The following is a 55,955-nucleotide window of genomic DNA, read 5'->3' as shown; positions in this document are numbered from 1 at the left end:
GGCACCAGCGCGTTCACCTTGCCGTCGCGCACGATGACCTGCCGGTCGGCGTACGCGGCGACGCGGGCCTCGTGGGTGACGAGCACGACGGTCGTGCCCTGCTCCCGGGCGGAGGCGACCAGGAGGTTCATGACCTGCTCGCCGGTCAGCGAGTCGAGCGCCCCGGTCGGCTCGTCGGCGAACAGCGCCCCGGGCCGGGCGACCAGGCCGCGGGCCAGCGCGACCCGCTGCGCCTGACCGCCGGAGAGTTCACCGGAGCGGCGCCGCTCCAGCCCGGCCAGGCCGAGCCGCTCGAACCAGGGCCGCGCCTCGGTGAGCGCCGCGGCCCGCTTGACGCCGCTCAGCAGCAGCGGCAGCGCGACGTTCTCCTCCGCGGTCAGCTCCGGCACGAGCTGTCCGAACTGGAACACGAACCCGAACTGGTCCCGGCGCAGGATGCTGCGCTCCTGCTCGCCCAGGGTGTCGATCCGGCGGCCGTCGAAGTGGATCTCGCCGGCGTCCGGCACGAGGATCCCGGCCAGGCAGTGCAGCAGGGTGGACTTGCCGGAGCCGCTCGGACCCATGATGGCGACGATCTCGCCCGGGGCCACCGAGACGCTGGCGCCGCGCAGCGCCGGCGTCTCGCCGAAGGACAGGTGGACGTCTCGCGCCTCGATAGCCTTCATCCGCGTACCACCGTCCGGAGGGCGTCCAGCCGGGCGACCGTGGTGTCGATCCAGTGCAGGTCGGCTTCCAGGTGGAACAGGCCGTGGTCGGCCAGCATGGTGTCGACCAGGTTGCCGTTGCGCTTGATCTCGGTGAGTTCCGTCATCCGCCGCAGGTGTGTGGCGCGTTGCGTGTCGAGGTATTCCTCGGCGGGGCGGTCGAGCATGAGCGCCAGCACGACCTTGGTGAACAGCACGGTCTGCAGGTTGGGCTCGGCCTCGACCGGCTCGGTCAGCCACGACTCGAACTCGGTCGCGCCCCGGTCGGTGATGACGTAGCGCTTGCGTTCGGGGCCGACGCCCGGCTCGACCTCGCCGACCACGATCTTGCCGTCGCGGACGAGCCGGCCGAGGGTCGCGTAGACCTGGCCGAACGGCAGCGGCTTGCCGCGGTTGAAGAAGGAGTCGTAGTCGCGTTTCAGGTCGTAGCCGTGGCTGGGCTCGCGTTCGAGCAGGCCGAGCAGGGTCATGGGAACGCTCATGGCGGCCACCATACCCCGAGCGTATACCTCGCGTATATACCTCGCGCGTATATCAGCGTTCGTCGACTGCGGGCGTGGGCGGCCGATCTGTCACGGCGGTGGCGCTGACGTGCCCGGCCGACGCCACCGGGGTCAGTGCGAAGTGGACCGTACGCCCGGTCTTCGCCCGCCCGAGCAAGTGCGTCAACGGCACCACCACGCCTTGCAGCAGCGGTTGCTTGCGTACCAGCGCCCGGCTGGCCGCCCGGTACTCGGCCCCGGTCAACCGCCGCGCCTCGGCCTCGACCGCCGCACCGGTCGGCTTTCCCAGCGCGGTCGACGGGGCCACGGCCACCCGCGGGTTGTTGCGGATCCGCCTGGTCTTCCACGCCTTCTCGAAACTGCGCACGTACGCCCGTTCCCCCGCCACCGCGATGCTCACCGCCGCGGCCACGGCCGTGCCGTCGCGCTTGTACGTCGTCAGTACCACCGTCTTCTGGCGGACCAGCGGTGCCCAGACGGCGGACGGGGCGGGATCGACGTACCCCACCACCCAGCCCAGCTGCCGCAGCCGGGCCACCAACGCGACCAGGGCGAGTACGGCGGACAGGCCGACCAGCCAGGTCTGCGCGGCGCTGCCGCCGGCGTCCGCGTCGACCAGGTGCGAGACCGTGTGCGCCGCCCCGCCGACCAGGAACCCAGCGAGGGCGACGGCCAGGGCGTCGGCCCAGATCAGCGCCAGCAGCAGGGTCATCCCGATGCCGAGCTGGAACGCCCCCACGTCGTGCACGAAGTGCTCGTGCGGTGGGAAGTTCACCGCCGAACTGAAGGAGAAGGGCCGCAGCAGGGCCCACAGCCCGATGATCACCGACGCCGCGCCGAGCAGCGCGGCCACCCCACGTCCAAGGCTTCTCATGCCCCTGAGACGCGCCGGCCGCCCGAGGTGTGACTGTGGCCGGCGCACCGCCGCCGCCTGACGCGGCGAATCAGGAAGATGTGCCCCGCCCCGTCGGAGTCAGGGACGGCGGGGCTCGGTGGGCGGTAGGGCAGCAGCAGCGGTGCGATCGCGGCCCACGAATCGTCCGAGGCGATCCACCGCGGCTGCTCACCCTTCCCGCATCCGGCGGGACAGTCCGCAGGTCCGCCGGATGTCACCCGCCACCCGATGTCAGGAGTTCTCCCCAGCGCTGCGGTAGCGCTCGACCTCCGACCACACGGCGGACATCCCGGCGAGACAGCGGTCGAACGCCTGGGCGTGTTCCCGGTAGGCGGCGCGGTCCGGCCCCGGGTGCACGCAAAGGTCGTCCTCGTCGTTGACGGTCCACGGCGGCACGTCGTGGCCGAGGGCGCCGGGCAGCAGGGAGGCGACGCCCCGGGCACCGAGTTCGCTGGTGAGCTGCCGCCGGACCGGGCGGCCGAGCACGTCGGCGAAGATCTGCGCCCACACCGTCGACCGCGCGCCGCCACCGGCCAGCCGCCAGGGCCGGTCACCGACGTCCGCGCCGCTGGCCAGCACCCGGTCGAGCTGCACCCGGTGGTACTGCGCGACGCCTTCGATGACCGCCCGGGTGAGGTGGCCCCGGCGGTGGTTGCTGGAGATGCCGAGGAAGGTGCCGGACGCCGACGGATGCTCGGGCGAGCCGTTGACGAAGGGCAGGAACAGCAGGCCGTCGGCGCCGGGCGGCACCGCGGCGGCCTCCTGCAGCAGTTCCGCCGCGGCGACGCCGCCGGTCTGCTGGTGGGGCACCCCGGCGCAGGCGAGCCAGTCGAGGTTGGCGGCTGACGTGGGGGCCACCTCCATGGCCAGCATCGTGGCCGGATCGGGCATGAAGGCGCTGAGCGTGACCTCCGGGGCGGGGGTGCGGGCGGGTACCACCACGCCGTTGATCGCCCAGGTGCCGACGATGATCGTCCCGTCCCCGAGGTCCCGACCTCCGGCGCCGAGTGTGGCGGCCACGCAGTCCATGCACCCGGCGATGACCGGCAGGCCCTCGGGCAGCCCCGTGCGGGCCGCCGTCGCCGCGCTCAGACCGGCGACCACCTCGTCGGACCTGCGCAGCGGTGGGAACCGGTCCAGGTCGGCGGCGGGCAGGCCCACCAGTTCGAGCGCCGTGGGCGTGTAGGCGCGGGTGTCGAGCCCGACCATGCCGAACGCGCTGGCGTCGCTGTAGTCCGCGCTCGCCACGCCGGTGAGCTGCGCGGTGACCCAGTCTTTGCAGGACAGCACCCACCGGGTGGCGGCGTAGGTCGCCGGTTCGGCGTCCCGCAGCCAGCGCAGCAGGACGGCGGGCTGGGCGGCCCACGGGATCGAGCCGGTCTCCCGGGCCAGCCGGCGGGCCCCCTCCGGCGGGATCGCCTGGACGATGTGCTGCGCCCGGCTGTCCGACGAGGCGATGGCCGGCCCGATCGGGCGCAGGGATGCGTCGACCGGGTAGATGCCGTTGCCGTGTGCGGCCACGCCGATGCCCGCCGGGGCGTACCCCTCGGCGGCCAGCGTGCCGGCGACGTCCGCCAGCAGCGACAGCACCGTGTCGGCGAGGGCGGTCATGTCGACGTGGTGGCGGTGGGCGGTGACGCTGGTGCGCGGAGTGCGGGCGTGCACGACGGCCAGCTCGTTGCCGACGACGTCGAAGGCGGCCACCTTGGTGGCGGTGAGGCCGACGTCGACCCCGAGGTAGCAGGTGTGCGGGGTCGTCACGACGTCCTCCTGTCGCTCGTTCCGGTCGCCGGGGCGAGGCTCAGCCCGCGCGGGCGGAAGCGCCGCAGCTCCGCCCGGTAGGCGGCCACCTCGGCGTCGGCCCGTCCGGTGTCCCAGCCGAGATGCCGTACGGCGACGTCCGCGCAGGTCACGGCCGTCGACACCGCCATGTCCGGGCCGAGGCCGATCAGCGTACGGCGCAGCAGCACGTCCGCCAAGGTCACGGCCCGTTCCTCGCGGAAGGCCATGACAATCTCGGCGGCGACCGCCCCGGTCCGCTCGTCGACGACTTCGGCCAGTGTCGGGTCGGCTACGGCGAGTTCGAGTACGTGGCGGGCCCGGACGCCGTAGATGTCCAGCAGCCGGGCGGACTGCGCCGGAGTGAACGGGGTGGCCGAACGCGCGAAGTCCGCGCGGAAGGCGTACCAGTCCGGCGTGTCGGCGCCGGGCAGCGGCCGGGTACGGGTGGTGCACCGTTGCGCCGGCCGGCCGAGCACCTTCAGCGCCTCGTCGGTGGCGTCCTCGGCGAGGGCCCGGTGGGTGGTCAGCTTGCCGCCGATGATCGTGAGCAGCCCCTCGTACGCGGGCGCGTGGTTGAGCACCGTGTGCCCACGACTGATCTTGGCGTTGTCCGACACGCCGGCCGTGTAGGGCAGCGGACGGATTCCGGCGATGCTGTAGAGCACGTCGTCCGGGGTGAGGCCGGCCTGGGGGAACAACCGGTTCGCCTCGGTGAGCAGGTAGTCGATCTCGGCGTCGCTGGCGACGACCTCGTCCAGGTCACCCTCGTACGTGAGGTCGGTGCTGCCGAGGACGTAGCGGCCCTCCCAGGGGAAGATGAAGATCGGTCGCCGGTCGGCGGCGGCCTCGAAGAAGATGCAGGTGTCCGGGGCGCCCGGGAACGGGTCGATGATGATGTGGCTGCCCTTGGTGCCGCCGTTGAGACGCCCGCTCGCCACCTGGCCGTCGAGGATCCGGTCGATCCACGGCCCGGCCGCGTTGATCGTGAGCCGTCCCCGGATCTCCCCCTCGCGCCCCGACTGGTTGTCCCGGGTCCGGACCCCGTCCACCCGCCGGTCCGTCACGAGCAGACCGGTCACCGTCGTGTAGGTCAGCACCCGCGCGCCCAGCCGCTCGGCGTCGACCAGCAGTTCGACGCAGAGCCGCTCGGCCCACGGCACCTGGGCGTCGTTGAAGAGCACCCCGCCGCGCAGCCCCTTGCGCGAGAGGTGGGGCCAGCGCCGGCCGATCGCCCGGGGGGACATGCCCCGGCTGCGTCCGCGCCCACGGCCCGCGGCCAGGACGTCGAACGCGGCCAGGCCGAGGCGGATCAGGGGTCCCGGCCGGCTGTCACCGGCGTAGAACGGGATCAGCATGGGATAGTCGTGGACCAGGTGCGGCGCGGTGCGGAACAGCAGGTGCCGTTCCCGGATCGACTCGTGCACCAGGGCGAAGTCGTAGCGCTCGAGGTACTTCAGGCCGCCGTGGATGAGCCGGCTGGAAGTGGCGGTGGTGCCGGCGCCGACGTCACCGCGGTCGACCACGACGACGCTGAGGCCCCGGCTGGCGGCGTCTCGGGCGATGGCGAGGCCGTTGATACCGGCGCCGATGATCACGAGGTCGACGATGTCATCGGCGCCGGTCTGTGGGTGTGGCATGAGGAGCTCCCGGAGATGAGGGGTGCGGGCCGGGTGGGAGACCCGCACCCCTGGCGATGATCAGGACGCGGAAGAGGCCGACCGCTCCCGGAACAGCTCGTAGGCGTCCTCGGGCTTGGTGTCGTCGTGCACCACGGCGCGGACCGCGGCCAGCATCGCGGCCGGGTACTCGCTCTGGAAGATGTTGCGGCCCATGTCGACGCCCGCCGCGCCCTCCTGCATCGCCCGGTACGCCATGGTCAGCGCGTCGAGCTCGGGCAGCTTCTTGCCGCCGGCGACGATGATCGGCACCGGGCAGGCCGCGGTCACGGTCTCGAAGCCCTCGTTGACGTAGTACGTCTTGACGATGTGGGCGCCCATCTCCGCGCTGATTCGGGTGGCGAGCCGGAAGTAGCGCGCGTCGCGGACCATGTCCTTGCCCACGGCGGTCACGCCGAGCACGGCGATGCCGTGCCGCTGCCCGGCGTCCACCAGGGCCGCCAGGTTCGCCACCGACCGGGACTCGTGCTCGCCGCCGATGAACACCTGGATCGCCAGCGCCGCGGCGTTGAGCCGGACCGCGTCCTCGATGTCCAGGGCGATGTGCTCGTCCGAGAGGTCCCGCAGCACGCTGGGCCCGCCGCTGGCCCGCAGCACGATACCGGCGTTGCTGTGCGACGGGATGCTGGTGCGCAGGGCGCCGCGGGTCATCATGATCGCGTCGGCGTCCGGCACGAGCGGGGCGATGTTGGTGTCCAGCCGCTCCAGGCCGGCCATCGGCCCGAGGAAGTAGCCGTGGTCGAAGGCCAGCATCACCGTACGGCCGTTGTCGGGTCGGAAGATCCGGGACAGCCGGTTCTGCAGGCCCCAGTCCTGGGCGTGGGCTCCCTTGACGTGGAAGCCGGCGGCGGTGGTGGCGGCCCCGCCGAAGTCGCGGGCGTCGAGCAGACCGTCGGTGTCAGCCATTGCTGTTTTCTCCTGTGCTAGTTCCAGCGGTTGTCGCGGCCGCGGGTCGCAGCCGTCGACGGGTTCGGGTGGTCCCGCCGGCGTTGCGGAGCGCTCCGCCACCGGCGAGGAAGAGGACGAACAGCACCAGGCCGCCCTTGAGCAGGTTCTGTGCGGCCGTGCTCCAGCCCACGAGGTTGACGAGACCGTCGAGCAGGATGAAGAAGAGCGCGCTGCCCCAGATGCCGACCGGCACGGCCCGGCCGCCCGAGATGAGCGTGCCGCCGATGACGACGACGGCGACCGAGTCGAGCAGGTAGCGCGTGCCCAGGTCGGGCGACGGCGCGATGTAGGCGGCGAGCAGCGCGCCCGCCAGTCCGGCGAGGGCGCCACTGGCCAGGTAGGTCGTGCCGATGATCCGGGTGACGGGGATGCCGGCCCGTTCCGCGGCCGGCCGGCTCTGCCCGACCGCGAGCAGCGAGCGGCCGTACGTCGTGCGGCGGAGCAGGACGACGACCAGCGCGGTCAGCGCGGCCACCGCGACGGCGAGCACGGGTACGCCGGCCGGACGCAGGTTGAGCAGCTTGCGCAGCCCGTCGTCGGGCACCGCGGTGAAGCCGTCGGCCAGCGACAGCGTCAGCGACGAGGCGATCAGCCCGGCGGCCAGGGTGGCGATGATCGGCGGGACGGACAGCCCGAGGATCGCCACCACGCTGATCACCGCGACGGCCAGCCCGGTCCCGATGCCGGCCAGGATGCCGACCGGCACCGAACCGGTCGACGCGGTCACCTGGACCGCGACGAAGCCGGCGAGGGAGATGATCGGCGCCACCGACACGTCGATGTTGCCCGGCCCCGCGGTGATCACCAGCATCTGGCCGAGGCCGACGATGACCAGGTACGGGGCCAGGGACAGCGCGAGCGAGACGGTCTGCCCGCTGCCCTGACTGGAGATGGCGAGGATGGTGACCCAGACCAGCGTGGCGGCGACGAAGCCCCAGATCCAGGGGCGGGCGAGCGTACGGAGGGTCATCGGAGCACCTTTCCGACCACGGCGCGGCCGGCCAGCACGGCCAGCACGATCACGCCCTGTACGGCCGACTGCATGTTCGACGGCACGTCGAGCAGGCTGAGGACGACACTGACCAGGCCGAGGGTGATGCCGCCGATGGCGACGCCCCACGGCACGGCGGTGCCGCCAGCGAAGGACCCGCCGCCGAGGATCACCGCGGCGACCGTGATCAGGGTGTAGCTGGTGGCGGACGAGACGTCGCCGCCGCCGGTCTGCGACGCGAGGGCGAGCCCGGAGAGCACGCCGAGCGCCCCGGCCACGACGTACGCGATGATCCGCGCGGTCAGCGGTCGCAGGCCGGCCCGTTGCAGCGCGACCGGGTTGCTGCCCAGCGCGCGGACCCGCACCCCGACGGAGCTGCGGGCGGACAGCAGCCAGACCACCGCGGCGACGACGAGGATCGGCAGCAGCGGGGCGGGGAAGCCGCCCGGCTGCCAGGAGCCGAAGGTCGCCAACCACTCGGGGGTGCTGCCGCCGGGCGTGGGCAGGACGAACATCCCCAGTCCCAGCCAGACGAACGAGGCGCCGAGGGTGGCGATCAGTGACGGCACCCGGCGCAGGTGGATCAGCGCGCCGAGCACGGCGTAGGCCGCCACGAGGCCGAGCAGCATCAGCGCGCCGGTGCCGGGGGAGGAGACCAGCTTCGTGGCGGTGATGACGGTGACCAGGCCGACGAAGTTGCCGATGCCGAGGTCGATGTCGCCCACGGACATGAGCACCATCTGGGCCTGGGCCGCGATGACCAGGGGCACGGTGGCCGAGAGGACCAGGGTGAGACCGGGGACGGTCAGCACGTCGGACTGCAGCGACGCGCAGACCGCGATCATGGCCACCATGGCGACCGCGCTGACCATGGCGGGGCCGGTGCGGCGCAGCAGGGCCCGCGACGGCATCGCCGTCGCGACGAGATTCGTCATCGCTGTGCTCCCGTGGGCTCGGATTCGGCGAAGGAGACGGCGATGATCCGTTCCTCGGAGATTTCCGCGCCGGTCAGCTCGGCGACGACCCGGCCGGCGCGCAGCACGTAGACCCGGTCGCAGTGCGCCATCTCGGCGTTCTCGCTCGAGTACCAGACCACGCTGCGGCCGCCCGCCGCCTCCTGCCGGATGAGCGTGTAGAGGTCGGTCTTCGTGTGCACGTCGACCCCGCGGAACGGGTCGTCGAGCAGGACCAGGTCCGCCGTGGAGGCGAACGCCCGGGCCACGATGACCTTCTGCTGGTTGCCGCCGCTGAGCTCGGTCATGCCCGCGTCGGCGCCACCGCGGATGGCCAACCGGTCCACCCAGTCGCGGACCGCGGCGTCCTCCGCGCCGGTACGGCGTACGCCGTACCGGGCCAGGCCGCGCATGGCGGTGACGATGAGGTTCTCCGCCACGGACCACAGCGGCAGGATGCCGGAGCGCTGCCGGTCACCGGGCACATAGGCGCGGGTGCCCTCGACGGTGGTGTCCCGCCGGACGGGGCGCCACAGCCGTTCGAGCACCTGCTGCTGGCCCTGGCCGGCGAGGCCGGCCAGCCCGACGACCTCGCCCCGGCCGACCGTGATCGACACGTCGTGCAGGCCGTGGCCGGTGGCGCCGCGCAGTTCGCCGACGACCGGCCGGTCGCCGGCCACGCGGGCGGGGGCGGGCGCGGCGGCGGGCTCGGCAACCTCCGCACCCATCAGGGTGAGCACGTCCTGTTCGCTGAGGCCGGCCGCGGGCCGCTCCTCGACGACCGCGCCGTCGCGCATCACCGCGACCCGGTCGGCCACGGAGAGCACCTCACGGATCCGGTGCGAGATGAGCAGGACGGCCGTGCCCTGGGCGGTGAGCCGCCGGACGTACGCGTAGAGCGACCGCGCGGCGTCCGGGCCGAGCGACTCGGTCGGCTCGTCCAGGATCAGCAGGTCGAGCCGATCGACGAGGCTCGCCCGGCCGATCTCCACCATCTGCCGCTGGGCCAGCGACAGGTCCTCGACCCGGTCCCGCGGCGACACCCCGTGGCCCGGGAACATCTCGTCCAGCCGGCGGGTGACCTTGGCGCTGGCCGCCCGCCGCCAGCGCAGGCGGGGCAGGCAGTGCCGGGAGGAGACCCAGATGTTCTCCGCGACGGTGAGGTCGGGGCAGAGCGACGTTTCCTGGTAGGCCATCCGGACCGCACGGAACGGCTCGGAGCCCGGCGCGACGGCGCGCGGCGCCTCCTGCCCACCCACCGTGACCGTGCCCTCGTCGCACGCTTCCAAGCCGGCAAGGATGCGCATCAGCGTGCTCTTGCCTGCGCCGTTGTGGCCGACGAGGCCGAGCACCTCACCGGCGCGGACGTCGAGGTCCACCCCGGTGAGGGCTCGGGTGCGCCCGTACGTCCTGGTCACCCGCCGCGCGGTGACGACCGGTGGCGCCGCGGACGGCGTCCGGTCGTCCTGCGGCGGGGCCGCGTGCGACCCCACCGGCAGGTTGTCGACGTGCATGATGCGCTCCTCTGTTGCTGTTTGGTCAGCCGGCAGCCGTCGGGATCGGCGGCTGCACCGGGGCGCCGCCGCTCTTCACGGCCTCGACCTGCTTGCGGAAGAGCTCCTGGGTCCACGGCCATGCCGCGTACTCGTCGGGCTTCAGGACGCCGGCCCACGCGGCGACGTCCTTCTGCTCCACCAGCACGATCGGGAAGGTCATCTCCTTCGGGATGTCCTTGCCGTCGAGCAGGTCGATCGCCTGCCACAGGGCGGCGACCGACTGGCCCGGGTCGGACATGACCGCGACCGAGCCGTTGTCGAGCTTGCTGTCCTGCCAGTACTTCAGCGCGCGACCGTTGGTCTCGAAGGTGACCGCCGGGACGGGCTTGCCCGCGCTGGTGAACGCCTGGGCGACGCCGTAGCCGTCACCACAGCCGATGACCCCGTCGACCTGCGGCACGCTCGACAGCACACCGAGCACGGCCTTCTGCGCCTTGGCGCCGTCGCACATGCCGTTGACGGTCGCGGCGACCTTGACGTCCGGGTTCTTGGCCAGGATGTCCTGCGTGGTCTGGTACATCTCCGCCTCGGGCTGGGAGCCGACCACGCCCCGGCTGACGATCACCGTGCCCTTGCCGCCGATGCCCTTCACCAGCGGCTCGGCGGCGGCCGTCGCCCAGTCCTTGAAGCTGTTGAGCAGCACGTGGGCGCAGGGGGCGTCGATCGCCGAGTCGAAGACCACGACCTTGATGCCGGCGTCGCAGGCCTGCTGGATGACCGGCTTGAGCGCGGTCGGCGAGGCCGGGTCGATCAGCAGGGCGTCCGGCTTCTGCAGCAGCAGGCTCTTGATCTGGGCGACCTGCTCGGTGGCCGAGTTCTCGCCGGGGGCGTTGACGACCTTGAACTTGCCGATCAGCCCGTCGCTCTGCGCCTTGGTGGCGGCGGCCTCGAACTTGGCGATCATGGTCTGCCGCCAGCCGTTGCCGATGAAGCCGTTGCTCAGCGCGATGAACGGCTTGTCGCCGTCCTTGGCGTTGCCGCCGCTCGCGCCGGAGCCGCAGCCGGCCGCGGTGACCGCGACCGTCGCGACGAGCGCGGCCACGACGGCGGTGCGCCGCCGTCGGGACGAGGGATGGGTACGCATGGTGGGGGCCTCCAGAGAGAGCGAAAACCCGTCGGAGCGGGAGTGGACGTGCTCAGTCAGCCGACCGCAGCTGAGGGGCCGCGGTGAGGTCCAGTCATTACAGACCTGTAGTGACAGGTTGGCTAGAGCTAGATGACAAACGTGTTTCAAGTCACAGTGATGGTGGTTACGTTAACGTGTCAATTCGGTGATTGGGCTGGCAAACGACCCCCGCTTCCTGTCATGACAGGGCTGCGCGGTCATGGCATGCTGTATCCGGTCGATGGGGAAGGAAGTCCATGACGATGACGTACCGGCGGCTCACCCGCGATGGGAGCGAGCCGCTGTGGATGCAGCTGATGCGGGAGCTGCGCGGCCAGATCGAGGCCGGTGAGATAGCCCCGGACCAGCCGTTGCCGTCGGAGGCGGAGCTGACCGACCTCTTTGGCGTCTCCCGCACCGTCGTCCGTGAGGCGCTGCGTGAGCTCGTCCAGCAACGGATGATCTACAAGGTCAAGGGGCGGGGCGCCTTCGTCGCTCCCCGCAAGACCGAGCTGCGCTTTGTCGGCTCCGTGTCCGGCTCCGCCGACGACCTGCGGGAGTCGGGACGCCGGGTCACCACCCACACGATCAGCCAGAGCCTCAGCCCGGCGGACCAGCGCGAGGCGGACCTGTTGCAGATTCCGGTCGGCGAGCCGGTCGTGCGGATGCGCCGGCTCCGGGGTGTCGACGGCCAGCCCTGGCTGCTCGTCGACACCGCGCTGCCCGCCCGGCTGGTGCCCGGCCTGGACCGCGCCGTCCTGGAGAACCAGTCCCTCTACGACGTGCTGCGCCGCCGGTACGGGCTCGAACCTGTCGGGGCCGACCGCTGGATCGAAGCCGTCTTCCCCGAACCCGAGGACGCCGCCCTGCTCGAGGTCACCGCCTCGACGCCCCTGCTCGGCATCGAGTCCGTGGCCTGGCTGCCGGACGGCACCCGGTTCGAGGCCTACTACGCACTGCACCGCAGCGACCAGACCCGCTTCTTCGTCGGCATCCGCTGACCTCGGCAGCACCCGGGCGGCGGGTGCCCACCTTCCTGAAACCGACCGCGCGTCGGATCGTTGCTCCCAGAGGTGGCCGGTAGGCGGCAGTGCTGGCTTCGGACCACGGATCAGGCCGATGATTCTCGATCCGTCGCGTGGTCTGGTCGAGGGGCGGATCGGGGAGTGGAGGGAGCGTCAGATGGGCAAGCTCGTCGTGACGGAGTTCGTGACGCTGGACGGTGTGGCGCAGGCGCCGGGGGCGCCCGACGAGGACCGCGACGGCGGCTTCGCGCATGGCGGGTGGCAGGCGCCGCTGGTGGACCAGGAGTCCGGCAGTGCCATGTTCGAGCAGGCCGCGAGCATGGACGCGCTGCTGCTGGGCCGGAAGACGTACGAGATCTTCGCCGCCTACTGGCCGAAGGCGCCCGTGGAGATCCCCTTCACCGGCCTGCTCAACCGGGTGCCCAAGTACGTGGCGAGCCGTACGCTTGCCGAGCCGCTGGAGTGGGAGGGATCGACGCTCGTCAGCGGTGATCTCGCCGAGGGCGTTGCCGGGCTGAAGGATCGCCACGACGAGCTCCACGTCATCGGCAGCCTCGACCTGGTGCAGTCGCTGCTGCGCCTCGGCCTCGTCGACCGGCTGCACCTGTGGCTCTATCCGCTGGTGCTCGGTAGCGGCAAGCGGCTGTTCGCGGCAGGCACCGTGCCCACGGCCTTCCGGCTCTCCGAGTCGATCACCCGCGCCAACGGCGCGCTGCAACTGACCTACGAGACGGCAGGCACCCCGAGCTACGGCAACCTCGCCGTCTAACGGTGCGTCGCGCCGGACGCGGGCTCCAGCCGTTCGCGGTCCCGACTGAGCGTGAAGCGCAGCGGCCCGCCGTCACCATGAACCGGCCAGCCCGCGGCCAGCGCCGCCTGGATCAGTTCCGCGACCAACCGTGGCGTGACCGGGGCCAGGGCGAACACCTCGGCCACCCGGTCCGCAGGTGCGGTGATGATCGGTCCGAAGTTGAGCCACGGGTCGTCGAAGGCCACCTGGACCTCCAACTGGCTGCCCCTGGTTGCGATGTGCCAGACCCTGACCACGACGTGACCGGGGTCGACGTGACTGACCATCCATCGGTAGTCGAGGCCGGCGACGCGGATCCTCCGCTTGCGAATCCTGGCCACGGTGCGAGCGTAGGCGCCCGCGCCTGCACCGCGGTAGCGGAATTCGCGACAGACCGTCGGGGCCGGAGCGTACCCGGTCCCGGCCTGCTCATTTCATCTGGCCCACTTCCAGACGGCGTGGAAGCCCTCGGTCTGCCGCATCCAGAAGTAGCCGTACGCCGCGGTGCTTCCGAGGTAGGGCCCGATCTGCGCGAGCAGGGCCCTGGTGCCCTTTCGGTCATGCTCGGCCAGGTAGTTGGCCAGCGCCAGCCAGTGCCGAAGCGTGATGCCCCGACCGATCAGGCGAGGCTCGCCGGCCCCGCGCCACTTGGCGGCGCACGCGTCGATCTCCCGGATCACCTCGGGCCGGCGGAAGTAGCTCGCTTTCGCGGCCAGCGACTCCGCCCGCGTGTCGAAGCCGTATTCGCGCAGCGCGTACTCGAAGTGGGCGAGCAGCGGCAGCATCGCCACCGATGAGCCGACGGGCGCGGCGGCGGCGGGCTTGCGGGCCGCGGCGAACATCTGCTCGTGCGAGCCGTACCACTTCTCGCAGAGGAAGGTCACCGCCATGAGGTGGGCCTCGAAGTTGTACGGATCGCGCTTGACCGACTCGCCCATCGCCGCGAGGAACTCGTCGCGCTGCCGGTGGCCGTCGGCGAGCATCGAGGTCAGGCGGACCACCCATGGGTAGGGGTCGTCGGGGTTGAGCTCCACCGCGCGCTGACTGGCCCGGGCCGCGAGGGCGGAGAGTCGGTGGAACTCCTGGAACTGCTCCCGGCTGGTTTCGCGAGCAGACGCGGCACCCCGGGCTTCGCCAGCCAGGTCCATCAGGGCGTCAGCTCGCAGGATGGCGACCGTCGGGTCGTCCGGCGCAGCGGCTTCCCACGCGTCCAGCCACTGGGGGGACTGACCGGCAGCGCCACCCAGCACCGAGAGCCGGCGGCCGCGCAGCTCCCAGTCCCGGCCGGTGGCCTCGGTCAGTTTCCGGGCTGCTGCCCAGTCACCCGCGAGCGCCCGGTCACGCGCGGCGCGCAACTCCAGATCGGCCTGGCTGTAGTCGGAATCCGGGTTGGGCGGCTTGCGGAAGCGTCCGAACATCCGGCGATCATAAAGATCGACACAACTGCACGCCCGTCCGCCCTGGCCGATTGGGCCTTCGTGACCGCGTCCAGGCACCGGCATCGACGCGATCGGCGGTGTGCTCGTGTGCCGCCGACAGGGCGTTCACGTCGCACCCGGCTCGGCAGGTCGGGCAGGGAAATCGGGGAGCCCCGAAGCGTCACCGTTCACGAGGCTGGCGGGACGGCCCTATGACCTGCGGTCTCCGGCCGGGGCTTGGTGAGGAGGGTCTTGTGGTCGCTCCACAGCCACTGGAGGTACCCCTGCAGTTCGTCGAGGCTGGCGACCCACTCCGTGGTCGTGTACGTGAGTATCCGTTCTGCCTCCCCTGCGAGCAGGTCGTAGGCGGTCGCTTGCGTCTCCGGGGCGGCTGTGTCGGGAGGGACAGGTACGGGGTCCGGGATGAGCGGGATGCGGATGCCGCTGCGGCTGAGCGCTTTGAGAACCGTGAGATAGACGCGGGGCAGGTGGTAGGGGGAGACGCTGAGCGCGAGACTCGTGATGCCGAGGGCCTCGACCTGGCTGGCGATCCACGCGCCTTGTAAGCCGGTGTTGGGTGCCGGCTCGGCCTGTAGGTGGACCCCGTCGAGGCGGCGCAGGCCGAGCCTGCGTAGATAGGGGAGTGTGATCCGGTGGTATGTCTTCTCGGTCGGATTGCCATTCGCCACCAGCAGGTAGCTGATGCCTGGGTTGGCCTCCCAGCGTCGGATGGCATGGGTGGGACGCCACTCCTCGCCCTGGCCGACCGGTACGGCGACTGCGTCGATGTGGTCGGCGGCCGACTGAGGTAGGGACAGGATCGCCATGAAGGCCTTCATCACGTCCATCAGGTGCACGGTCGTGTAGCCAGCGAGGTCCGCTGCCTGCACGACCCGAGGAAGCGACCTGTTCGGATGCGTCGGACGCACCGCTCTCACCTCCTGCTGGTCCTGCATCTCCGCCCGGCGGAACAGATCCGGTCAGTATCGCCGCTCGCTGACCTGTCGGCGTCACCGGAGGGCACACCTTACTGGTCGAGGCCGGGGCGCCGCGGTCACCGGGCTTCCGACGCATCCCACGATGCGAGCAGGATTTGTTACCTACCAAACCGATGGGATAACTTCCCAACCATGATCCGTAGCAGCCACTCGCCGACCGGGAAGCGCATCGTCACTTCCCTGGTCGTGCGGCGCTACGTCGACCACCAGCGCACCTGCAGCGCACTCTGTCCGCGCTGACCGAGTAGGCGAGGGCGGCGCTTCCGCGGCGGCAACTGCTCCCGCGACGAGCGCATGCGCGCTCGTCGCGGCGCGTCCGACCGCTGTCACCTCCCCCTCTCGCCGGCCCGGCCCGGTGGCCCTGACACCCGGACGCGGGGCAGCTCCGGCACGAGCACGTCGCCCTGCGCCTGAATTACGTCACCCCCTCCATGCAAGTTCCTTGCCGGTACGAAAGGCCATCACGCATGTCACGATCCAGGTTCCGGTCCACCGCGCTGGCAGGGGTTGCCGCCCTCGCCGTGGCCGGGTTGCTCGCCTCCTGCTCGGGCGGCGGCTCGCCCGGTGCCGGGCAGGACGCCGGCGACCCTATCTACGGCGGCACGCTCGTCTACCTCGAGCACCAGCCGCCGAGCTGCCTCTACCTGCCGGCCGCGGGCTTCTACCCGAACGGCGGTGTGCTCAACCAGCTCACCGACAAACTCACCTGGCAGGACCCGAAGACACTCAAGGTCGAGCCCTGGGTCGCCAAGTCCTGGGAGGTCAACGCCGACGCGACCGAGTACACCTTCCACCTGCGCGACGGGGTGACCTTCAGCGACGGCAGCCCGCTCGACGCGGAGACCGTGGCGGCGAACTACGACGTGTACGGCCTCGGCGACAAGGACCTGAAGCTTCCGGTGGCCGAGTTCGTCAACAACTACGAACGCAGTGAGGTCGTCGACAAGGACACGGTGAAGTTCCACTTCGACAAGCCGTCGCCCGGGTTCCTGCAGGGCACGTCGGTGATCGGGGCGGGCCTCGTGTCCAAGAAGACCATCTCGCTGCCGTACGAGGAGCAGTGCCAGCTCAAGAACGTCGTCGGCTCCGGCCCGTTCACCGTCGCGAACCAGGTCATCGACAAGGAGATCGAACTGGTGGCCCGCGAGGACTACAACTGGGCCCCGCCGTCCTTCGCCCACCAGGGGCGCGCCTACCTCGACCGGATCAAGATCATCGTGACTCCGGAGGACAGCGTCCGGGTCGGCGCGTTGACCTCGGGGCAGGCGGACTACGTGCGCTACGTGCAGGCGTACGACGAGGCGACCGTGACCTCCGCCGGCCACCGCATCTACGCCGAGCCGACCCGCGGCGTCAACAACGGGCTCTACCTGCGACCGGCGAACAGCATCCTGCAGGACATCAACGTCCGTAAGGCGCTGCAGGCGGGCACCAACGCCAAGGAGGTCGTCGAAACGCTCTTCACCGGCAGCTACCCGGTGGCGACCTCGGTGCTCAGCCACCTGGCAGAGGGATACACCGACCTCTCCGCGCAACTCGCCTACGACCCCGACCGGGCCAACGCCCTGCTCGACCAGGCCGGCTGGGTACGCGGCGGCGACGGCATCCGGGAGAAGGGTGGCCGCAAGCTCGAACTGAGCGTCTTCGTCTCCGGCCCGCAGCCGCTGTCGAAGCAGACCCTCGAACTGGTCGCCCAGCAGTGGACCAGGATCGGTGTGCGGCTCGACGTCCGCCCCGCGGACTCCGGCACCCAGGCCGTGGACATCAAGAACGCCGAGCGGACCGCCATCACGCACTCGATGGTGGGACGGGCGGACCAGGACGTGATCAAGAGCCACTTCCACACCAAGAACCGGGACGTGCTGCTCTCCAACGACCCGAAGCTCGATCGCCTGCTGGAGGAGCAGTCCGCGCTCGTCGACGAGAACGCGCGCAACGCGAAGGTCGTCGAGATCCAGCGGTACGTGATCGAGCAGGGCTACGCGATCCCGCTGTTCGAGGAGCCGCAGGTGTACGGCGCCGCGCCGTACGTGCACGGCGTCGGCTTCGAGGCGGTCGCACGCCCCAGCTTCTACGACGTGTGGCTGTCCAAGAGGGACAAGTAGGGCGGGTGGGCGGCTCATGACCAGGTATCTCGCGCTCCGTGTCGGGCAGGCCGTACTCGTGCTGTGGGCCGCCTTCACCGCCGGCTTCGTGCTGCTGCAACTGCTGCCGGGCGACTCCATACTGATCAAGTTCCAGAACCCGGAGCTCGGGCTCTCGCCCGAGCAGATCGCGGAGATCCGCCAGCTGTACGGCGGCGACGAGCCGGGCATCGTCCGGTACGTCCACACGCTGCTGGGCTTCCTGCGCGGTGACTTCGGCTATTCGATCGACACCGGCACGCCGGTGATCGAGCGGCTGGCCGAGGGCCTGCCGGCGACCGCCGAGCTCGCCGGCCTCGGCTTCGGAGTCGCCGTGCTGATCGCCGTGACCATCGCCTTCGTGTCGAGCCACAGCCGGTTCGCCTGGATCCGGGGCGCGCTGCTGGCGGTGCCGTCGCTGTTCGTCTCGGTCCCCACCTTCTGGCTGGGCATCGTGCTGATCCAGGTGTTCTCGTTCCAGCTCGGACTGGTACCCGTCATCGGCGGCACCCGGTTCGAACAGCTCGTCCTGCCCGTGCTGACTCTCGCCGTACCGATCTCGGCGCCGCTGGCGCAGGTCCTGGCCCGCAGCCTCGACCGGGTTCACGCGCAGCCGTTCGTCGCGGTGGTGGCCGCCAAGGGCGCCTCGCGCCGCTGGATCCTCTGGCGGCACGTCGCCCGCAACGCGCTGCTACCCACGCTGACGATCGCCGGAGTGACCTTCGGCGAGCTCATCGCGGGATCGGTCGTGACCGAGACGGTCTTCGGCCGCAACGGCATCGGCCGGCTGACCGAACAGGCGGTCACCGCCCAGGACACCCCGGTGATGCTGGCCATCGTGGTGCTCGCCGCCGCCGTGTTCGTGCTGGTCAACCTCGTGGTCGACCTGCTCTTTCCCGTCCTCGACCCGCGACTGACGACGAAGGTCGGTGTCACCGCATGACCGCCCGATCCGGTATCGACGTTCTCCGGCCCGCGCAGCCGGCCCCGGCCCGGCTGCCGCTGCGCCGGCCACCCGTCGCGCTCGTGCTCGCCTGGCTCGCGATCGCCGTCGTCGTGCTGTGGGCGGTCGCGCCGGGCCTGTTCACCGGCCACGACCCGATCAACGGCGTACCGGCGCAGAAGCTCCAGGCACCGAGCGCCGCGCATCTCTTCGGCACGGACGCCCTGGGCCGGGACCTCCTCGCCCGCGTCGTGCACGGCTCCGCCCGCTCGCTGACCGGCGCGTTCGTCGCCGTGGCGGTCGGGCTCGTGCTGGGCACGCTGCTCGGCCTGCTCGCCGGATCGGTCGGCGGCCTGCTCGACGACCTGGTGATGCGGGTGGTCGACGTGCTGCTCGCGGTCCCGGGACTGCTGCTCGCGCTGACGGCCATCATCCTGCTCGGCCCCGGCACCGTCAACGTGGCGATCGCCGTCGGCATCGGCTCGGTGGCGGCCTTCGCCCGGCTGGCGAGATCAGAGGTGGTACGGGTCCGGCGCGCCGACTACGTGGAGGCCGCGTTCGGCAGCGGAGGCCGCTTCACCACCGTGCTCCGGCGGCACGTGCTGCCCAACTCGCTCGGCCCCGTCGTGGCGCTCGCCGCGGTGCAGTTCGGCGCCGCGATCCTGGCCATCTCCACGTTCAGCTTCCTCGGCTACGGCGCGAAGCCGCCCACCCCCGAGTGGGGGCTGCTCATCTCGGAAGGACGCAACTACCTGGCCACCTCGTGGTGGCTGACCACCCTGCCGGGCGTGGTCGTGGTCCTCGTCGTGCTCGCCGCCGGCCGGATCAGCCGCTCGATCAGCCGGGAGGACGGATGAGCCTGCTCGAGGTACGCGACCTGACCGTCTCCTACCGGACCCGCGACCACGTCCACCCCGCGGTCGGCGGCATCTCGTTCGCCGTCGACCGCGGCGAGGTCGTCGCGGTCGTCGGAGAATCCGGTTCCGGCAAGTCGACCACCGCACACGCGATCATCGGCCTGCTACCCGCGAACGGGTCCGTCGACTCCGGCCAGATCCTGCTCGACGGCACGGATGTCGCCGGCTGGTCGTCGAAACGTCTGGAGTCGGTCCGCGGCGCGCAGATCGGCCTGATCCCGCAGGACCCGACGAGTTCGCTGAACCCGGTCATGACGATCGGCGCGCAGATCGGCGAGACGCTGCGCATCCACAAGCGCGGCGACCGACGCGCCATCTCGCGCCGCGTGATCGAGCTGCTCGACCGGGTCGGCCTGTCCGACCCCGAGCTGCGCGCCCGGCAGTATCCACACGAACTCTCCGGCGGGATGCGTCAGCGCGTCCTCATCGCCAGCGCGATCGCCCTCGAACCACAGCTCGTCATCGCCGACGAGCCGACGAGCGCGCTCGACGTCACCGTGCAGCGGCGCATCCTCGACCTCATCGACGACCTCCGTACGGAGTTCGGCACCGCCGTGATCCTCGTGACCCACGACCTCGGCGTCGCCGCCGACCGGTCGAACCGGCTCGTCGTGATGCGCGACGGGCGGGTCGAGGAGCAGGGGTCGACCGCGGCGGTGCTGGCCCGACCGGAAGCCGAGTACACCCGGCGACTGCTGCGGGACGCCCCGTCGCTGGCGCCACGACAGTTCCGCGACGTCCCCCCGCCGGCGCGCGGCGGACGCTCCGCCGGCGGGCAGCCGCCCGCGATCGTCGCCCGCGACCTGGTCAAGGAGTTCCGGGTCGGGCGCAAGCCGTTCCGGGCGGTCGACGGGGTCTCGTTCGACGTACGGCGGGGGACGACCCATGCCCTCGTCGGCGAGTCGGGGTCCGGCAAGACGACGACCGCGCGGATGGTCGTCCGCTTCGCCACGCCGACCTCCGGTTCCGTGACGATCGGCGGCACCGACGTGGCGCGGCTGCGCGGCGACGAACTGCGCCAACTGCGCCGCCGGGTGCAACTGGTCTACCAGAACCCGGCCGGCTCGCTCGACCCCCGGCAGTCCGTCGGCGACATCGTGGCCGAACCGCTGCGCAACTTCCGGCTCGGTGACCGGGCCGGCCGTGGCAAGCGGGTGCGGGACCTGGTCGACCGGGTGGCCCTGCCGCGGACGGTGCTCGACCGCAAGCCGCGTGAACTCTCCGGCGGTCAACGCCAGCGCGTCGCGATCGCCCGCGCGCTGGCCGTCGACCCGGAGGTGCTCGTGCTCGACGAAGCGGTCTCCGCGCTCGACGTGACCGTGCAGGCGCAGATCCTCGACCTGTTCGACGGGCTGCAGCGCGAACTCGGGCTCACCTACCTGTTCATCTCGCACGACCTCTCGGTGGTGCGGCAGATCTCCGACACCGTGTCGGTCATGAGAAAGGGACGCATCGTGGAGACCGGAACCACGCGGCAGGTCTTCGAGACGCCGCAGCACGAGTACACCCGTGAGTTGCTCGCCGCCGTACCCGGCGCCGTCGCGGAGCTGGCGGCATGAGCCGTCCGCGACTCGGGTTCTTCACCCGGCTGCTCGACGACGGGCCGGCGGAGGCGCGCTACCGGCTGGCCGCCGAGCAGATCCGGCACGCCGAGGCGTACGGGTTCGACTCCGCCTGGGTGGCCCAGCACCACTTCCACGCAGCCGAGGGCGGGCTGCCGGCACCGCTGGTGTTCCTCGGGCACGTCGCCGCGCAGACCACTCGGATCCGCCTCGGCACCGGCATCATCACGTTGCCGCTGGAGAACCCGGTCCGCGTCGCCGAGGACGCCGCGGTGCTCGACCTGCTCAGCGGCGGCCGGCTCGAGGTCGGTGTCGGCAACGGCGGCACTCCCTCGTCGTTCAGCGCGTTCGGGCAGGACAGCGCGAACCGCTCGGCCGTCTACGCCCAGCATCTCGCGGTGCTCGTCGACGCCTGGTCGGGCCGCGCCCTCGCCGACGACGGCAACCACCTCTACCCGGCGGCACCGCGCCTGCTCGACGCCATCTGGGAGGCGACCTTCTCGGTGAGCGGGGGAGTCCGCGCCGGGAAGGCCGGCAACGGACTGATGCTCTCGCGTACCCAGCCGCGCACCGAGGACGCCCCGCACGCCACCCTGGCGGAGATCCAGCGTCCCATCGTGGACGCCTACCACGACAACCTGCCGGAGGGCGTGCCGCCGCGGATCATGGCGTCGCGTACGGCATTCGTCGCCGATGGCCGCGCCGAGGCGCTGCGCTTCGCCGAGGCGGGGCTCGGTCGCGCCGTCCGGCAGTTCAAGGAGAAGGGTCACCCCGTGCCCGACGGGGGCCTCGCCCAGCTCATCGCCGCGTTCGACGTGCACGTCGGAACCCCGGACGACGTCATCGCCAGCCTGAAGGCCGACCCGATCCTCCAGCGCTCGACCGACCTGGTCTTCCAGGTGCACTCGGTCGACCCCCCGCATCCGTTCGTCCTCCGCTCGATCGAGCTGCTCGCGACCGAGGTCGCGCCCGCGCTCGGCTGGGCGCCGCACTCCACCGCCGACCCGTCAACCGAACGGAGCAGCGCATGAGCACATCCATCGCCGACGTCATCGACCACCTGGTCGGCATCGAGCCCGCCTCCCGCCTCGACCAGATCCGCCACCGGCGACCGGAGGCCAGGAGGAACGCGCAGGCCAGCTACGAGGCGCTCTTCTCGCCGCGCCCTGCCGGGGAGGCCACCACGGCCGAGCGGCTCGCCGTCGCCGCGTTCGTGACCGCTCTGCACCGGGACGGCGCGACCGCCGACTTCTACGCCACCCGCCTGGCCGAGCACTCACCGCAGCTCGCCGCGCTGATCGCGAAGGAGGCCGAGGCCGGCAGGACCACCGGCCCCTACGGCGCCTACCCGGCACCCGGTCCGCTCGCCGCCGAGAGCGTGGCGGGGCCGGCGTACCGGACGAACGACCGCGACGAGCTGGGAGCGCGGCTCGCCGCCGCCCTGGAACACGCCCACCTCCTGGTGTTCCGTCCGCGCGAGGCGAGCCGCGAGGCGTTGCAGGCCCTCCTCGACGCCGGCTGGAGCACCACCGACGTGGTGACCCTGTCGCAGCTCGTCGCCTTCCTCAGCTTCCAGGTGCGCCTCGTCACGAGCCTCCGGCTCCTGGCCGTGCCGTCCAGAAAGGGATCCCCGTCGTGAGCGACACCGTGCTCGACCGTCCCGCCGCCGCGCGACCGCTCGCCTTCACCCAGGACCAGCTCGGCTGGGAGCCCTGGCTCGCACCGCTGAGCGAGGCGGAACTCACCGACGTCCATCGGGAGGCGCTCGTGGACAAGGCGCGCGCCAACTCCCCCTACTTCCTGCTGCTCGCCCGGGACCCGGAGATCCTGCGCGCGCGGACGAAGACCGACAAGGACATCTTCTACAACCCGGACGAGGGCCTGCCGAGGGCGGAGCGGGAACTCGCGGCGGCGGCAACCTCGCGCCGCAACGGCTGCGTCTTCTGCGCCTCCGTCCATGCCCGGTTCGCCTCACACCACTCCAAGCGCCCCGACGACGTGCAGCGGCTGCTCGACGAGGGGGTCGACGCACCCCAGGACGAGCGCTGGCGGGCCGTCGTCGACGCCGCGGTGGCCCTCACGGCCACGCCGGCCGCGCTGACCGCCGAGCACATCCACGCCCTGCGCGCGGTCGGTCTCGACGACCTGGCGATCAGCGACCTGCTGCATGCGGCCGCCTTCTTCAACTGGGCCAACCGGCTCATGCTCTCCCTCGGGGAGCCGACTCCACCACCGGCCGCGTGAGCACCGCCAGCGGCCAGTCCTCGTACGAAAGGCAGTGACGTGACCGAACCCCGACTCGACCACCTCGTCCACGCGGTGCCCGACCTCGCCGCCGGTGTCGCCGACTTCGCGGCGCGCACCGGCGTCACCCCCGTTCCCGGGGGCCGGCACCCTGGCGGCACCGCCAACTACCTCGTCGGGTTCGGCCCGACCTCTTACCTCGAAATCATCGGTCCGGATCCGGAGGCCGATCCCGCCGTCCGCCCGAGCACCTTCGGCCTGGACGCCCTGACCGAGCCTCGCCTCGCCACCTGGGCGGTGCACCCGGACGACATCGAGAAGACGGTCGGCCTCGCCCGCGAACGCGGGTACGACCCCGGCGAGATCCAGCCGTTGTCCCGCCGTCGACCCGACGGGGTGCTGCTGTCCTGGCGGCTGACCCGACGGGAGGAACGCGCGGCGGGCGGGCCGGTGCCGTTCCTCATCGACTGGGGCGGCACGGAACATCCCGCGCGCTCCGGCCTGCCGCAGGTGCGGCTCGCCTCGTTCACCGCGACGCACCCGGACCCGTCGGTGGTCCGCCGCGACCTCGCCGCGCTCGGCGTCGAACTCGACGTGACCGACGGACCGCGGGCCGCGCTGGAGGCGGTGCTCGACACGCCGCGCGGCCCGGTGACCCTGCGCTGAGCGGCCGACCGGACACCACCCAGAAGAGAGCGAATGCTGTGAGTAACCTTCGTGAATACCTGTCCCAGAAGCGGGCGGCGCTGACCGCGCGCCGTGCCGCCCCGGACCGTGGCCCCGTTCCGTTGCGCGCCCGGGTCACCGCCGAGGGACGCAGCGGCGTACGGCGCATCCGGATCCGTGACTTCCAGGTCATCAGCGACAGCGGTCCGGACTTCGCCGGCTACGATCTCGGGCCCGGCTCCCCGGAGCTGCAGGCCGGCGTGCTCGGCAGCTGCGTGACGCACATCTTCCTGATCAAGGCGGCGGAGCTGGAGATCCCGCTCGACTCCCTCGCGGTGGACGTGCAGGCCGAGTACGACCCACGTGCCCAGGAGCCCGGGAACACCGAGGCGCCTGTCCACCCGTACAACTTCCGATACGAGGTGCAGGTCGCCTCGCCCGCCCTCGACGAGGACCTGGCCCGGCTGCACGCTGAGGTGCAGCGGGTATGCCCGATCCTCAACCTGCTGCGCAGTCCACAGGAGATCAGCGGCTCGCTGGCTCGGGTGACCCCGGCCGACGGAGACGAGCAGGGCCGCGCCGCCTGACTCGGCGAACGCGGCGCGCGCCGGTGCGGTCGGTGGCAGGTGCGGGTCCGCAGAGGCGGCCTGTCGACTTCGGGGAGGGACGGGTGACCATCCCTCCCCGAAGTCGACCGGTCGGCCTCAGGACAGCAACGTGTCCAGGGCCGCCTCGATGGTCTCGGTGTCCGGCGACGCGTACGCCCTCATGGTGGTCTTGTTGTATTGCGAGAGGAAGGTCGGGCACCGGTTCGCCGGGGTGCTCAGGGTGCCGCCGTCGCCGATCTTCTCGGCGGTCTTCGCCGCGTAGAAGGTCAGCTTGTAGCGCGACGAGACGTAGTCGATGGTGAACTGCTTGAGAAGGGTGTCCTTGTACTCGCACTCGCGGGGCGTGCCCTCGCCCCCACGAACTCCAGGCAGCCGACCACCGACACCGACTCGAAGTCGGTGCTCCCGGCGTAGTACGGCTTGTTCGAGGCGATCGACGTCGACGACCAGAGCGCCGGCTGGTCGGGGGAGTTCGCGAACGTGTACGCCTTCGCGCCCGACGGTCCGTTGTAGGGCGCCGCGTTGAGGATCTGGCTGCCCTCGCAGACGTTGCCCAGGTCGCTGTCGCTGCGGGCGGTCACCGCGTTGTCGCCGGGCTCCTGCGACTCGGACCCCCCAGGGGCGGGGGTGGCGCCCGGCTCGCCGCTGGTCGCCTTCGGGGCGTGATCGTCGTCGTTGTTGACGAGGGTCAACCCGACGCCGGCGAGTACGAGCAGGGCCACCACGGCGGACAGGCCGATGACCAGAGCCCTCTTCGACCTCTGCGGCGGCAGGGCCGGGGCCTCGAACCGCGGTGCCTGCCGTGGCTGGCCGTATCCGGGGTGCCTGCCCTGCGGGGCCGGCGGCCCGCTGCGGGGGGTGACGTTCGGATCCGGCTGCCCTCCGTGCGGAGGGGGACTGTCAGTCATGTGATGCCCTTATCGCTGTCGACTCGTGCCCAGGATCATGCAACAGGGTAGTGAGCGCGCACCAAGTCTCGGCGGTTGTCAGCGACCGTTCCCCTCCGATTACGTTGACCCGAGCTCCGATTGCCGCCCGCCGCCCACTATGCGGTTCTCCCAGGCCCAGGCGGCGATCTCCACCCGGTTGCGGACGCCGAGCTTGGTCTGGATGCCGGACACGTGGCTCTTGACGGTGCTGAGGGAGATGAACAGCTGGGCGGCGATCTCCTGATTCGTACGGCCCGCGGCGATGGCCCTGACCACCTCGGTTTCCCGTTCGGACAGTGGCCGGAGCGGCTGACGTCCCGACTTCCCGGCGGGTGATGCGGTGACCGCCAGGTGGCGCAGCAGCCGCAGGGTGACCGACGGGGAGATCAGCGCGTCGCCGACGCTGGCGGCCCGAACGGCCTCGACGAGCAGCGCGGGGCCGGCGTCCTTGAGGACGAAACCGACCGCCCCGCCCCGCAGCGCACCGTAGACGTACTCGTCGAGGTCGAAGGTGGTGACCACGACCACCCGCAGCGGGTCGGCGACGCCGGGACCCGCCAGCGCCCGGGTCACCTCGATGCCGTCGAGGCGGGGCATCCGAATGTCGACGAGGCACACGTCCGGGCGGAGTCGTCGGGCCGCGGCGAGCGCCTCGACACCGTCCGCGGCCTCCGCTACCACGCTGATGTCGGGCTGGTTCTCCAGGATCAGCCGCAGGCCGCTGCGTACCATCGCCTGGTCGTCGGCGAGCAGGACGGTGATGGTCATCGCGGCTCCGAGGTGGGGACGGGCAGGGTGGCGTGTACGCACCAGCCGGAGCCCGCTCGCGGGCCGGCCCGCAGCGTGCCGCCGAGGGCTTCGACGCGTTCGCGCATTCCGACGAGGCCGTACCCGCCGAGGTGGTGGGGTCGGGGTCGGACCGGTTTGCCGTCGTCGGCGACCTCGACGGTGACGGCCGACCGATCCTGGGTGACGGTGACCATGACCGAGTGGGCGTGGGCGGCGTGGCGGGCGATGTTGGTCAGCGATTCCTGGACGATCCGGTAGACGGTGCTGGTCACCTCGGGTGGCCATTCGGGTTCGCCGTCGGGCATCCGCAGTCGCACCGTGGGTCCGTGGCCGCCGAAGCGGTTGACCAACTCGCTGAGCCGCTCGGGAACGACGGCGGCTGGCGGCGCGTCGTCGCTGTCGCGCAGCAGGGTGACGACGCGCCGCATCGCGGCCAACGCGTCGGAGCCGGCCTGCTCGATGCCGGACAGTACGCCGTCCAGCGCCTCCGGGCGCCTGCCGGCGACGAGTTGGGCGGCCTGGGCCTGGAGCACGATGCCGGTGACGTGGTGGGCGACGACGTCGTGTAGCTCCCGGGCCAGATTCATGCGCTCGTCCCGGCGCACCTGCTCGGCGACGGCCCGGCCGCGGGCGTCGAGCAACCGTAGACCCAGCCCGAGCGCGACAGCCGCGAGCCATCCGGCCGCGTTCCACGACGTCACGGCCCGGCTTCCCGGGTCGGCGGGGAAGGCGAGCCGGGTGCCGGCGACCACTGCGAGCCCGGCGGCCGCGACGGCGCCGGCCAACGGCAGGGGGAGCGCCCTGATCGCCGAGCCGACGAGCACGGACAGGACGAGAACCATGGCGGGGCTGGGCTCGGCAGGCAGGTGGGCAAGTCGGGCGACCAGGATGGCGGTCGCCGCGACGGCGAGGCCCGCAACGGCTGCCCGGGCCGGGTGACGCCGGCGGAGCAGGGCAATTCCGTACGTCACCGCGCCGGCGGCGCAGTCGAACTGCCAGTAGCCGCCACCCCAGGTCTGCGCGATCGCGACCGCCTGGAGGGCGAGTACGGCGGCGGAGAGGACGCCGAGGCCGACATCGGCCGGCCGGCTCAGCCGATCGTGAAGACCCATTCTGCTCAGACTACGAAATCTCCATCAGCACCGAACCGGTCAAAAGTACGGTCGTCGACGGTGCGGAGTGTGCTTTGGCCCGATGCCGGCGGCGGGCGGTGTCCGCAGGATGAACCCCATGCCACATCACGACTCTCGCCTGACGCTCGAAGCCGAGTGCCCACCGACGCGCCCCGAGGGCCGACAACGTATCGCCGCGCTCGACGTGATTCGCGGCTTCGCGCTGTGTGGCATCCTGCTGGCCAACGTCCAGCCGATAGCCAACGTCGGTCGGGTCGTCGTCGAGTCGAGACCGCCGGCAGGCCTGGACGACGGGCACGCGTGGATGGGCCTCCTTGTCGAGCAGCGCTTCTTTCCGATCTTCGCGTTCCTGTTCGGCATCGGGTTCTCGCTGCTGCTGGCCTCCGCCGAGGGGCGCGTCGCCCGTCCACGGCTGCTCCTGCTACGCCGGCTTCTGCTGTTGCTCGCGATCGGCGTGGCGCATCTGCTGCTGTGGCAGGGCGACATCCTGCACGCCTACGCCATCGTCGGCCTCGTGATCCTGCTCCCCTCGACCTGGCTGCCCCGGTGGACGGTGGCGATCCTCGGCACCCTCCTCATCGTCACGGCGCTGATCATCGGAGACAATCACTTCGTTCTGATCGCCGGGCTGTTTCTGGTGGGCTCAGCCCTCACCCGGTACGGCGTGATCGGCCGGATGGGGCGGTCTGCGACGGTGCCGGCCGTGCTCGGCCTGGTCTTCGCGGTAGCGGCCGCGCCGTTCCTGTGGTCGCAGGTCGAGTCGCTGAGCAGCGACCAGGACAGCGGCGCCGGCCTCTCGATGTCCCTGGGCGGGTTGTTGCTCGCCGGGGCCTACGTGTGTGCCCTGCTGGTCCTGCTCAGGACGCCGCTCCGCCCGGCCCTGCGGACCGTCTTCGCGCCGTTGGGTCGGATGGCACTGACCAACTACCTGACCGCCACGATCCTGGTGCTGGTGGCCGCGGGGCTCGTCGGCGGCCGGCCGGAGGAATGGCCCGTGACGACGGTCTTCCTGATCGCCGGCCCTGTCCTCGTCGTCCAATGGCTGTGGTCCACCCTCTGGCTGGCCCGATACCGCAGCGGCCCGCTCGAGTGGCTCTGGCGGTGGGCCACCTGGGCGCGCCGCCCGCGCCTGCGGGTCGCCGCGCCGTCGGATCGACCAGGCGTCTGACGCGCCGACGCGGGCACCGAAACCACTCCGTGATTCGTGGCGAACCTGACCAAGGGCACCGCATTCCGGGCGTATAGGGTGGACGCCGCCAGTCCCACATCGTTCACGGGCCTCACCGTCTCGATTCACGCTGGCGCGCCGGTCCGCCGGCAAATCAGGCCAGCGCTGGCCGAGTCACGAGGCAGCCTACGAACGGGAGATGTCCATGATCTTCATTACCGCCAAGTTCCGGGTACTGCCCGAACACGCCGACCGGTGGCCCGAGATCGCCGACGAGTTCACCCAGGCAACTCGCCGTGAGCCGGGATGCCTGTGGTTCGACTGGTCCCGCAGCGTCGACGACCCGACGGAGTACGTCCTGGTCGAGGCGTTCCGCGACGAGAACGCCGGCGCGGCGCACGTCCAGTCCGAGCACTTCAGGGCGGCGCAGCAGGCCCTGCCGCCACACCTCGCCGAGACGCCCCGCATCGTCAACGTGACGATCCCGCAGGACGACTGGTCCCTGCTCGGCGAGATGGCCGTTCCCGACCGCAGCTGACCGCCACTCCCGTCACGCCCCGATCGTGTCACCCGCCGCAGGCGGGGCCGGCGGCGACGCTGAGGCCGGACCCGGTACGGCCGGCATGCCGGACATCGACCCCGCCGGGTTCGCCGACGCACTTCCGGGCAGCGGGTAGGGCGCGCCCGGCACGACCCCGCCGGGGTGCCCGGGCCAGAGCGGAGCTGCTTTCGCGATCCGGTCCTGCTGGGCGGCGGAGATCCGGCGGATCAGCACGATGAAGGATGCGCCAGCGACCAAACAGGCGACCGTGGGGATCACCCGAGGGCCGAGCGCCTCCTGGTAGTAGCGGACGTACGTGGCGAACTCCGTCTCGCTGCGGGGCCACTCGGTCAGCCGGCCGTACCGCTGCTCGTCGCGGAGACCGAGGATCCGGTCCCCGACGGCGAACACCAACCAGGTCGTCCACCAGACCCCGACCAGCACCGGCGTGTTCCGCCGCCAGAGGCTGTCCCGGGCCACGTTGGCCACTACCCGGGCCGGCACGACGACGTTGGCGAACGGGACCAGCCAACCGGCGATGGCCCAGGCCGGGCTCAGCGTCGGCAGGGCTCCCGGGAATGCCTCCAGGTTCGTCCGCACCCGCCACGTCCAGATGATCACCAGCACCCCGGCGGTCAGGATCGCCAGCAGGTAGAGCAGGGTGAGTAGCCCCTCGGCGACCGCCGCGCCCAGCAGCAGGTCGCGGTCACTCCGCTCGGCGGCCGTGCGGGCGATCCGGACGCCGAGGACGGGGAACAGCCCGCTCGGCAGGTAGAGCAGGCTGGCCGCGCCGACCGCCGTCGCGGCGGCCGTGCCCAGGCCCCGGACGGGGTACGTGGGCACGCCTGGAGTGATTGCCGGCTGACCGAGCGGCGTGCTGCAGCGATGGCACTCGTTGAAAGCCGGGGACGTGGCGTCCCCACAGGTCTGGCATTGCATGGTGACCGTCCAGGAAGGCGGTGAGAGGCGACGCGCGCAGACTAGACGATCATGCGGCGGACGGTGACCCCGCGTCGCCCCGGGGACAGCCCGGGCGCGTGCCGGGACAAGGGGGCCCGCATCTCGAACTGTGCGGCGATGTCGAGCAGCAGCAACTCCGAGCCGGGCGGGCCCGACGAACTGCGCCCGACCGGCAGGCCGTCCGGGCGACCACACCGCGACGTGTTCGACGTCAGTGAATGACGACCAGGTTGGCCATGTCGACTACAGGCCGGTAGCCGAGGGCGGCGTAGATCTTGTTGGAGGTCGGGTTCGCCTGGTCGGTGAACAGGCACACCCGCGCGCCTTCGGCCTGGATCCGCCGGGAAACCTCAGCGACCGCGTTGCTGGCCCAACCGTGCCCGCGCTGGGCCGGCGGCGTGTACACCGGGCCCACGCGCGCGACCCCGAACGACGGTGGGTTGGCGCCGGTGAGGTGCACCCGCTGCCCGGTTTCGTCGACCCAGAACCAAAACTGTCCGCCTTGTAGCCGGCGCAGTATCTCCGCACGGTCGGGCACTTCGTCAGCACTGGCACCGCGCTGGCGGCCGGCCTGTTCGTCGGCGTCGCCCATGAACGCGCCAAACCACTCCGTAACCAGTTCCAGGTCGTCCTCGGTCGCCACCTGCAAGCCGCCGGGCACACGCGCCGGCCACACCAGCTCACCGAGCTCGTGCAGCCGCGTGTGCAGATTGACCTGGACTCGGCCCCCGCCGAGCCGGGCCAGCTCAGCGGCGCACAGCTCAGCGGCAGGAAGGGCACCGTTGACCGCGAGCACCTGCTCCCCGCGCTCGTGCAACGCGTGGGCCAAGGCCACGGCCGCCTCGTCAGGCATCGGCAACAGAAATGGCGGATAGGGTGCGAACGGCGCCGTCCGCATCCCGGCACCGACCACGGCGCCGGACTCGTCCCTGATCACCAGCCACCAATTGCGGTCGGGCTGCCCGATCCCGGCGGCGCGCTGCGACACCAGTCGGTGCGCAACGGTGGTCACGACCGTGCTGACTACCGGGTCGGCGGCCAGGTAGTCGCCGGCCGCGGCAAGAAACTCACCTGGATCGGTGTGGAACCGTAGGTGCGGTCCGGTGATCGGGATTGTGCTCATTTGCGTAAGCTATCCGCCGCCACGCCCCAGCGGCACCTGGATTCCGCGCCGTCGGCTGCGTCCGTAGCCCCTGGGAGATCCTGAGCCACCGGCCGCCGTACGCGGCGCGCCGTCGCTTCACGAAGGGCTTGTCCGTCCACAAAGGGATCCAGGAAGAGAGTCTCCACTCCCCGCCACTCTCAACGTATATCGCACCCGGGGGCTTGTGGCAAGACCCGGGTCGTGCCGCAGAATGGCCGGCCGAGGCCAGTACTTACGGAAATGGGAGATTCGCGGAATGCGTGTGTTGTTGTCGACGTATGGGGACGAGGACTTCGCACAGCGGTTGGCCGACTGGTGCCGGTCGGCCAGTCGGCGCCTGAGCTGACGAGCGGGAGGCCGCCGCCCGCGAGAATCACGCGGGATCGCCGAGCGGGACCCGGATTGAAAACCTGCCAACTCTGGCGACCTGGACCGACAACGGCCACGGGATCCGCGTCCGGCGGAGCGTTGCTCGTCACGGCCCCCAGGTTCGGCACGCCGCTTCAGACGCCCTGCCGCGCAATCGTTGCGAGCGGCCTCAGATCGGAGCCATGACGTGAACCCGCTGACCACCAGCGCGTTTGATCTTCCTGACAACCTCTCTGCCAAGGCCGAGCCGAAGCTGATCGCCGCCGACGAGCAGCATTTCGCGGCCATCGCGGAGAGCCTCGAGCAGTCGATTGCGGACCTGTCCGGCCGTCTTGATGCCGCGCGCAAGGCGCCCGGCGGGATGGGCCGGCGGGCGATGGACCGGGACGAGGAGATCCACCGGCTGACCGCTCGCCTACGCGCCCTGCGTCGTTTCGGTCTGGACCTGTGCCTCGGACGCATGGTCGGCGCGGACAACTCCGAGCCCGTGTACGTCGGACGATTCGGCCTCACGGACGGCGCGGGTCGCCGGCTGCTGCTCGACTGGCGTTCCCCGGCGGCGGAGCCGTTCTTCGGAGCGACCCATGCCAACCCGATGGGTCTGGCAAGCCGCCGCAGGTATCGCTGGACCCGTGGCCGGATCAGCGACTACTGGGACGAGGTCTTCACCTCGGACGGGCTGGACGGGCACGCCGCGCTGGACGACCAGTCCGCCTTCATCGCCAGCCTGGGCGGCACCCGGTCGTCCCGGATGCGCGACGTGCTCGGCACCATCCAGGCTGACCAGGACGCCATCATCCGCGCGGGGTCGAGCGGCGCGCTCGTCGTCGACGGTGGTCCGGGCACGGGGAAGACCGTCGTCGCTCTGCACCGCACCGCCTACCTCCTCTACGCCGACCCTCGCCTCGGTCACCGCCGGGGCGGCGTGCTGTTCGTCGGTCCGCACGAGCCCTACCTGGCGTACGTCGCCGACGTCCTTCCCAGCCTCGGTGAGGAGGACGTGCAGACCTGCACCCTGCGGGACCTTGTCCCCGAGGGTGCTGCGGCAACCGCCGAGACCGACCCGGATGTGGCCCGGCTGAAGTCGTCCGCGGAGCTGGTGAAGGCGATCGAGGCGGCCGTCAGGTTCTACGAGGAGCCGCCCGCCAAGGGGATGACGGTCACGACCGACGAGTGCGACATCTGGCTGAGCGCCGAAGACTGGGCCGAGGCGTTCGAGGCGCCGGGGCCCGGTACCCCGCACAACGAGGCACGTGACGAGATCTGGGCGGAGTTGCTCACCGTCCTGATGGACAGGTACGACGGCGACGAGCCGGATGACGTGGTCCGCAGGTCGCTGCTGCGGAACCGGGAGCTGCTCACGACCTTCCACCGCGCCTGGCCGCTGCTCGACCCGGCCGACCTCGTCGCGGACCTGTGGTCGGTCCCCGCCTACCTGCGCAAGTGCGCTCCCTGGCTCGGCCCTGACGACGTACGGAAGCTGCAACGCGGCGACGCGCGGGCCTGGACGGTGTCCGACCTGCCGCTCCTGGACGCGGCGCGGCAGCGGCTCGGCGACCCGGAGGCGTCCCGACGCCGGCATCGGCGCGACGCCGCCGTCGCCGTCCAGCGCGAGCACATGGCCAGGGTCGTCGACGACCTGATCGCATCCGCCGCGTACGACGACGGCGAAGGCCTGATGACGATGCTGCACCAGCAGGACCTGCGGGACGCCCTGGTCGACGAGACCGGACTGCCCGGCGCTGATCGGGACCCGCTCGCCGGCCCGTTCGCGCACATCGTCGTCGACGAGGCTCAGGAACTGACCGACGCCGAGTGGCAGATGCTGCTGCTGCGCTGCCCGTCGCGCAGCTTCACCATCGTCGGGGACCGCGCCCAGGCCCGGCACGGATTCACCGAGTCCTGGCAGGAACGGCTCCAGCGGGTCGGGCTCGACCGGATCAACGTGGCCTCCCTGACCATCAACTACCGCACCCCGGAAGAGGTCATGGCGGAAGCCGAGCCGGTCATCCGGGCCGCGCTCCCGGACGCCAACGTGCCGACCTCCGTCCGCAGCGGCGGCGTCCCCGTCGTACACGGATCCGCTGCGGATCTGGACTCGGTCCTCGCCACCTGGCTCGCCGCGCACGCCGAGGGGATCGCCTGCGTCATCGGCGATCCCACGTTCCGGGCGACGTCCCGCGTCCGGTCGCTGACCCCGGAGCTGTCGAAGGGGCTCGAGTTCGACCTGGTGGTCCTCGTCGACCCGGAGGCGTTCGGCGAGGGCATCGAAGGAGCGGTCGACCGCTATGTCGCGATGACCCGAGCCACCCAGCAGCTCGTCATCCTCACGAGCACCTGATCTTTTCACCGCATGCTGCCGGGCGAGCGCGGACTGTGCGGATTCTTACCCGAGACGAGTACGTTGTCGGTCGCCCCGATCGCGTAGGACGCCCGAAACTCGTGCCCGTCGCCACCCGCCGGCCGGCTACCATCCCCGGCAATGGCGGAATTCGTGCACATCACCGTGAGGCGGTCGGCTCGACGCATCGAGCGCTCGGGAATCGCCGCACGCAGCCACGGGCGGGCCGGCGGACGGGGTGTGTACTGCATGCCGGTGCTGCCGTCGTACACGCTCACCTACCAGTGGGTTCGTGAGCTGCGGCGGTGGCATTCGGGGGTGCTGGTAGGGGTGTATCTGCGGCTGCCCGACGACGAGCCGGTGACCGTCGGGCACTACGGCGCCCCACCGCGCGAGGCTACCGCCGCCCAGGCGGTCGCGGCGCTGCGCGAACTCGACGATCCGCGCGGCTACGAGGTGTTCGTGCCTCGCGCGATCACGAGCGCCGAGATACGACGGATCCGTGACGTCCCGCAAGGAGTCGGTTGGCGGTACTTGCCGGCAGCTCACGGTCGGCGCCCCTGCCCGTGTCCATCCTGCCTGCCGCGCGGAGGGTACAAGGTGGACAAGCTGCGGCGCCGGTACCCCCACGACGAGCCACCGAAGCCGAAGGCTGAGCTGATGATGCGGTTGCGGGCGGCAAGCAGCGCCGACGAGATCATCGATGTGCTCTGCGAGCTGGGCCGCGGCCGGCGCGGCGGTGCAGAGGAGTTGGCATACCTGGCCGATCATCCCGATCCGCACGTACGCGACACCCTGGAAGGCGTCCTGCGGGTGTACCGCGGCCGCGAAGCGCGGCGGCTACGCGAGCGGTTGCAGCTCAGCGATTCAACAGCGTCGGATCCGGACAACTGCTGATCGACACCGTTGATTCGGCCGGCACTGTCGAAGGGTCAGCCGTGCAGCAGCCCGTCGATCGCCTGGCGCAGGCGGGGCCATTCGTCGGGAATCGCGTACCTGGCCGCGTTGAGCAGATCGAGCGGTTCGTCCGCGTGCCGGTCCGGCAGGGCGGTTGCGGCGTAGAGCCCGTGGACGGCCGAGCGGGCCTCACCGTCGCCAGTGGCCTGCGAGCGGAACATCCGCGTACGCATCTCCGGGGCGAGTGGCACCCCTCGCTCGATCGAGCCCACCGTCGAGGCCACTGCCTCGGAGTCGCTGAAGGTGAACCGATCGGCGAGTGCTCGCGCGACCAACGTGAGGGCGGCGCGGCGCGTCGGCTCTGGCGCACTCCGCAGCCGGGCGTCCAGGTCGGGGTCCTTGTGCCCGAACCGGCCCGGCGGCCTCGGGTCCCGTGGAATGTCGCCGATCATCACGGCCTGGCCAGGCTCCTCGAAGCCGTCGACCCAGCCGACGTCGAGCCGGACGCCGGTGCGCCGCTCGACGAGCGCCATCGTCTCGGCGTTGACGTCGGCACCCGCCAGGTCGCCGGCGTCCCACCGGCGGCGGGCTTCGCGCAGTCCGTCCAGGTCGTTGTCGAGAACATCCGGCTGCTCACCGTGACGCCGACCGGGGTCGTTCTTGTCCACCCACGCCAGGACCTTGCCGTAGACGGCGTAGCTGATGCCGCCGTTGCCGTTGATCGTCCAGTCGATGTTGTGCACGCGGACGCCGTCGCTGAGCCAGCGCAGCACCTCCCGCCGGGCGCCCTCGAAGCCGTTGGGCTGGAGCATCACCACGGCCGGGCCGACCTGGGTCAGGTACGCCACCTTCGACTCGTCGGGCATCCCGGGCCGGAAGTCGTTGACGTGCGGGAAGCGGATCTCGGTCAGGTCGACTCGCCGGCCGCGCAGCCGTCGCAGGACGACGTCCTCCGTGACCGGCTCGCTCGCCGGCTGGATCACCGTCCAGCTCAACCCTTCGGCGTACCAGGAGCGCTCGTCGAGGAACTGACGGTAGTACGCGACCACCTCGTCGGACACGCCGGGCAGGCTAACGCGCGGTGGCGCCAAGGCTGACCGGTGGGCGGTCGGGTCGGGTCGGACCTGCGGTCCGCCCGATGCCGTCGTTTGCCGCGGGGCGGTTGCACGCCGGTCGTCCTGGCGGGGTGGCAGGATCTCCTCACATGGAAGGTGCTCTGCTCCGTCGAGCTGCCCAACTCCTCGGCAGCGCCCGCCGTGTCGTCGTCCTCACCGGCGCCGGCATCTCCGCCGAGAGCGGTGTGCCCACCTTTCGGGACGGCCTCACCGGCCTGTGGGCGCGCTTCGACGCTCAGCGGCTCGCTACGGCCGAGGCGTTCCACGCCGATCCGGACCTGGTCTGGGGCTGGTACGAGTGGCGGCGCGCGCGGGTGTCCCGAGCCGAGCCCAACCCCGGTCATCTGGCGATCGCCACCATCCAGACCCGGGTCCTCGGCAGCACCGTCATCACCCAGAATGTCGATGACCTGCACGAACGGGCCGGGACCCGGGCACCGATCCATCTGCACGGCAGCCTGTTCGCACCCCGCTGCGTTGCGGCGGCCGCCCACCCGGCGTCCTTCGAGGGCACATCGGACGGTGAGCCCGCGCAGCCGGACGAAGGTCGCCGGATTCCGCCGCCGCGGTGCGCGTCCTGCGCAGCGCTCGTCCGCCCGGGAGTGGTGTGGTTCGGTGAGCCACTGCCCGAGGCGGCGTTGACCGCGGCGGTCGAAGCGGCCGTTGCCTGCGACGTGCTGCTGACGGTCGGCACCTCCGGTGTCGTGCACCCGGCCGCCGAGATTCCCCGGGTCGCGGCGCGCTCAGGCGCTGCCGTGATCCAGGTCAACCCGCAGCCGACCCCACTCGACCGGGTCTGCGCCATCAACCTGCTCGGCACCGCGGCACACGTCCTCCCGGCCCTGGTCGCGGCCGCGTGGGCGGAAACCGACGAGGAATAGCGGCGGCGGGCCGGCTCACCCGCTGCGGCCACAAGCGCCGGTGTGACACCTCGCGACCGCCGTGTCTCGCACACTTCCACTGGCCGGCGGCGGTGTGCAGGTCCGGTCGCCGCAGGCCGCAACTCCTCACGTCCGCCTAGCTCACGCCCGCCGGGCTGATCGGACCGCGGTCGTCACAGTCGGAATACGCGTACGACGAGTGGGGTGTCGATCAGGGTGTGTGGCGCGATGGCGTGATAGGCCCACAGGTGCACCCAGGCGTTGCCGGTCTGCACGGTGAGGAACGCCTTGAACATCCCGGGCAGCGTGTACACGAGCAGCACCAGGCCGATCGAGGCGGCGGTGTCCTCGGCGGACCCGTAGCTGGTCCAGGCATCACCGAGGTGCAGGGCGGCGTAGGTGAGGCCGCCGAGCGCCACCGCGCCGACCCGTCCGGTGAGCCGGGCGAGTCTGGGCACGACCAGCGCCTGCACGAAGACGAGTGTCGGAAGGCCGGTGCCCAGCAGGTAGAGGACGAAGGTCAACGGCACGCCCGACGCTGCCTGTCCCGCCGTCAGCGTCAGGATGGCCGAGCTGAGGCCGAGCAGCTGGGTGACCGACTCGATTGCCAGGACGACACCGATGACGGTCAGGTCGCGGCGGCGGTTCGCGCTTCGCAGACACAGCGCGGTCGTGTCGTATCGGCGACGGAACCACAGGTACGGCAGTGCGGCGTAGACGGTGGCGTTGTACGCGGCCCAGCCGAGCACTTCGGCCGGGCCGAGATGGTCCTCGCCGCCGATGAGCGTGCCGGCGAGGTGAAAGCTGATGGGGTGCCACCCCAGCGCGTGGCCGAGTGCCGCGCCGAGCAGTTGGGCCATCAGCCCGTACGCCATCAGCCCGAGGAGCTCGCGGCGCGCGGTCGGTGTCGTGGGCGCGCGGGCGGCCACGTCGACGGCGGCACGCCGGGTGAGCAGCCAGACGATTGCCGCGAGCACCACGACCTCCACGGCCGCACTGACACCGATCTGGCCGAGCGCGTTCTGGTACGACTGTGTCATTTTGGCAAGCTAACACGACTGTGTTAAAAAGAGCCATGCCGAAGATTGTCGACGTCGAGACCCGCCGTGCCGAGCTGGCCGAGGCGGTCTGGCGGGTCGTCCGACGCGCCGGCCTGGCGCACGCATCGGTCCGCAACGTCGCGCGGGAGGCCGGTCTGTCGGCCGGATCATTGCGCCACTCGTTCCCGTCGCAGACGGCGTTGACGGTCTTCGCCATGCGGCTCGTCGCGGAACGGATCCAGGCCCGGATCGAGGCGATCGACGTGACCGGTGACCAGCTCCGGGTCGTGGAACGCTCGATCGCCGAGATGTTGCCGCTGGATGCCGACCGACTGGCCGAGTGTCAGGTGTGGCTCGCGTTCTCCGCGCAGTCGCTGGTGGATCCGGCGCTGCGGCCCCTCAGCGTCGAGATGCACCGCCTGCTCCGCCAGGCCTTTACCAATCTCGTCACACGGATCGCGGGACCGGACGTCGACCGTTCCTTGGAAGCGCGACGGCTGTACGCGCTTGTCGACGGGCTCATCCTGCACACGGTGCTGCACGGCGAAAGTCCTCGACGCGCCCGGGCGGTCGTCAAGGCGCATCTCGCCACACTCGCAGCCACGTCGACCACGCCATCGGGCGCCACCGCCTGACCGGTGAACATCCCAGGAGAGGAAGAGCCCATGACCATCGAACAGCCCGCCGATGTTGTCGAGCACCGACGTGACCCGAAACGTTCCTTGAGCATCCGCGCCACCGTGCCGGTGGCTCGGTTGGCCGAGGCCCAGGGCGAGCAGCTCGGGTCGCTGATCAGCCACCTCCGCGCTTCCGGCTTCGCACCGGCCGGCGCGCCCTTCGTCCGCTACCACACGTTCGGCGACGACGAGACCGACCTGGAGACCGGCATTCCGGTCGGTGACGATGCCGACGGCACGGATCGCATCGCCGTCACCGAGCTGCCCGGCGGCACCGCCGTCAGCACGTGGCACCTCGGTGCGCACGACCGACTTGCCGAGGCGTACGCGCGGCTGGAAGCGTGGCTCGGCGAGCACCAGCGCACGCCGGCCGGTCCGGCATGGGAGGTCTACACGTGGATCGACCCGACCGAACCGCTGGACCCGTCCGCCTGGCCGAGCCCGACCGAGTGGAGTACCGAGATCGTGCAGCCGGTCCGGCCCGCGTGACCGGCGGCCTGATCTCTGCACCACGCGGGACCGCGACCAAGCGGGGTTGCGGCCACGGGAGCGGTGTGCGACTTGCTCGTGATGGGCGCGTCGCATGGATAGGGGAGGCCACCGTCGGTTAGCGGGTTCTCCTGGATCGCCGCGTTGAGGAGCGGCATGTCCGTAGGCCGAAGCCTGCCCGACCGCCTTGATCGGGCTGGCCTCGGCTGACAATTCGGCTTGGTTCGATCGACCGCCCCTGCCCTCGGCGGCGAACCCCGGCCACTCCGCCGCTGATGCTCTACTGTGACCTAGGTCACCGTTTCGCCTCCCGTTCGGGCCGCGCCTGACCTTTCACAGCGCCCTCGGACCAGCCGGACCTGCGACTCCCGCAGGTCCGGCTTGCTCGTCCCGCCCGGCCCTGGCCCCAGCACCCTGCCGCCGGGCCGCTGTCGTGTCGGTCACTACTGTTAGCGTGCCCTGCGTTGTCAATCGTGGCCGATTCCTCACGAAATCTGGCTAATTTGCCACTGCGGAGGGTATTCCTGATGGGCTGGCTACCGGTGGGAGACTCGTACGAGATCTCTCTCGTGGACGGAAAGGTGACGGCGCGGGCCACAGGCCCGCGAGCCACCGGCCGTCCACTGAAGACTCTGCCGAAAATGCTGCGGGACACCCCCGAGGTGGACCGGTTGCGCCAGCTCGCCCAGTGGCTGGACCGGCACACCGCGGAATGCCTGACCCGGGTCGACGCCTGGGTGGTGTCCTCGCTGCCGGTGCCGACCGGGCTGCTGGCCCGGGTCTGGCCGGACCCGGCCTGGCAGGACGCGCTGCGCGACCTCGTGGTGCTCGGGGACGACCCGGCCGAGCCGGGCTTCCTGCGGGACGTCACCGACACCGGTGACCTGCGCGTGGTCAACCTCGACGGGGAGACCGTCCGGCTCTCGCCGGCCAGCGCCACGCTGCCGCACCCGGTGCGCCTGCCCGACCTGGCAGACCTGCGGGAGTTCGCCGACGAACTGGACGTCACCCAGCGGGTCGAGCAACTGCACCGGGGCACCTGGGGCAAGCCCGCCGACCTGAAGGACCGGGACACCACGATCACCGACTTCCGCGGTACCACGGTCCCCAACCGGCTGGCCGTCCGGGCCGCCACGCTCGGCTTCCGGGTCTCCGGCTCGCAGGTCAAGTGCCGGGTCTGGGAGGCCGGACGCACGGTCGAGGCTGTCATGTGGTTCGACGAGGACTACTGGGACTCCGAGGCGACTCTGGGCAATCTCTCCTGGTCGGTCGTGGACGGACCGACGCTGCGGTTGACCGAGGTCGGGCCGGTGGCCTGGTCGGAAGGAATGCGGATGGCGACGGCCCTGTCCGGCGCCGTGACCGGAACGGGGAAGAAGGCGTGACCGGGATGACGACGATGTCGGGCGAGGAATCGGCCGAGAGCCTGCTCACCGCCGGCGCGGTGCTGCCGATCGACACCGCCGGGGCCGGCGACCGGGCGGTGCCCCTCACCGCCCGCACCTACCGGCACCCGGCCCTCGACGACCGGCCGGTGGTCCGCCTGGTCGACGCCGCCCTCGGCGAGGGCGAGGACATCGCTGTCGGGTTCCTCGGCCTGACACCGGGTGCCGAGCCGGCTGTCGTCGGGCTGGGCCCGCGCCGCCCGTTGGCCTTCCCGGAGTGGGTGCTGGTGCACCACGCGGCGGACGGCCGGCACGCGTTGGCGGTGGTGCCGGAGTTGCAGAAGCTGGCCAAGCAGGTACGGTCGCGGCCGAAGGCCGCCCTGGACGGGCACCAGAGCGTCGCCGACCGGTTCGCCCGTACGCTGCCGCACTTCCTGCCGACGTTCTTCGAGCAGGCGGCGCGGGTGTTCCTGGCCGCAGGGCAGGACACCTACGCGACGCAGCTGTTCAACAAGGCGCGCAAGGCAGAGGCGCAGCACGGCCTGCCGGTCGACCTGAACCGGCTGGACGAGGTCTACCTGGAGTTCGCGTCGGCCAAGGTGGTGTCCGCGACCGCGTTGGCCGGTTACGCGAAGGAGTTGTCCGCCCAGTTGCCGGCCGACGAGGCGCTGGACCGGTTCTGCGGGCTGGCGTTGCGGGCCGCGGCTGCCGGCGTGGTTCCCTCCGCGCAGTCGGCAACCGCGGTGAACCGGCTGGTCCGGGCCGCCACCAAAGCCGCTGGCAAGGCCAGCGCCGCCGTCGCCGACCGTGAGGCGGCCTACCTGACCGAGCTGCTCCGGCTGCCGGTGGCCGCCGAGGCGCCGGCCGGCTGGTGGAAGGCGCACCTGCCGGCGGTGAAGGCGCTGGCCGGCCGCGACCCGGCGATCCGCGGCAGCCTGCTCGACCTGATGCCCGCCGACCGGGACAACCTGGTCACGTGGCTGGTCCTGCTGACCGACACCGGTGCGCTCGCCGGACTGTTTGAACCGGACGTGCCGGACACGGCCCGCCCGCAGGACGGCTCCGTCGGCTGGCTGCGCCGCTTCGTGAGCCGGGCCGAATCCGGCTACCACCGCCGACGGGTGCCGGAGCTGTACCCGCTCGTCGAGCGGATGGCCGACCGGTTGCGCGCCGAACTGGCCGACAGCGGCGAGATCCTCGCCGCCGACGGCGACCTGGACCTGCTCGACCTGCTGCTCGCCCTCGACCTCCCGGTGGCCCCGCCGAAGGAACGCGAAGCCTTGGACCTGGCGCAATGGGTGAGGGTTGGGGGAGAGCGGGATCTGCTCGCCGTGGCAGGCGACGACCGGTTCACCCGGGCCCTGCGCCGGGGTCTCGACCAGGTCGACGACCAGCAGGCCGCCCTGCGCCGGCTGGCCGGGACGCCGGGCATCCGGCCGTCGTTGACCGACTGGCTGCGGGCCCGGATCCGCGACCGGTTCGCGACCGGACTGCCGTACCTGCCGAAGTCGGTGGACTGGTTGGGCAGGCTCCCGGTCGAGGCGCTGCGCCTGGTGTCCGACGACCTCGACCGGTCCGGTGACCCCGGTCAGGGCGGCGGCCTCAGGCAGGCCCTCGACGTCGACCTCGCCGAACACGTCGCCCGCAGCCTGCGCGGCGGGATCATCGACGAGCTGGGCTGGCCGGACTGGGAGCTGGCCTGGCAGGAGGTGACCGGTGGAGACCGCCAGGTCGAGGTGACCCGGCAGGAAGCCTGGCCGTACGTGATCCTGGGCGGGCCGACGACGGTGCGCGTGCTCGGCGCCGAGGGCATCGTGCTCCGCCACGACCTGCGCATCCCGGCCGGCGACATGTGGGGCCAGCCCGGCTACCACTACGTCGACGGCCAGTTGCTGGTCTACTGGCGTTCCGAGGCGCTCGGCTACGATCTGCGCGGCTACTGGCACTCGTCGCCCGGCGAGCCACAGCCCATCCACGGCCGTCGCCACGGCAGCCAGCCGCGCGGGAACGAGATCACCCTGCCGCTGGCCGGCGGCGGGCGGACCACCGGCCGCGGCGTGCTGCACGCCGGTGACACCGTTGTCCCGGCGGAGCTGCCGGTCATCACCGACGGCACCTCCCACTGGGTCTACCGCCGCAGCGACGATGACGACACCTACGGCTGGCGCGAGTACGACCCGGCCGGTAATGCCCACGGCCGGCGCAGCCTGCCCCGGTTCCTGGCCGACCTCCCGGTCGACGGACGCCACCTCCAGGAGTCGGCGAGCTGGCTGCGGCCAGCCCTGTCCGACCGGGCCACCCCGGCCGCCGCTCCGGTGGACGGTCTGCTCGGCTGGCGGGTGGTCACCCTGCCGGACGGCTCGGTACGCGGCGAGGACCTGGCCGGTCGTACCGTCACCGTGGCCTCGGGACAGGTGCCGGTCGCGGCGCTGGTGCTGCCCGGAGACGACCGGCCGCGGGCCGTCCTCGAGGGTTTCGTCCTGGTCGACCCGGACGGGGTGGTGTCGGCCGCCGGCAGCGGGGGCTACAACCCTGACGCGCTCCCGCTGCCGGAACAGAATTTCCTCGGCAACATGCTGCCCCGGGACCCGGCCAGCTCCACCGCCCTGCGCCTGGTGGACCGGGACACCGCCGCCGTGCTGCTCAAGGTCGCCCTCGACGAACGCCGCGCCGCCCTGGCCGAGGAGGCCGCGCGGGCCGCAGCCCGGGCGGCGACCGGCCCCCGGTTGACCGCTGCCACGCAGGCCATCACCGGCCTTCCCGTCGCCGTCCCGGCGTCCATGGTTGGCACACCGGCCGGCACCTCCAGCACCGGACCGTCCACCGCCGACGCGGAGGACAAGGACGCGCTGGTCGAGCTGGTTCGATCGACGTTGCCGGCGGTCAGTCACGACGCGGTGCTGGCCGGGGTGGCCGGGGTGCTGCGGCTGGCCGCCCGGGTGCGCACCGACCTGGACGCGGTGACCGAGCGGCTCACCAGGTCGTTGTCGGCGCCGGCGGCGGTGGCGCCGGTGGCCACCGCGGCCGGACCCACCGACGAGCAGCTCAACATGGCGCTGGACGGTCTGCGTGGCTCAACCTACGGTGGGGCCCGCTCGACCCACGCCTTCACCCAGCTCCAGGCGTTCGCCGCCCAGCGGTCCGGCACCACCGGGAGCGAACCCGCCGTACGGCTGCACCTCGACGGACCGTCGCTGCCGGCCGCTCTGGACTGGTGGTCCCTGCTCGGAGGTGTCGCAGCCGTCGCCTACCGGGCCGTCGCCGCGGTCACCCCGGACGAACACCGGGAGACGCTGCGCGCCCTGCTCACGGAGCTGGACCGGCTCGACCTGAGCACGGTGGCCGAGCCGACCCGGTGGCGCCGGTTCAGGCTGCACCTGCTGGACGACGACCTGAACAATCCGGACGGCACGCGCCGTTCCCCCCGGCCGGGCATCCTGCCGCTGCCCGACGGGGCGTTCATCGCCGTCCTCAACTACCACGGCACGACCACCGGCTACCGCCTCGACGCGCTGTACCACGACCCGGCCGGCGTGTTCGCCGTGCCCGAGCCGTACACCGTGATGTTCTCGGCGCCGGTCGGTGACGAACGGCCGGCCGGCTGGCTGGCCGGTTTCCTCACCGAGTGGGCCGCGCGCGGCCCGCTGCCCTGGCGGCCGGAAGCGGCCGAGCGGTTCGCCGAGCTGACGGGTGTCACCCCCACCGCCGCAAAGCTGGTGCTGGCCGGCCTGCCGTACGTGGACTCGTCGAACACCGTGCCGACCGAGCTGCGCAAGGCGCTCGGGGTCAAGCAGGTCGGTGAGGTCAAGCTGGCTTTCGGGGTGCTGGACGAGGCCAGCCCGGAGGTCCGGCGGGCCGTGGTCTCGGCGCTGCTGCCGGACGACCCGGCTCGGCTGTGGGCCGACGGCCCGGACGTGGCTGCCGCCGCGGCGGTCTGGAACGCCGCGGTGGGGCGCCGGGTGGTGGTGCCCGAACAGTTGCTCGCCGAAGCGGTGCGCGCGATCCGACACGGCTGGGGACCTGCGAAGGCGTTGCCGGCGCTGGTCGACCCGGCCCGTTCGGTCGAGCTGAGCACCGACCTGGCCTTCCAGATCAAGGGCGACCGGGCCCGGCAGGTCGACGGCCGGGCCGCGGGCTTCACCGGTGAGGTGCTGCGCTCCACGATCGCCCTGGCAGCCTGGGTCGCCCACCACACGCCGGCCGGCGACCCGTGCCGGGCCGCGCTGCCGGCCGCGCTGGCCACGATCCGGGACCGGCTGGCCAACCCCGACCTGCTGCTCGACCTCGACCAGTACGTCTCCCTGCCCGACTTCCAACAGGTGGCGGGCACCCCGTCGGAGACCGGTCCTGGCTGGGAACGGTACGGCGCCATCGTCCTGTCCACCTACGACAGCCAACCGTCGCCCGCGTTGCGGCCGGACCTGCTCGGCGCCGACGGGACGGACCCGTACCTGCCGGCGCTGCGGCGGGACGCGGCCAAGCCGTACCCGATGGAGGTGGCGCTGCGTCTGGTCCGTGACCCGCGGTTCGCGGCGCTGCTCGGCGGTCCGGGGGAGCCGGACGGCGGCGCGCCGGCGGCGGACGGGGCCTGGTGGCCGCAGGATCCGACCCGGTCGGTGCCCGAACTGGTCGCCGAGGCGGCCGGGGAACACGGCCTGGGCGCCGACGCGGCGGCGGTGTACCTGATGCTGCTGGCCATGCCGGACCCGACCGACCGCAACACGGCGAAGTGGACCGGCTGGAAGCCGGCCCGGCTGAAGGCGGCCCGCGCCGAACTGGCCGGCACCGACCTGGTCATCGAGGCCAGCCGGTCCCGGGCCGGCCGGTCGCTGTTCCTGCCCGGGCCGTGGCTGGAGCGCGGCAGCGGGCAGGCACCGATCGAGGGCTGGAAGGTCGCCCTGTTCGACCTCGCGCCCGACGGTACGGCCGGCCTCGGCGTGACCGTGCCGTTCGAACCGGCCGTCGACCTCTACCGGCGGGCCTGGCAACGCCTCCGCGACGGCGACCGGCCCCGGTTCGACAACCTGCCCACCCGCGGCACCCGCCGCTGACCCGACCCGGAGGGCGGTGGTGTCCGCGACGACCGACCAGGCCGTCGCGGCACCACCCCGCCGCCGACCCCTGTCCCGCACACCCCATCCGAACCAGAGAGATCGAGGAACACCCGTGACCGTGACGGAACACGTCCGCCCCACCGCGGCGCCGGAGACCGCAGCCCAGGTCCTCTCCGCCGAACAGCGGTACGCCGACGAGCTGGCCTTCCTGGCCGCGTACGACGACGGCGCCCGGCCGCCGGGCTGGGCGCTGACCCCGCGCGCCGTGGTCACCTTCATCCGGGGCAGCGACGGCGATGAGTTGAAGCTGCCCGCCGACCGGCGCACCGGTCCGGGCGGCACCGAACTGCCGGCCAGCATGACCATCGCGCCGAAGTTCGTCGGTGAGCGGAGCCTGGTCGAGCGGTGCGTGGTCACCCTGGCCGGTGAGCGGGGCCTGCTGCTGGTCGGCGAGCCCGGTACCGCGAAGTCCATGCTGTCCGAGCTGCTGGCTGCCGCGGTCTGCGGCACCAGCGCGCTGACCGTGCAGGGCACCGCCGGCACCACCGAGGATGCCTTCCGGTACGGCTGGAACTACGCCCTGCTGCTCGCGCAGGGCCCGACCCCGCAGGCGCTGGTCGACTCGCCGGTGCTGACCGCGATGCGCACCGGCCGGGTGGTCCGGATCGAGGAGGTCACCCGCTGCCTGCCCGAGGTGCAGGACGCGCTGGTGTCCATCCTGTCCGACCGGCGGATGAACGTGCCGGAGCTGGCCGGCACCGAGGACGGCCTGATCCGTGCCGTGCCCGGGTTCACCGTGATCGCCACCGCCAACCTGCGGGACCGGGGCGTGTCGGAGATGTCCTCGGCCCTCAAGCGCCGGTTCAACTTCGAGACCGTCCACCCGATCTCGGACGCGGACACCGAGACCGACCTGGTCCGCCGGCAGGCCACCGCCGCCGTGCAGCGTGCCGGCGCGGCGTACACGGTGGACGACGCGGTGCTGGACGCCCTGGTCACCGTGTTCCGCGACCTGCGTACCGGCCGGTCGGGCGAGGGCTGGGACGTGGAACGGCCCGGCACGGTGATGTCCACCGCCGAGGCGGTTCAGGTGGCGGCGTCGCTCGGCCTGGCCGCCGCGTACCTGCCCGGCGGGGACGCGCTCGACCTGGTGCCCGGGCACCTGCTCGGCGTGGTCCGCAAGGACGACCAGAACGACCACGCCCGGCTGCTCGGCTACTGGGACGGCCCGGTCCGCCGCCGCGCCGAGGACGGCTCGGCGATGTGGCGCCGGCTCTGGGACCTGCGGGAGAGCCTGCGGTGACGACCCTCTCCAGCACGTCGACCGGTGCGGCGCCGCCGACCGCCGCCCCGTCGACGGTCGACCCGACGACAGCCGACCCGCGAGCCGTGGTCGACGCGCTCGCCGGTTCGGTCCGGCCGTACCTGATCGGGGTGCGGCATCACAGCCCGGCCCTCGCGGCGGTGGTCCCGGCACTGCTGGACGCCGCCGGCGCCGAGGTGGTCTGCATCGAGCTGCCGGCCGACTTCCAGCGCTGGCTGCCGTACCTGTCCGACCCGGCCGCCCGGGCCCCGCTGGCCCTGGTCGGCAGTCACGGCACGGACGGGCCGATGGGCTTCTACCCGTTCGCCGACTTCTCCCCGGAACTGGCCGCGATCCGCTGGGCCCGGCAGCGCGGCGTCGAGGTGGTCTGCTGCGACCTGCCGCTGACCGACCCCGGCTGGACCGCCGACACCACCGACCCGGCCACCGACTCCGGCCCGTCTGCCGGTTCCGCGCCGACCGCCGATCCCGACCCGGACGCCGGTGAGCCGGTGCCCGGCCTGCGCCGGTCCGGCTACGCCGTCGCGCTCAGCGCCAGCGGCACCGGCCGGGACGGCGACGACCTGTGGGACCGGGTGGTCGAGGTGCGTGCCCCGGGCTGCCCGCCCGAGGCGGTCCGCCGGGCCGCCCTCGGCGTCGGCTGGGCGATGCGTACCGACAGCGCCAGCGGCGACGGCGTACCGGCCCGGGACCTGGCCCGTGAGCGGCACATGCGCCGGGTGCTGGCCGAGGCCGGCGCAGCCGGCCGGCGGGTCGCCGCCGTCATCGGCGCCTTCCACGCCCCGGCCCTGCTCGCCGTTTCGTCGACCGACGCCGACGCGCCCGGCCCGGTCGGCGGAGATCCGGTGTCGACCGCCGGTGTCGCCGCCGAGTCCACCCGGCCCGTCGTCGCCCCGGCCGGTCCGGTGCGGTCCGTGACGACCCAATCCGGGTCGGCCACCACCAACGGCGGCACGGCGATCACCTCGCTGGTGCCGTACGCGTTCGACCTGCTCGACTCCCGGTCCGGCTACCCGGCCGGGATCCGCGACCCGCGCTGGCAGCAGTCCGTCTTCACCGCTGGCGGCGACCCGGAACGGATCCGCGCCGCCGCCGCCCGGGCGGTCACCGACCTGTGCCGGGAACTCCGTTCGGCCGGTCACACCGCCGGTACCGGCGAGGCCGCCGAGACGGTACGGCTGGCCGGCGACCTGGCCCGACTGCGGGACCTGCCCGCCCCCGGCCGGGGCGAGGTGCTGGAGGCGGTGACCACCGTGCTCGGTCAGGGGGAACTGCTCGGCCGCGGCCGGGCGCTGGCGAAGGCGCTGGAAACCGTGCTGGTCGGTGCCGAGCGGGGTCGGGTCGCCCCCGGTACGCCGCGGTCCGGGCTCGGCCCCGCGGTCGAGGCGGAACTCACCGCGCTGCGGATGCCCAACCCGGACAGCCCGAAGTCCCGCGAGGTGCGGCTGGACCCGCTGCGCACCGAGCTGGACGGGCGGCGGGAGATCCTGCTGCAACGCCTCCAGGTCTGCGGCGTCGGCTACGGCGAGCCGATCGCGGTGTCCGGCACCGGCGACGGCGCCGCCCTGACCACCCGCTGGCAACTGGCCTGGACGCCGTCCGTGGCGGCCCGGCTGGACCTGGTCGGCGTACGCGGGGTTACCGCGGCGCTGGCCGCGGCCGGCACCCTGCGGGAGCGGTTCCGCCGGGAGGCCGCCGACGGCGGCCCCACCGCCGCGCAGCTGCTCACCGGGCTACGCGACGCCGCCCGGTGCGACCTGCCCGAACTGGTCACCGATCGGCTCGAGCTGGCCGCCGCGGTGCTGCCGGGCACCGGCACGCTGCCCGAGCTGCTGGCCGCACTGGACCTGCTGGAGGCGCTGCGCCGGGAGCACCTGCCCGGCACCACCGCCGACGGTCGGGCCCGGGCGGCCGAGCTGGCCGTCGTGCTGCTGGACGCGGCGGTCCGCGGGCTGCCCGGCCTGGCGGGCAGCGACGCCGCGGCCGATGCCGCCGCGCTGGTGGACCTCGCGGTCCGGGCCGGCGAGGACCGGATCGGCCTGCGCCTGGACGAGGCCCTCGCCTACCTGGCCCGGGCCGGTTCGTCGCTGATCCAGGGTGCCGCCCTGGCCGCCCGGGTGCTGCTCGACCTGACCGACCTGGAAACCCTGGGCACGCGGGTGGCCGGCTGGATCGACGCGGCGACCGGGCCGGACACCCGTCGGCACCTGCACCGGCTGCTCGGTGGTCTGCTCACCGCGGCGCATCCGCTGCTGCAGTCCGCCCCGGCCGCGCTGGACCCGCTGCTGGAGCGGATCGAGCGGCTCACCGACACCGAGTTCCTGGACCGGCTGCCGGCACTGCGTGGCGGGTTCGACGTGCTCACCCCGGCGGCCCGGGAGCGGCTGCTGGACACCGTCGCCGAACGGCTGGGCGACCGGCTCGATCTGGCCCTGTCCGCCGCGCCCGAGCTGCTGGCCCGCTGGGCCGCCGCCGACGCGGCCGGCCGGGCCGCCCTGGTCGCCCGCGACATCCCGATCCCGGGCACGCCGACCGGCGCTGCCGACGTCGAACCCGGGCCGGGCACGCCGACCGGCGCTGCCGACGTCGAACCCGGGGCGGGCACGCCGGTCGCCTGGCTCACCGCCACGGACCGGTGGCGGCTGCTGCTCGGCCGCCAACCCGACCGGTTGCCGACCGACGCCCGCCGCTACGCCCGCGCCCTCGACGAGCTGTACGGGGCGGGTCAGGGCGAGGGGGCCACCGACCTCGGCCAGGCGGCCGGCGGCGGTCAGGACGCCTCCTTCCCGACCGCGCGGGAGTGGGCCGACGAACTCGAGGCGCTGTTCGGCACCGCGGTACGCGAGGAGGTCATCGCCCGGGCGGCCGAGAGTGGCCGTACCGACGTGCTCGCCGAACTCGACCCGGCCGCGGTACGCCCCTCGATGGAGCTGCTGACCTCGGTGCTGTCGCTGGCCGGTGGCCTGCCCGAGGCGCACCTGGCCAGGCTGCGGCCACTGGTGCGGCGGCTGGTCGAGGAACTGACCAGGCAGTTGGCCACCCAGGTGCGTCCGGCGCTGACCGGGCTGACCAACCCGCGCCCGTCCCGCCGTCCCGGCGGCCGGATCAACCTCGCCCGTACGCTGCGGGCGAACCTGGCGCACACCCAGCGGCTCGGCGACGGCCGGACGGTGGTGGTGCCGGAACGTCCGGTCTTCAACACCCGGACCCGCAAGGAGGCCGACTGGCGGCTGGTGCTGGTGGTCGACGTGTCCGGCTCGATGGAGGCGTCGGTGGTGTGGTCGGCGCTGACCGCCGCCGTGCTGGCCGGGGTGCCCACCCTGTCCACCCACTTCCTCGCCTTCTCCACCGAGGTGGTCGACCTGACCGACCGGGTCGACGACCCGCTGTCGCTGCTGCTGGAGGTGCGCGTCGGCGGCGGTACGCACATCGCCGCCGGGCTGGCCCACGCCCGCTCGCTGGTGACCGTGCCGAGCCGCACCATCGTCGCGGTGGTCAGCGACTTCGAGGAGGGCTACCCGCTGGCCGGGCTGCTCGGCGAGGTCCGCACGCTGGCCAGTTCCGGCGTGCATCTGCTCGGCTGCGCCGCGCTGAACGACAGGGGAGTGCCCTGCTACTCGGTACCGGTCGCCGAGCAGCTCGTCGCGGCGGGGATGCCGGTCGCCGCTCTCAGCCCGCTCGAACTCGCCCGCTGGGTGGGCGACCGTGTACGCGGAGGATCACGTTGACGGACCGCACATCCACCGCCGTGGACACCGACCGGTTGCCGCCGGTGCTGTCGGGGGTCGCCGCCGCGGCGGTGGCGGCCCTGCCGTCCCGGCTGCACAAGCGGCTGGACGCCACTGTCGAACGGCTGGCCGGTGTACCGGTCGGCCGGGTCGACGGCGGCGTGTCGGTCGACTGCGGCGCCGAGGCCCTGGTCACCCTGACGCCCGGACCGACCGGCGCGGTCACCGACCCGCACCAGGCAAGGTGCAGCTGCCTGCTGTCGCCCCGCTGCCTGCACCGGACCGCGGTCCTGGTCGCCTGCCCGGTCGCCGACCCGGCCACCCACCCCGAACCGGTGTCCACCACCGCCGCGTCGTCCACGTCGGACGACGTCGGCGCGGCCACCGGGCGTACCGGGAAGGCCGGGCGCACCGGAAAGACGGATGGCACGGCCGCCGGTCGTGCCGGACGGAGCGCGGCACCGACGAAGGCGCAGCGGGCCGCCGCCGGCGCGCTGTGGCGGGCAGCCGCCGCGGTGCTCGCGGCCGGCGTTCCGGCCGCCGGCGCGGTTCCGCAGGCCGAACTGCTGCGGGCCGCGCACAGCGCCCGGCTGGCCGGCCTGCCGCGGGCCGAGAGCGCCGCGCTGCGCGTGGTACGTGGCCTGCGCGCCCACCGGGGTCGACAGACCGGCCACCGGCTGGCGGAGCTGGTCGAGGTGCTGCACGACCTGCTGTACGTGGCCGGCCGGCTGGCCGCCGGCGATCCCGACCCGGCGCTGGTCGGCATCCTCCGGCGGGCCTACCAGCCGGACGGCACGCTGGAGGTGTACGGCGTCTGCCGGGAACCGGTGATCAGCGCGACCGGGTACGCCGGGGTGGTCACCCACCTGGTCGCCGCCGACGGGCGCCAGCTCTCCTTCGGCGACGTGAAGCCGGGCGGCCCGGACCGGGCACAGGACTGCGCCCGGGCAGTCACCGAGATGGGCGCGGTCGCGGTCAACCACGCGGTGCTGGCCCGCGGCGGCCTGCGGATCACCGGCACCACCGTCTCCCCGGACGGCCGGCTCGGTGCCGGCAAGGGAGTGCGAGCCACCCCGATCACCGGGACCGACTGGTCCACCGGGCCCCTGGCGGAACTGTTCGCCCGCCCGCTCGCCGAGGTGGTGACCGCTCAACTCGCCGCCGACGATCCGGAGGATCCGGCTCGGGCCGGGGTCGCGCTGGTCGGCTGTGACCTGATGGTGGTCGGTGCCGCCGGTGACCAGGTGCTGGCCCGGGAACTGGCCCCCGGCACCGACGCCGGACCGGACCGCGCGCCGGTGCCGGACGGTCCGTTGATCCGGCTGGTGCCGGTCAACTCCCACCCGGTGCTGGCCCACGTGGCCAACCTGCGGCGGCTCGCCTCCTGGCCGGGCCTGCGGATCCGGGTGGTCGGCCGGCTGGACCCGGATCGGGCCAGCACGCTGCACCCGCTCGCGGTCGGCCCGGTGCCCGGTGCCGCCACGACGCTGCGGCTGCCGGCGGACTGGCACGGCCGGGCGGACCTGGGCTACGACCAGATCCAGGGCGGCCACCTGCCGCCGCGCGACCCGGCCGCGATGACCGAACCGGTTCTCGCCGTCGGCGCCGACGCGGTTGCGGAGTCCCCGCTGTGGCGGGTCCGCCGGCTGGTGGAGCTGGCCGTCTCCGGCGGTCGCCGCGCCGTCGGCGAGGCGGCCCGCGGCGAGGGCGCCGGGCTGGCCGGTCCGCTGCGCCGCGCCGGCTTCACCACCGCCGCCGCGGTGGCCGTCGCGCTCGCCGACGAGTCCGACCGGCGCGGCCGGGACGCGTTCGGCCGGCTCACCGATCCCGACCCGGACCGGTACGCCTGGGCCTGGCTCGCCGCGACCGCCCACCTCGCCGCCACCGAGCGGGAGCTGATCCGGTCTTCCTGGATGGGCCCACCGGTTGGCTGACCTGCCGGAATCCGGGGGCGATCGAGCTCCCGGGCCGGTGGGTGGCAGGCCAGGTGATCGCGAACCTGACCCGGACCACCTGCGCCCCGGCGCCCGCCCGAACCCGGGCGGGCGCCGGGGCTCGGGCGAGAGGCAGCAGGTCCAGGCCCTGGTCGCCGCGGGCAACGGCCATTACCCGCCGGACGGTGGCCATCCTGCGGCGCGACGTCGGTGCCGTCCCTGCTTCGTGTCCTCGCCGACGAGGCGACGGCACGTCAGGAATCAGCCCTCGCCCGCCAGAGTGCCAGCGCCAGCCAGGCCGAGCCGACCGCGACGAGCAGGCCGTGTGCGACCCGGACGGCCGCGGGCGTGTAGAACTGCGGCAGGAAGAGGGCGAAGCCGAGTGCGAAGATGATTCCGCTGGGGCGCGGCAGTACCCCCGAGCGCCAGATCGCGACGGCGGTCAGGACGGCCGACACCCCGAGCGTGATCAGGCCGAGCCCGAACGTCGTGATCGCGACCGGGTTGTATCGGACCGTGTCGACGAGGGCGAGCAGGTCGAGCGGCTGGCCCGCGGCGTACGTGCTGGCGATGGCGTGCAGGCCGAAGTCCTCGGCGCCGTAGTAGGGCAGGACGAGCCCCACGCCGAGCCAACCGGTCACGACGGCGGCGAAGGCGAGCCGCTCGGCTCGGGTGTGCCTGACCGCGTCGCGTACGGCGAGCAGGCCCAGCGTCACCAGGATGAAGCCGATCATGGCGAACAGGTGCGAGGCGACCCACCAGTCGGAACTCATCGCCCGGGTCGCGCCGTCGACTGTGGATTCGTCGTGCCACGGCCGGGTCGCCGGGTAGAGGACGAAGAGGATGCCGGCGACAGCGAGGGCAAGGGCGCCGAGCCGGGTGCGGGCGGGGGAGATGGGCATCATGTTTCTCCGGCGTCGAGATCAGGTGCGGGGCAGGCTCGCGACGAACATGTGGATCAGTTGTTCGTGGGTGGTGTCCAGGTCCTCGGGCAGGCCGAAGCCGCCGGCCACCTCGATCGAGGCGAAGCCGTGCACGATCGCCCGCAGGCAGCGGGTGGCGTGGATGGCGGCCTCGCCTTCGAGCCCGTAGCCACGCAGCACCGCGAGGAAGACCTCGAGCAGCCGTGCACCGGCCCTCGCCAGGGCCGGGTCGTGCAGGGGATCCGGTGGCATCGCGGCGTGGCGGGCCGGATGTTCGACCGCATGGCGACGGTAGGCGTGCATCAGGGTGGCGACGGCGTCGTCGCCGCTGCGGCCGACCAACGCGGCGGTGAAGCGTTCGGTCAGCTCGTCCATGATCCGTACGGCCATCAGTGTCCGCAGTTGAGCGAGGCTGCCGACGTGCTTGTACAGCGAGGGTGCGGCGACTCCGGTGCGTTCGGCGACCGCGGCCAAGGTCAGGGCATCCAGGCCTCGATCATCGATGAGGTCGAGAGCCGCGTCGACGACGGCCGAGGTGGACAGCCCGGCCCTAGGCATGGTCGCGCTCGGGGCCGCCGGAGCGGGTCTGAACGGGGGTTGGGCTAATGCTCATAGCCAAAAGGCTACGATAGTTAGCCGGGGCCGTCAACGCGCCGGCCGTGGCGGGCCCGTCGCGCCGAAGGACCCCGGCGACTCGGTGGAGGTGGGCGAACTCGCCGACGGCGGGCACGAGGAACGCGTCGTCCGGGCCCAGTCGCGGCGGGGCGAGCACGAAGCCGCGCGCCCCGGGCACAGATCGCCGACTGGCGGGTCGTCACCCTCGGCAGCGCGGCGATGCGCGCGAACAGCTGTTCCCACAGCTCGACCGGCCCTTGTCGCTGCGCTGCTGCCGCCGAACCTGACTGCTCACCGTCGGGCGGGCCCCACGGGCGGCGGGAACTGGCCGCCGGGCGGCCTTGTCCACGTCCTCGGAGACGGCGTCGGGCGGACCCGGTCGGCGACGAGTGCCAGGCGTTCCCGCAGCCAGCCGGCTACGGTCGCCAGCGCCGGCGCGGCGATGCCGTGTCCGACCGGGTCGCGGCGGGCGAGGGTCGCGGCACCGGCCTCGGCGAGCAGGTAGTTCCAGGTGCGGTCGAGCAGTTCCCGTGGGATGACGCTGTCGTGTTCGCCCTGGGCCACGACGACGGGCACGCCGGCCAGCCGGCCGGGCGTGGTCGGGACGCCGGCGTCGAACGGCAGCGTCCCGTACAGGATCGCGGCGCCGGCGTAGCGGCCCGGATCGTCGAGCAGCAGCCCACCGGCGAACGCGGCCCCGCCGCTGAACCCGATCAGCACCACCGGCCGGCCTGCGGGAGCGACACCGTCGAGCCAGTCGCGGAACCAGTCCATCGTCGCGCGCAACGACTCGGCGACCGGCCGGCCGATGCCGCGGTTGGCGAACCACGCGTACCCGCCGCCCTCGGCGATCGGCGCCCGCACCGCCGCGTACGTGGGGCCCACAGGCAGGTGGTCGGCCAGGCGAAGGATCTCCCGCTCGTGCGAGCCGCGGCCGTGCAGCAGCACCACCAGCGGGGCATCCGCATCGGTGCTGCCCGCGGTGGCCACGACCGGCGGCGCGAAAGTCTGCATCGCGCTCATCACCGCACCGACATCCGAGCGGGCGCCGTGGCGTCCACCGGGCCCGGCAGCAGCCGGCCCGCCGTGCCGACGTCGCTCCAGCGACGCACCTCCGCCGACAGGTCGAGGTGCTGGACGGGCGCCGCGTTGGGGCTGGCGCTCATGCTGCGCCGCCCACCGGCCCGACCAGCTTCCAGCCGCTCTGCCAGCTCCACCCGTTACGGGCGTTGAGCATGATGTTCAGCAGTGCCATCTCCTCCAGCGACCGGGCCATCCGCAGCCCGCCCGCGTCGATCACCCGGTAGCCCAGGGAGGAGGCCAGCTCGGCGACCTTGTTCTTGGCGGCACCGTCGTCGCCGGCGATGAAGGCGTCCAGGGGTGCGCCGCTCTCCACCGGGTTGGCGTGGCGGCTCGCGAGGATGGTGTTGAAGGCCTTGACCACGGATGCCCCGGTCACCTGGGCCTGAAGCTGCTCCGCAGCCGAGACGCCGCCGGTGACCAGGTCGCTGTAGGTGTCGTTGATCGGGTTCGTCACGTCGACGAGGACCTTGCCGGTCAGTGCCTCGCCCAGCTCGGTGGCGATGCCGGCGACGGCGGCGTGCGGAACGGCGAGCAGCACGAGATCTGCTCCCTGCACCGCCTCGGCGTTCGACGCAGCGGCGCTCGCCCCGGCGCTGTCGGCCGCCTTCTGGGCGTGCTCGGCGCTGGTCGCCGCGACGACGACGTCGTGGCCGGCGCGCACGGCGGCGGTCGCCACAGCCCCGCCGACATGGCCGGCGCCCAGGATCGCGATACGCATGTCCCACTCCTTCTCTGATTGCTCAGATTTTGCGCATTCAACGACTTTATGGTGGGATATTTGATCCGTCAACATCTGTGTGTAAGGTTCAGGCATGGTGGAGAGCGCGGTCGACCACGGGCTGGTGACGACGTTCGGGCGGCTCGTGGAGGCATACAGCGCGCTCGAGCGGCAGCTCGGCGAGGCGCTGGAGCGCGAGTGCGGCATCCCGCATACCTGGTTCGAGGCTATGCTGCGCATCGCCCGCTCGCCCGACAAACTGACGATGAGCGCCCTGGCGGGCCAGATCGCGCTCACCACGGGAGGGATGA

50 protein-coding genes and 1 pseudogene (2 of these 51 running past the window's edge) are annotated in these 55,955 nt (G+C 72.4%); 25 read left to right on the top strand and 26 right to left on the bottom strand.

Annotated elements, in window-relative coordinates:
- The 10 genes from ACZ6O2_RS19280 to ACZ6O2_RS19235 form a co-directional block, all read right to left on the bottom strand.
- Positions 1 to 665, bottom strand: the 5' portion of a protein-coding gene (locus ACZ6O2_RS19280) for an ABC transporter ATP-binding protein (RefSeq protein WP_350705776.1). It extends 7 nt beyond the left edge of the window; 665 of the gene's 672 nt are visible here — the first part of the coding sequence; the start codon lies at positions 663 to 665; its stop codon lies beyond the left edge, outside the window.
- Complete coding sequence (locus ACZ6O2_RS19275; protein WP_350705778.1) at positions 662 to 1,186, bottom strand: PadR family transcriptional regulator; 525 nt, start codon at positions 1,184 to 1,186, stop codon at positions 662 to 664. Before ACZ6O2_RS19275 ends, ACZ6O2_RS19280 begins: the two co-directional genes overlap by 4 nt.
- A gap of 52 nt (positions 1,187 to 1,238) precedes the next feature.
- A complete protein-coding gene (locus tag ACZ6O2_RS19270) occupies positions 1,239 to 2,081 on the bottom strand; it encodes a PPOX class F420-dependent oxidoreductase (RefSeq protein WP_466023757.1) in 843 nt (280 codons plus the stop codon).
- Positions 2,082 to 2,333: 252 nt separating this feature from the next.
- The gene (locus ACZ6O2_RS19265; RefSeq protein WP_466023756.1) at positions 2,334 to 3,863 is read right to left on the bottom strand and encodes an FGGY-family carbohydrate kinase; all 1,530 of its coding nucleotides are present in this window, start codon (positions 3,861 to 3,863) and stop codon (positions 2,334 to 2,336) included.
- The gene (locus ACZ6O2_RS19260; RefSeq protein WP_350705783.1) at positions 3,860 to 5,521 is read right to left on the bottom strand and encodes a glycerol-3-phosphate dehydrogenase/oxidase; all 1,662 of its coding nucleotides are present in this window, start codon (positions 5,519 to 5,521) and stop codon (positions 3,860 to 3,862) included. The genes ACZ6O2_RS19265 and ACZ6O2_RS19260 overlap by 4 nt, the downstream gene beginning before the upstream one ends.
- A 60-nt stretch (positions 5,522 to 5,581) precedes the next feature.
- Entirely contained in the window at positions 5,582 to 6,466 is an 885-nt protein-coding gene (lsrF, locus tag ACZ6O2_RS19255) for a 3-hydroxy-5-phosphonooxypentane-2,4-dione thiolase (protein ID WP_350705785.1), read from the bottom strand.
- A complete protein-coding gene (locus tag ACZ6O2_RS19250) occupies positions 6,459 to 7,478 on the bottom strand; it encodes an ABC transporter permease (protein WP_350705787.1) in 1,020 nt (339 codons plus the stop codon). Before ACZ6O2_RS19250 ends, lsrF begins: the two co-directional genes overlap by 8 nt.
- On the bottom strand, positions 7,475 to 8,434 hold the full coding sequence (locus ACZ6O2_RS19245) for an ABC transporter permease (RefSeq protein WP_357461172.1): 960 nt from the start codon (positions 8,432 to 8,434) through the stop codon (positions 7,475 to 7,477). The genes ACZ6O2_RS19250 and ACZ6O2_RS19245 overlap by 4 nt, the downstream gene beginning before the upstream one ends.
- Entirely contained in the window at positions 8,431 to 9,966 is a 1,536-nt protein-coding gene (locus ACZ6O2_RS19240) for a sugar ABC transporter ATP-binding protein (protein WP_466023755.1), read from the bottom strand. Before ACZ6O2_RS19240 ends, ACZ6O2_RS19245 begins: the two co-directional genes overlap by 4 nt.
- Positions 9,967 to 9,991: 25 nt before the next feature.
- Entirely contained in the window at positions 9,992 to 11,092 is a 1,101-nt protein-coding gene (locus ACZ6O2_RS19235; RefSeq protein WP_357461178.1) for an ABC transporter substrate-binding protein, read from the bottom strand.
- Positions 11,093 to 11,370: 278 nt separating this feature from the next.
- Between ACZ6O2_RS19235 and ACZ6O2_RS19230 the strand changes: the two genes are divergently transcribed.
- Positions 11,371 to 12,114 carry a GntR family transcriptional regulator gene (locus tag ACZ6O2_RS19230; protein WP_350705795.1) on the top strand — a complete coding sequence of 248 codons (744 nt, stop codon included), beginning with the start codon at positions 11,371 to 11,373 and terminating at the stop codon, positions 12,112 to 12,114.
- Between the two features lie 181 nt (positions 12,115 to 12,295).
- Positions 12,296 to 12,907: a dihydrofolate reductase family protein gene (locus tag ACZ6O2_RS19225; RefSeq protein WP_466023754.1), complete on the top strand. Its 612-nt coding sequence runs from the start codon at positions 12,296 to 12,298 to the stop codon at positions 12,905 to 12,907.
- On the opposite strand, the gene ACZ6O2_RS19220 is transcribed toward ACZ6O2_RS19225, so the two are convergent.
- The 3 genes from ACZ6O2_RS19220 to ACZ6O2_RS19210 form a co-directional block, all read right to left on the bottom strand.
- Complete coding sequence (locus ACZ6O2_RS19220) at positions 12,904 to 13,269, bottom strand: hypothetical protein (RefSeq protein WP_466023753.1); 366 nt, start codon at positions 13,267 to 13,269, stop codon at positions 12,904 to 12,906. The two genes, ACZ6O2_RS19225 and ACZ6O2_RS19220, sit on opposite strands and share 4 nt — an antisense overlap.
- Before the next feature lie 93 nt (positions 13,270 to 13,362).
- Positions 13,363 to 14,346 (bottom strand): hypothetical protein, encoded by a 984-nt coding sequence (locus tag ACZ6O2_RS19215; RefSeq protein ID WP_466023752.1) that lies wholly within the window; start codon positions 14,344 to 14,346, stop codon positions 13,363 to 13,365.
- 188 nt (positions 14,347 to 14,534) lie between these two features.
- Positions 14,535 to 15,194: a hypothetical protein gene (locus tag ACZ6O2_RS19210; RefSeq protein ID WP_466023751.1), complete on the bottom strand. Its 660-nt coding sequence runs from the start codon at positions 15,192 to 15,194 to the stop codon at positions 14,535 to 14,537.
- A gap of 617 nt (positions 15,195 to 15,811) precedes the next feature.
- Between ACZ6O2_RS19210 and ACZ6O2_RS19205 the strand changes: the two genes are divergently transcribed.
- The 10 genes from ACZ6O2_RS19205 (at position 15,812) to ACZ6O2_RS19160 (ending at position 24,669) form a co-directional block, all read left to right on the top strand.
- On the top strand, positions 15,812 to 17,449 hold the full coding sequence (locus tag ACZ6O2_RS19205; RefSeq protein ID WP_466023750.1) for a TIGR04028 family ABC transporter substrate-binding protein: 1,638 nt from the start codon (positions 15,812 to 15,814) through the stop codon (positions 17,447 to 17,449).
- Positions 17,450 to 17,465: 16 nt separating this feature from the next.
- Positions 17,466 to 18,410 carry an ABC transporter permease gene (locus ACZ6O2_RS19200; protein ID WP_466023749.1) on the top strand — a complete coding sequence of 315 codons (945 nt, stop codon included), beginning with the start codon at positions 17,466 to 17,468 and terminating at the stop codon, positions 18,408 to 18,410.
- Positions 18,407 to 19,267: an ABC transporter permease gene (locus ACZ6O2_RS19195; protein ID WP_466023748.1), complete on the top strand. Its 861-nt coding sequence runs from the start codon at positions 18,407 to 18,409 to the stop codon at positions 19,265 to 19,267. The genes ACZ6O2_RS19200 and ACZ6O2_RS19195 overlap by 4 nt, the downstream gene beginning before the upstream one ends.
- On the top strand, positions 19,264 to 20,886 hold the full coding sequence (locus ACZ6O2_RS19190; RefSeq protein WP_466023747.1) for a dipeptide ABC transporter ATP-binding protein: 1,623 nt from the start codon (positions 19,264 to 19,266) through the stop codon (positions 20,884 to 20,886). The genes ACZ6O2_RS19195 and ACZ6O2_RS19190 overlap by 4 nt, the downstream gene beginning before the upstream one ends.
- Complete coding sequence (locus tag ACZ6O2_RS19185; protein WP_466023746.1) at positions 20,883 to 21,920, top strand: putative FMN-dependent luciferase-like monooxygenase; 1,038 nt, start codon at positions 20,883 to 20,885, stop codon at positions 21,918 to 21,920. The genes ACZ6O2_RS19190 and ACZ6O2_RS19185 overlap by 4 nt, the downstream gene beginning before the upstream one ends.
- The gene (locus tag ACZ6O2_RS19180) at positions 21,917 to 22,528 is read left to right on the top strand and encodes a CMD domain protein (protein WP_466023745.1); all 612 of its coding nucleotides are present in this window, start codon (positions 21,917 to 21,919) and stop codon (positions 22,526 to 22,528) included. Before ACZ6O2_RS19185 ends, ACZ6O2_RS19180 begins: the two co-directional genes overlap by 4 nt.
- Complete coding sequence (locus ACZ6O2_RS19175; protein ID WP_466023744.1) at positions 22,525 to 23,133, top strand: alkylhydroperoxidase domain protein; 609 nt, start codon at positions 22,525 to 22,527, stop codon at positions 23,131 to 23,133. Before ACZ6O2_RS19180 ends, ACZ6O2_RS19175 begins: the two co-directional genes overlap by 4 nt.
- A gap of 39 nt (positions 23,134 to 23,172) precedes the next feature.
- Positions 23,173 to 23,799 (top strand): VOC family protein, encoded by a 627-nt coding sequence (locus ACZ6O2_RS19170; protein ID WP_466023743.1) that lies wholly within the window; start codon positions 23,173 to 23,175, stop codon positions 23,797 to 23,799.
- Between the two features lie 38 nt (positions 23,800 to 23,837).
- A complete protein-coding gene (locus ACZ6O2_RS19165) occupies positions 23,838 to 24,386 on the top strand; it encodes an OsmC family protein (protein WP_466023742.1) in 549 nt (182 codons plus the stop codon).
- A 130-nt stretch (positions 24,387 to 24,516) separates the two neighbouring features.
- On the top strand, positions 24,517 to 24,669 hold the full coding sequence (locus tag ACZ6O2_RS19160; RefSeq protein ID WP_466023741.1) for a hypothetical protein: 153 nt from the start codon (positions 24,517 to 24,519) through the stop codon (positions 24,667 to 24,669).
- 4 nt (positions 24,670 to 24,673) lie between these two features.
- On the opposite strand, the gene ACZ6O2_RS19155 is transcribed toward ACZ6O2_RS19160, so the two are convergent.
- From ACZ6O2_RS19155 to ACZ6O2_RS19145, 3 genes are all read right to left on the bottom strand, one after another.
- On the bottom strand, positions 24,674 to 25,315 hold the full coding sequence (locus ACZ6O2_RS19155; RefSeq protein ID WP_466023740.1) for a hypothetical protein: 642 nt from the start codon (positions 25,313 to 25,315) through the stop codon (positions 24,674 to 24,676).
- A gap of 99 nt (positions 25,316 to 25,414) precedes the next feature.
- Positions 25,415 to 26,104, bottom strand: coding sequence for a response regulator (locus ACZ6O2_RS19150; RefSeq protein ID WP_466023739.1), 690 nt, complete (start codon positions 26,102 to 26,104; stop codon positions 25,415 to 25,417).
- Positions 26,101 to 27,237, bottom strand: coding sequence for a sensor histidine kinase (locus ACZ6O2_RS19145; protein ID WP_466023738.1), 1,137 nt, complete (start codon positions 27,235 to 27,237; stop codon positions 26,101 to 26,103). The genes ACZ6O2_RS19150 and ACZ6O2_RS19145 overlap by 4 nt, the downstream gene beginning before the upstream one ends.
- A gap of 82 nt (positions 27,238 to 27,319) precedes the next feature.
- Between ACZ6O2_RS19145 and ACZ6O2_RS19140 the strand changes: the two genes are divergently transcribed.
- Both ACZ6O2_RS19140 and ACZ6O2_RS19135 read left to right on the top strand, forming a co-directional pair.
- The gene (locus ACZ6O2_RS19140; protein ID WP_466023737.1) at positions 27,320 to 28,426 is read left to right on the top strand and encodes a DUF418 domain-containing protein; all 1,107 of its coding nucleotides are present in this window, start codon (positions 27,320 to 27,322) and stop codon (positions 28,424 to 28,426) included.
- A gap of 199 nt (positions 28,427 to 28,625) precedes the next feature.
- Complete coding sequence (locus ACZ6O2_RS19135; protein ID WP_466023736.1) at positions 28,626 to 28,964, top strand: putative quinol monooxygenase; 339 nt, start codon at positions 28,626 to 28,628, stop codon at positions 28,962 to 28,964.
- Between the two features lie 12 nt (positions 28,965 to 28,976).
- Here ACZ6O2_RS19135 and ACZ6O2_RS19130 read toward each other — a convergent pair whose 3' ends face one another.
- From ACZ6O2_RS19130 to ACZ6O2_RS19120, 3 genes and pseudogenes are all read right to left on the bottom strand, one after another.
- Positions 28,977 to 29,810 (bottom strand): DUF4328 domain-containing protein, encoded by an 834-nt coding sequence (locus ACZ6O2_RS19130; RefSeq protein ID WP_466023735.1) that lies wholly within the window; start codon positions 29,808 to 29,810, stop codon positions 28,977 to 28,979.
- 145 nt (positions 29,811 to 29,955) lie between these two features.
- A pseudogene (locus ACZ6O2_RS19125) lies at positions 29,956 to 30,115 on the bottom strand (amidase); the annotation flags it as partial.
- 23 nt (positions 30,116 to 30,138) lie between these two features.
- A complete protein-coding gene (locus tag ACZ6O2_RS19120) occupies positions 30,139 to 31,050 on the bottom strand; it encodes a GNAT family N-acetyltransferase (protein WP_466023734.1) in 912 nt (303 codons plus the stop codon).
- Positions 31,051 to 31,636: 586 nt separating this feature from the next.
- Here ACZ6O2_RS19120 and helR point away from each other — a divergent pair.
- Both helR and ACZ6O2_RS19110 read left to right on the top strand, forming a co-directional pair.
- Complete coding sequence (gene helR, locus ACZ6O2_RS19115; RefSeq protein ID WP_466023773.1) at positions 31,637 to 33,781, top strand: RNA polymerase recycling motor ATPase HelR; 2,145 nt, start codon at positions 31,637 to 31,639, stop codon at positions 33,779 to 33,781.
- Between the two features lie 141 nt (positions 33,782 to 33,922).
- The gene (locus ACZ6O2_RS19110; RefSeq protein WP_466023733.1) at positions 33,923 to 34,678 is read left to right on the top strand and encodes a HEAT repeat domain-containing protein; all 756 of its coding nucleotides are present in this window, start codon (positions 33,923 to 33,925) and stop codon (positions 34,676 to 34,678) included.
- Between the two features lie 35 nt (positions 34,679 to 34,713).
- Here the strand turns inward: ACZ6O2_RS19110 and ACZ6O2_RS19105 are convergent, their stop codons facing one another.
- Positions 34,714 to 35,739: a DUF6461 domain-containing protein gene (locus ACZ6O2_RS19105; protein WP_466023732.1), complete on the bottom strand. Its 1,026-nt coding sequence runs from the start codon at positions 35,737 to 35,739 to the stop codon at positions 34,714 to 34,716.
- Between the two features lie 143 nt (positions 35,740 to 35,882).
- Here ACZ6O2_RS19105 and ACZ6O2_RS19100 point away from each other — a divergent pair, with 143 nt between their 5' ends.
- Positions 35,883 to 36,674 (top strand): SIR2 family NAD-dependent protein deacylase, encoded by a 792-nt coding sequence (locus ACZ6O2_RS19100; RefSeq protein ID WP_466023731.1) that lies wholly within the window; start codon positions 35,883 to 35,885, stop codon positions 36,672 to 36,674.
- Between the two features lie 173 nt (positions 36,675 to 36,847).
- On the opposite strand, the gene ACZ6O2_RS19095 is transcribed toward ACZ6O2_RS19100, so the two are convergent.
- Positions 36,848 to 37,714 (bottom strand): hypothetical protein, encoded by an 867-nt coding sequence (locus tag ACZ6O2_RS19095; protein WP_350705842.1) that lies wholly within the window; start codon positions 37,712 to 37,714, stop codon positions 36,848 to 36,850.
- 215 nt (positions 37,715 to 37,929) lie between these two features.
- Here ACZ6O2_RS19095 and ACZ6O2_RS19090 point away from each other — a divergent pair, with 215 nt between their 5' ends.
- The 7 genes from ACZ6O2_RS19090 (at position 37,930) to ACZ6O2_RS19060 (ending at position 52,305) form a co-directional block, all read left to right on the top strand.
- On the top strand, positions 37,930 to 38,349 hold the full coding sequence (locus ACZ6O2_RS19090) for a TetR family transcriptional regulator C-terminal domain-containing protein (RefSeq protein WP_466023730.1): 420 nt from the start codon (positions 37,930 to 37,932) through the stop codon (positions 38,347 to 38,349).
- Positions 38,350 to 38,379: 30 nt separating this feature from the next.
- On the top strand, positions 38,380 to 38,880 hold the full coding sequence (locus ACZ6O2_RS19085) for a GyrI-like domain-containing protein (RefSeq protein ID WP_466023729.1): 501 nt from the start codon (positions 38,380 to 38,382) through the stop codon (positions 38,878 to 38,880).
- A gap of 527 nt (positions 38,881 to 39,407) precedes the next feature.
- Positions 39,408 to 40,265 (top strand): DUF4132 domain-containing protein, encoded by an 858-nt coding sequence (locus ACZ6O2_RS19080; protein ID WP_350705847.1) that lies wholly within the window; start codon positions 39,408 to 39,410, stop codon positions 40,263 to 40,265.
- 5 nt (positions 40,266 to 40,270) lie between these two features.
- The gene (locus ACZ6O2_RS19075; protein WP_466023728.1) at positions 40,271 to 45,316 is read left to right on the top strand and encodes a hypothetical protein; all 5,046 of its coding nucleotides are present in this window, start codon (positions 40,271 to 40,273) and stop codon (positions 45,314 to 45,316) included.
- A gap of 115 nt (positions 45,317 to 45,431) precedes the next feature.
- On the top strand, positions 45,432 to 46,622 hold the full coding sequence (locus tag ACZ6O2_RS19070) for an ATP-binding protein (protein WP_466023727.1): 1,191 nt from the start codon (positions 45,432 to 45,434) through the stop codon (positions 46,620 to 46,622).
- Entirely contained in the window at positions 46,619 to 50,371 is a 3,753-nt protein-coding gene (locus ACZ6O2_RS19065) for a vWA domain-containing protein (RefSeq protein WP_466023726.1), read from the top strand. The genes ACZ6O2_RS19070 and ACZ6O2_RS19065 overlap by 4 nt, the downstream gene beginning before the upstream one ends.
- Positions 50,368 to 52,305 (top strand): hypothetical protein, encoded by a 1,938-nt coding sequence (locus ACZ6O2_RS19060; RefSeq protein WP_466023725.1) that lies wholly within the window; start codon positions 50,368 to 50,370, stop codon positions 52,303 to 52,305. The genes ACZ6O2_RS19065 and ACZ6O2_RS19060 overlap by 4 nt, the downstream gene beginning before the upstream one ends.
- A 254-nt stretch (positions 52,306 to 52,559) precedes the next feature.
- Here ACZ6O2_RS19060 and ACZ6O2_RS19055 read toward each other — a convergent pair whose 3' ends face one another.
- The 5 genes from ACZ6O2_RS19055 to ACZ6O2_RS19035 all read right to left on the bottom strand — a co-directional run bounded on the left by ACZ6O2_RS19055 (position 52,560) and on the right by ACZ6O2_RS19035 (position 55,719).
- The gene (locus ACZ6O2_RS19055) at positions 52,560 to 53,207 is read right to left on the bottom strand and encodes a hypothetical protein (RefSeq protein ID WP_350705855.1); all 648 of its coding nucleotides are present in this window, start codon (positions 53,205 to 53,207) and stop codon (positions 52,560 to 52,562) included.
- A 21-nt stretch (positions 53,208 to 53,228) separates the two neighbouring features.
- A complete protein-coding gene (locus ACZ6O2_RS19050; protein WP_466023724.1) occupies positions 53,229 to 53,786 on the bottom strand; it encodes a TetR/AcrR family transcriptional regulator in 558 nt (185 codons plus the stop codon).
- A gap of 348 nt (positions 53,787 to 54,134) precedes the next feature.
- Positions 54,135 to 54,866 carry an alpha/beta hydrolase gene (locus ACZ6O2_RS19045; RefSeq protein ID WP_466023723.1) on the bottom strand — a complete coding sequence of 244 codons (732 nt, stop codon included), beginning with the start codon at positions 54,864 to 54,866 and terminating at the stop codon, positions 54,135 to 54,137.
- Entirely contained in the window at positions 54,866 to 55,009 is a 144-nt protein-coding gene (locus ACZ6O2_RS19040) for a hypothetical protein (RefSeq protein ID WP_466023722.1), read from the bottom strand. Before ACZ6O2_RS19040 ends, ACZ6O2_RS19045 begins: the two co-directional genes overlap by 1 nt.
- A complete protein-coding gene (locus ACZ6O2_RS19035) occupies positions 55,006 to 55,719 on the bottom strand; it encodes an NADPH-dependent F420 reductase (RefSeq protein ID WP_466023721.1) in 714 nt (237 codons plus the stop codon). The genes ACZ6O2_RS19040 and ACZ6O2_RS19035 overlap by 4 nt, the downstream gene beginning before the upstream one ends.
- A 19-nt stretch (positions 55,720 to 55,738) precedes the next feature.
- Here ACZ6O2_RS19035 and ACZ6O2_RS19030 point away from each other — a divergent pair, with 19 nt between their 5' ends.
- A protein-coding gene (locus ACZ6O2_RS19030; RefSeq protein WP_466023720.1) for a MarR family winged helix-turn-helix transcriptional regulator crosses the window boundary here: on the top strand, positions 55,739 to 55,955 show its start. Its footprint extends 290 nt past the window's final position; the window shows 217 of its 507 coding nt (coding positions 1-217); its start codon is at positions 55,739 to 55,741; its stop codon lies off the right edge, out of view.

It is taken from the genome of Micromonospora sp. NPDC048040 (assembly GCF_055587185.1).
This window is presented reverse-complemented; position numbering and strand designations above follow the sequence as displayed.

Excerpts from the sequence above, each read along its gene's own strand:
- ACZ6O2_RS19275 (WP_350705778.1), bottom strand. The coding sequence starts at position 1,186 with ATGAGCGTTCCCATGACCCTGCTCGGCCTGCTCGAACGCGAGCCCAGC.
- ACZ6O2_RS19225 (WP_466023754.1), top strand. The coding sequence starts at position 12,296 with ATGGGCAAGCTCGTCGTGACGGAGTTCGTGACGCTGGACGGTGTGGCG.
- ACZ6O2_RS19180 (WP_466023745.1), top strand. The coding sequence starts at position 21,917 with ATGAGCACATCCATCGCCGACGTCATCGACCACCTGGTCGGCATCGAG.
- ACZ6O2_RS19085 (WP_466023729.1), top strand. The coding sequence starts at position 38,380 with ATGACCATCGAACAGCCCGCCGATGTTGTCGAGCACCGACGTGACCCG.
- ACZ6O2_RS19260 (WP_350705783.1), bottom strand. The coding sequence starts at position 5,521 with ATGCCACACCCACAGACCGGCGCCGATGACATCGTCGACCTCGTGATC.
- ACZ6O2_RS19055 (WP_350705855.1), bottom strand. The coding sequence starts at position 53,207 with ATGCCCATCTCCCCCGCCCGCACCCGGCTCGGCGCCCTTGCCCTCGCT.
- ACZ6O2_RS19120 (WP_466023734.1), bottom strand. The coding sequence starts at position 31,050 with ATGAGCACAATCCCGATCACCGGACCGCACCTACGGTTCCACACCGAT.
- ACZ6O2_RS19155 (WP_466023740.1), bottom strand. The coding sequence starts at position 25,315 with ATGACTGACAGTCCCCCTCCGCACGGAGGGCAGCCGGATCCGAACGTC.
- ACZ6O2_RS19150 (WP_466023739.1), bottom strand. The coding sequence starts at position 26,104 with ATGACCATCACCGTCCTGCTCGCCGACGACCAGGCGATGGTACGCAGC.
- ACZ6O2_RS19230 (WP_350705795.1), top strand. The coding sequence starts at position 11,371 with ATGACGATGACGTACCGGCGGCTCACCCGCGATGGGAGCGAGCCGCTG.
- ACZ6O2_RS19145 (WP_466023738.1), bottom strand. The coding sequence starts at position 27,237 with ATGGGTCTTCACGATCGGCTGAGCCGGCCGGCCGATGTCGGCCTCGGC.
- ACZ6O2_RS19270 (WP_466023757.1), bottom strand. The coding sequence starts at position 2,081 with ATGAGAAGCCTTGGACGTGGGGTGGCCGCGCTGCTCGGCGCGGCGTCG.
- ACZ6O2_RS19205 (WP_466023750.1), top strand. The coding sequence starts at position 15,812 with ATGTCACGATCCAGGTTCCGGTCCACCGCGCTGGCAGGGGTTGCCGCC.
- ACZ6O2_RS19080 (WP_350705847.1), top strand. The coding sequence starts at position 39,408 with ATGGGCTGGCTACCGGTGGGAGACTCGTACGAGATCTCTCTCGTGGAC.
- ACZ6O2_RS19185 (WP_466023746.1), top strand. The coding sequence starts at position 20,883 with ATGAGCCGTCCGCGACTCGGGTTCTTCACCCGGCTGCTCGACGACGGG.
- ACZ6O2_RS19210 (WP_466023751.1), bottom strand. The coding sequence starts at position 15,194 with ATGGACGTGATGAAGGCCTTCATGGCGATCCTGTCCCTACCTCAGTCG.
- ACZ6O2_RS19200 (WP_466023749.1), top strand. The coding sequence starts at position 17,466 with ATGACCAGGTATCTCGCGCTCCGTGTCGGGCAGGCCGTACTCGTGCTG.
- ACZ6O2_RS19040 (WP_466023722.1), bottom strand. The coding sequence starts at position 55,009 with ATGAGCGCCAGCCCCAACGCGGCGCCCGTCCAGCACCTCGACCTGTCG.
- ACZ6O2_RS19090 (WP_466023730.1), top strand. The coding sequence starts at position 37,930 with ATGCGGCTCGTCGCGGAACGGATCCAGGCCCGGATCGAGGCGATCGAC.
- ACZ6O2_RS19050 (WP_466023724.1), bottom strand. The coding sequence starts at position 53,786 with ATGCCTAGGGCCGGGCTGTCCACCTCGGCCGTCGTCGACGCGGCTCTC.
- lsrF (WP_350705785.1), bottom strand. The coding sequence starts at position 6,466 with ATGGCTGACACCGACGGTCTGCTCGACGCCCGCGACTTCGGCGGGGCC.
- ACZ6O2_RS19140 (WP_466023737.1), top strand. The coding sequence starts at position 27,320 with ATGCCGGCGGCGGGCGGTGTCCGCAGGATGAACCCCATGCCACATCAC.
- ACZ6O2_RS19240 (WP_466023755.1), bottom strand. The coding sequence starts at position 9,966 with ATGCACGTCGACAACCTGCCGGTGGGGTCGCACGCGGCCCCGCCGCAG.
- ACZ6O2_RS19045 (WP_466023723.1), bottom strand. The coding sequence starts at position 54,866 with ATGAGCGCGATGCAGACTTTCGCGCCGCCGGTCGTGGCCACCGCGGGC.
- ACZ6O2_RS19075 (WP_466023728.1), top strand. The coding sequence starts at position 40,271 with ATGACGACGATGTCGGGCGAGGAATCGGCCGAGAGCCTGCTCACCGCC.
- ACZ6O2_RS19110 (WP_466023733.1), top strand. The coding sequence starts at position 33,923 with ATGGCGGAATTCGTGCACATCACCGTGAGGCGGTCGGCTCGACGCATC.
- ACZ6O2_RS19245 (WP_357461172.1), bottom strand. The coding sequence starts at position 8,434 with ATGACGAATCTCGTCGCGACGGCGATGCCGTCGCGGGCCCTGCTGCGC.
- ACZ6O2_RS19235 (WP_357461178.1), bottom strand. The coding sequence starts at position 11,092 with ATGCGTACCCATCCCTCGTCCCGACGGCGGCGCACCGCCGTCGTGGCC.
- ACZ6O2_RS19095 (WP_350705842.1), bottom strand. The coding sequence starts at position 37,714 with ATGACACAGTCGTACCAGAACGCGCTCGGCCAGATCGGTGTCAGTGCG.
- ACZ6O2_RS19195 (WP_466023748.1), top strand. The coding sequence starts at position 18,407 with ATGACCGCCCGATCCGGTATCGACGTTCTCCGGCCCGCGCAGCCGGCC.
- ACZ6O2_RS19190 (WP_466023747.1), top strand. The coding sequence starts at position 19,264 with ATGAGCCTGCTCGAGGTACGCGACCTGACCGTCTCCTACCGGACCCGC.
- ACZ6O2_RS19135 (WP_466023736.1), top strand. The coding sequence starts at position 28,626 with ATGTCCATGATCTTCATTACCGCCAAGTTCCGGGTACTGCCCGAACAC.
- ACZ6O2_RS19215 (WP_466023752.1), bottom strand. The coding sequence starts at position 14,346 with ATGTTCGGACGCTTCCGCAAGCCGCCCAACCCGGATTCCGACTACAGC.
- ACZ6O2_RS19100 (WP_466023731.1), top strand. The coding sequence starts at position 35,883 with ATGGAAGGTGCTCTGCTCCGTCGAGCTGCCCAACTCCTCGGCAGCGCC.
- ACZ6O2_RS19035 (WP_466023721.1), bottom strand. The coding sequence starts at position 55,719 with ATGTTGACGGATCAAATATCCCACCATAAAGTCGTTGAATGCGCAAAA.
- ACZ6O2_RS19250 (WP_350705787.1), bottom strand. The coding sequence starts at position 7,478 with ATGACCCTCCGTACGCTCGCCCGCCCCTGGATCTGGGGCTTCGTCGCC.